This is a genomic window from Pseudomonas parakoreensis (assembly GCF_021602155.1).
GTDB lineage: Bacteria > Pseudomonadota > Gammaproteobacteria > Pseudomonadales > Pseudomonadaceae > Aquipseudomonas > Aquipseudomonas parakoreensis.
Genome location: NZ_BQHY01000001.1, coordinates 172,722 through 230,204 on the forward strand (window position 1 = coordinate 172,722; position 57,483 = coordinate 230,204).

Below are 57,483 nucleotides of genomic sequence, written 5' to 3' on the forward strand. Positions count from 1 at the left end.
GATTCTGGTGATGAGCCTGTCGAAGTATCCGCTGATCTTTCTGCCGGTCGCGGCAACCCTGCGCAACCTTGATCCGTCCCTTGAAGAATCGGCTCGCACCTTGGGACAGAACCGCTGGGGCGTGTTTTTCCGCGTCACTCTGCCGTTGCTCTGGCCATCGCTGCTGGCCGGTTCGCTACTGATTGCCCTGCACATGCTGGTCGAGTTCGGCGCGCTGTCGATCATCGGCCTGCAAACCTTCACCACCGCGATCTATCAGCAATTCGAACTGGAATTCAGCAACGCCAACGCGGCAATGCTGTCGGCAGTGTTGCTCGCCTTGTGTCTGATGCTGCTGTGGCTGGAGCTGCGTGTCCGCGGCAAAGGTCGCCATGTACGCACTGGCCAGGGCGCGGCACGTCAGGCCGAACAAGTGCGATTGGGGCCGTGGGCTATTGTCGGTCAGTTGTATTGCCTGTTGCTGGCGATTGTCGGCAGCGGAATTCCGCTGGGCATGCTCGCGTACTGGCTGGCGGTTGGCTCATCGGCAGCCTTCCCGGTCGCAGCGATCACAGAGGCGCTGCTGTCTTCGCTGGCCTTGTCGCTCGGTGGCGCAGCGCTGTGCCTGCTGCTGGCGGTGCCGGTCGGACTGCTGGTGGTGCGTTACAAGGGCCAACTGGCGCTCTGGGCCGAGCGCTTGCCGTATCTGCTCCACGCCTTACCGGGCCTGGTGATTGCGTTGACGCTGGTGTATTTCGCCCTGCATTACGTGCCGGCGTTGTACCAGACGTCGGCGCTGCTGCTGATCGCCTATGCGCTGCTGTTCCTGCCGCTGGCGCAGGCGCCAATTCGCACAGCACTGAACAAGGCTGCGCCGCAGTTGGAAGAAGCGGCACGCACGCTGGGCGCATCGTCGTTCACCGCGTTTTGCCGGGTGACCCTGCCGATCATTTTCCCGGCACTGGGCGCGGCGTTTGCGCTGGTGTTTCTGGATGCGATGAAGGAACTGACGGCGACGCTGCTGCTGAGCCCTACCGGGCTTAACACGCTGGCGACCGAGGTCTGGGCGCATACCGCGAATGTCGAATTTGCGGCGGCGGCACCTTATGCGGCGCTGTTGATTGTGGTGTCGGGGTTGCCGGTGTATCTGCTGACGACCCGTATGTACCTGAGCCGCTAAAAGATCGCAGCCTGCGGCAGCTCCTACAGGGAAATGCAAATCCCCATGTAGGAGCTGCCGCAGGCTGCGATCTTTTGATTTAAGCCCTGAACTGTCCGAGGCTGGCCTTCAACTGCGCCGCCAACCCATCCAGCACCTTGCCACTGGCCGTGGTTTCCACCACCGCTTGCGCCGCTTTCTCGGCCTGGGCATGAATCGTCTCGACCCGCCCGCGCACTGCCTGCGCGCCCTGCGCCTGATGCGCCGCCGCCTGCGTCGCCAGACCAATCGCCGCGTGCACCTGCTCGACCGATGCCTGCACTGACTGCTGCAACCGTGCGCTGTCGCGTAACACCAGCAACCCTTCGCTGGCCTGCCGCCCGGCCTGACCAATCGCCTCGACCGCCTCACGCGCGCCTTGCTGCAACGCGACGATGTGCGCCTGGATATCGCCCGTCGAGCTTTGCGTCTTGCTCGCCAAGGCGCGCACTTCATCCGCAACCACCGCAAAACCGCGCCCGGTCTCGCCGGCCCGCGCCGCTTCGATCGCCGCGTTCAAGGCCAACAGGTTGGTCTGCTCGGCGATGCCGTGAATCACCGTCAACACCACTTCAATCTGTTCGCTCTGCTGCGCCAGTCGCTCGATGACTTTCGCCCCGGTGTCGACCTGCCCGGCCAGCGCCTCGATCAAACTGCCGACCTTCGCCGAGGTGCGAGTGTTTTCATCGGTGGCCTGGCGAATATCCACCACCTGCTTCAACGCCGCCTGCATGGCATGGCTTTCCGACTGCGCCTCGTCAGCCATCTGCGACAGCGCGCGCAGGCTCTCCGCCACTTCATCACGCTGCATCCCGGCCGCTGCGTCGGCACCGGCATTGCGCAGGGTCATCGCACCGATTTCCACGCCGGTACGCTGGGCCACATCGCCCGCCTCGCGCACGATCGGCTGTAACTTATCCACAAAGCGATTGACTGCCGAGGCCATGTCGCCGATTTCGTCCTTGCTGTTGATCTGCACGCGCTTGGTCAGGTCGCCCTCGCCCGCCGCCAGATCGTCCATCGCTGCGTTGAGCATTTTCAGACGATTGACCACTCGATGCCCGAGCACCACCGCCAGCAACAGCAACACGCCGCAACCGACCAGCGCCAGGCCCATGCCGATCCGCCAGCGCAAGGTCGCGGCGGCATCCTGCACGGTGCTGCTGGTATTGGCTTTCATTTCGGCAGCGGTGGATTGCGCCGACTGCAGGCGTGCCTGCATCGCAGTCGCGCTGTCCGCTGCTGCGCCTTTGAGGCTGTCGCCCACCAGTTGATCACTGCTGGCGATCAGCGCCGAGAAGCGCTGGTCGAGCGCCGCCAGATCGGTTTCCACCGACGCGGTCGAGACGCCCATCAGCACTTTGCCGATTTCCACGCCGTTAGGGTTGATCGACGCTTCGAGGTAGTAAACCGACGGATCGTTCTTCGCCGCGTCCAGCACCTTGTCCAGCGCACGCTCGCCCTGGCCTTTTTCCAGCAGGGCTTTGTTGATCGGGTTTTCGCGATTGAGATAACGCGTCAGGTGCTGTCCGGTGGCGTCGTCGTAAACAACGAACAGCACGTTGGGATTGCGCTGGGCGCGGCGGGCGAATTCCGACAGGGTCGGCACGTCGCTGTCCCACATGGCGCGTGGCGCCACTGAGGCGAGCAACTGGGCCATGTCATTGGCCGAATCCTTCAGGTCTTTTTCCAGCGTCGCACGCAGTTGTGCCTGCTCATCCTTCAGACGCGCGGACAGACCAGCGGTCAGACGCTGCCGGGTACTTGAGGAAAGGTTGTCGAGGCTGGAGGTGACTTCACGCCCGGCCTGCTCCAGCTCGCTTGAAAGCTTCTGGCTATCAGCACCCAGACGAGTGCCGAGGTCGGCTTCCAGCGCCGTGACCGTGCTTCGTGTCAGGGCGACTGCCACCAGCACTTGCACCAAAAGGGCGATACCAAGGGTAACGAACACGGGCCGCAACAAACGGCTTTGTAACAGTGAGAGAACGGCCGACACTGTGAATCCCTCTACGTCTGACGCCATTAATTTGATGGCACTCTTGTAGGAAGATTTACAGCAAAGGTCATGCCGTCCAACAGGCATAAACGACAAAGGCCCCGATGAAGGGGCCTTTGTTTTTTACATCAACGACTTATCAAGCGAACGGATGACGCAGAACGATGGTTTCGTTGCGATCCGGCCCCGTCGAAATAATGTCGATCGGCGCGCCGATCAACTCTTCAACGCGTTTGATGTAGGCACGAGCGTTAGCTGGCAGCTCTTCCAGGGTTTTGGCACCCACGGTCGATTCGGTCCAGCCCGGCACTTCTTCGTACACAGGCTGCAGGCCCACGTAGCTGTCAGCGTCGGTCGGCGCCACGGCATTGCCTTGCGCGTCCTTGTAGCCGGTGCAGATGTTGATGGTTTCCAGACCATCGAGGACGTCCAGCTTGGTCAGGCAGATGCCCGAGATGCTGTTCACATCGATAGCGCGACGCAGGATAACGGCGTCGAACCAGCCGCAACGACGAGCACGGCCGGTGGTCGCGCCGAACTCGTGACCTTGCTTGGCCAGGTGCGCACCCACGTCGTCGAAGAGCTCAGTCGGGAATGGACCCGAACCGACGCGAGTGGTGTAAGCCTTGGTGATGCCCAGGATGTAGTCGAGGAACATCGGACCAACGCCCGAACCGGTCGCCACGCCACCGGCGGTGGTGTTGGAGCTGGTCACGTACGGGTAGGTACCGTGGTCGATGTCGAGCAGCGAACCCTGAGCGCCTTCGAACATGATGTCTTTGCCGGCGCGACGCAGGTCGTGCAGCTCGGCAGTCACGTCGAGCATCAGCGGCTTGAGCAGCTCGGCGTATTCCTTGCACTCGGCCAGGGTCTTTTCGAACTCGATGGCCGGCTCTTTGTAGTAACCCACCAGCATGAAGTTGTGGTAATCCACCAGTTCACGCAGCTTGTCTTCGAAACGCGGCATGTTCAGCAGGTCGCCGACGCGCAGGCCACGGCGGGCAACCTTGTCTTCGTAAGCCGGGCCGATGCCGCGACCGGTGGTACCGATCTTCAGCTCGCCACGGGCTTTTTCACGGGCCTGGTCCAGCGCCACGTGGAAGGACAGGATCAGCGGGCAGGACGGGCTGATACGCAGGCGCTCGCGCACCGGTACGCCTTTCTCTTCCAGCTTGGTGATCTCACGCAGCAGGGCGTCAGGTGCAACCACCACGCCGTTGCCGATCAGGCACTGCACGCCTTCGCGCAGCACACCCGACGGGATCAGGTGCAAGACGGTTTTCTCGCCGTCGATCACCAGGGTGTGGCCAGCGTTGTGGCCACCTTGGTAGCGCACTACGGCGGCAGCATGTTCGGTCAGCAGATCAACGATCTTGCCTTTGCCCTCATCACCCCATTGGGTGCCCAGGACTACGACATTCTTACCCATAACACTTGTCCTCATTCGCGCAAACTTGGTGCCGGCGATGGCCGGCAGGAAAACTCAAGAAGCCAGTGGCGATACTTGCCAAAGCCCGTTCTGCTGAATCAATTGCCGGTCGCAGTCCGCATCACGGGCGGCGGCCAAAGGTTGTCCAGGCAATGCCTGAACGACACGCTGACCCTCACTGCGCAACTGGCAAACCTGCTGCCAGAGTGCCGCATCCGTACTGTCAGGCATCCAGATACCGCCAGACGGTAGCTCGATCTCAGCACGCCCCAGGGTCACCAGGGTTTTCAAATCGGTAGAGAAGCCGGTCGCCGGACGGGCGCGACCGAAGTCGGCGCCGATGTCGTCGTAACGACCGCCCTGAGCGATGGACTGACCCACGCCCGGGACAAACACCGCGAACACCACACCGGTGTGGTAGTGGTAGCCGCGCAGCTCGCCCAGATCGAAGTACAGCGGCAGATCCGGGAAACGCGTCGCCAGACGCTCGGCGATTGCCAGCAAATCTTCCAGCGCATCCAGAACCGGCGCCGGGGCATTGGCCAGACGCTCACGGGCAGCGCTCAGTACTTCCCGGCCACCACACAGGTCGACCAGCGCCCGCAGCATGCCGGACAGATCGGCCGGCAGGCCTTCGGTCAAGGTAATGACCTCGTCGATGGCCTTGCGTTGCAACGCATCGAACAACTGCTGCTCAACCTCACCCGACAGACCGGCGGCACGCGCCAGACCACGGTAGATGCCGACATGGCCAAGGTCCATGTGCACATCCGGCACATCGGCCAGTTGCAGCATGGCCAGCATCAGGCTGATGACTTCCACGTCACTGCTCGGGCTGGCATCGCCGTACAACTCGGCACCCAGTTGAATCGGGCTGCGCGAGGACGACAGCGCACGCGGCTGGGCATGCAACACGCTGCCGGCGTAGCACAAGCGGCTAGGGCCTTCGCGACGCAGGGTATGCGCATCGATGCGCGCCACTTGCGGCGTGATGTCGGCGCGGAAACCCATCTGCCGACCCGACTGTGGGTCGATGACCTTGAAGGTACGCAGATCCAGGTCCTGGCCCGCACCGGTCAGCAGGGATTCCAGGTACTCGATATGGGGAGTCACGACAAACTCGTAACCCCAGCTCTGGAACAGATCCAACACCTGACGACGCGCGACTTCAATGCGCGCCGCTTCCGGTGGCAGTACTTCTTCGATGCCATCTGGCAGCAGCCAGCGGTCTACCGTTGCCATTACGCCATTCCCCTTTGATCCGGGCGGCCAGCCTGCGGGCGAGCCTTGAGTGAAGCAGAAAATGACCAAACCGTTCAAAACGCACGCGCATGAACGACGCGGCGAAAGGCCTGTTACCGGCTTCGCCCATCACTTTCCTCGAAAAACGCTCGGGCCATTCAACCCGATGCCTGCAACAAAAAACAGCAATCAAACGTGCAGACGCAAAAAAGCCGGGAATTTCCCGGCTGCCGCATCATACACACGTTTTCCCAAAGGATCACCCCGCCCGAGGTTTTAGCCGCCGGGCGGAATGATTCAGGTCAACGTCGTATCAAGGCTTGGACTTTTCCAGGTAACGGAAGAAGTCGCTGCTTGGGTCGAGAACCATGACGTCGGATTTGTTCGCGAAGCTGTCACGGTAGGCACGCAGGCTACGGTAGAAACCGTAGAACTCCTGATCCTGACCGTAGGCCTTGGAGTAGATCGCAGCGGCCTGGGCATCGCCGTCACCGCGAATCTCTTCGGATTCACGATAGGCTTCAGCCAGCAGCACGCGGCGTTGACGATCGGCGTCGGCACGGATGCCCTCGGCCAGCTCGTTACCCTTGGCGCGGTGCTCGCGAGCTTCACGCTCACGCTCGGTGCTCATACGCTCGAACACGCTGCGGTTCACTTCTTTCGGCAGATCGATGGCCTTGACCCGGACATCGACGACTTCGATACCCAGCTCTTTTTCCGCCATCTTGTTCAGCGACGCGGTGATGTCAGCCATCAGCGCATCACGCTCACCCGACACCACTTCGTGCAGGGTGCGTTTGCCGAACTGGTCACGCAGACCGGATTCCAGACGACGGGACAGACGCTCGTCAGCGATTTGCTTGAGGCCGGAAGTCGCAGTGTAGAAGCGCTCGGCATCTTTCACGCGCCACTTGGCGTAGGCATCGACCATCACGGCTTTCTTTTCCAGGGTCAGGAAGCGCTGTGTCGGTGCATCCAGCGTCATCAGACGTGCGTCGAATTTACGCACCTGGTTAACGTAAGGCACTTTCACATGCAGGCCGGGCTGAACATCAGCCTGAACCACACGACCGAATTGCAGCAGCACCGCACGCTCGGTCTGAGCGACGATGTAGAAGCAGTTCCAGCCCACCAGCACCACGACAACGCCAACGATCAGGGCGATCAGCGATTTATTGCTCATCAGCGGCTCTCCCTTGTACGCGTCTGCGGCAGGTCAGTGACATGCGGCGCGACGTCCGTGTTGTTGCTGGCGGCGGCCGAACCGGTCACCGGTGCATTGCTGCCCGAACTGTTCTGGATCATCTTGTCCAACGGCAGGTAAAGCAGGTTGCTCTGGCCGTTCTTGTTGCCGGTCACGAGTACCTTGCTGGTGTTGCTGAAGACTTCCTGCATGGTGTCCAGGTACAGACGCTGGCGGGTGACTTCAGGGGCCTTGCGATACTCGGCGACCAGTTTGGTGAAGCGGTCTGCCTCACCCTTGGCGCGCGAGACCGTTTCGTCACGGTAACCGTTGGCATCCTCGAGGATACGCTGGGCCTGACCACGGGCTTCCGGCACGACGCCGTTGGCGTAGGTTTCCGCCTGGTTGCGCGAACGCTGCTCGTCTTCGCGGGCGCGGATCACATCGTCAAAGGCTTCCTGCACTTCGCGCGGTGCCGCTGCGCTCTGTACGTTGACCTGGGTGACGGTGATACCGGTGCGATAGGTATCGAGGAAACGTTGCAGACGCTCCTTGATTTCGCTGGCCATCAGTTCACGACCTTCGGTCAGCACCTGGTCCATGGCGGTCGAACCCACCACGTGGCGCAGGGCGCTGTCGGTCGCATGCTGCAGGCTGATTTCCGGCTGATCGACGTTCAGCACGAAATCCTGCAGGTTGCTGATCTTGTACTGCACGGTCAGCGGCACTTCGACGATGTTTTCGTCTTCGGTCAGCATCTGGCCCTGCTTGGTGTAGGCACGCTCACGCGTGACGTTCTCCATGTACTTCTTGTCGATCGGCGGGAAGTAGATGTTCAGGCCGGGGCCGACAGTCTCGTAGTACTTGCCGAAGCGCAGCACCACGGCTTGCTCCTGCTCGTCGACCACATAGACCGCGCTGTACAGCCAGACAGCCGCCAGCACGACGAGGCCGATGCCGAGCAGACCGCCGAAGCCGCCACCACTCCTGCCCGAACCACCGCCGTCGTCACCACCGCGTTTCTTACCACCACCGAACAACCCGTTCAGGCTTTCCTGCAGCTTTCGGAAGGCCTCGTCGAGATCCGGTGGCCCCTTGCGGTCGCCGTTATTGCGGCGCTTGCCACCCCAAGGATCCTGATTATTCGAGTTGCCACCCGGCTCATTCCAAGCCATAGCGCTCTCCATCTGATAAAGCAAAGACGCACCCACGGCGCGCCGACCAATGCTACAGAATGCCTGCCGTTGCGGCACAACCGCTTTGCCAGGCTTTTATTGCAAAGTGTGTTGCTCGATGAATTCCATCGGCTGCAATCCTTCGCGGCTTACCAGTCGATTCAACTCGACCCGGGGCAAACGAACGGCCAGCAGGCAGATGCCTTCTTCGTCGTGTTCTTCTTTCTGTACCGCGCCGAGTTCGAAGAACTGCGCACGCAGTCGAGCGAACCGTTGTGGCAAACGCAATGTGCCCACAAACAAATCACTGCCCAGCAACTCGGCAATGGCTTGCTCAAGCAATTCCAGCCCCGTGCCATCACGCGCCGACAGCCAGACCCGTTGTGGCTTGCCATCGGCATCGCGCTGGATCTGTGGCTCAACGCCTTCAAGCAAATCGAGTTTGTTGTATACCTCGAGGATCGGCAAGTCCTGCGCCCCGATCTCGCCCAGCACCACCATCACCTGCTCGATCTGCAACATGCGATCCGGCTCGGCCGCGTCGATCACGTGCAACAGCAGGTCGGAGTTGCTCGACTCTTCGAGCGTAGACCGAAATGCCTCGACCAGCTTGTGCGGCAAGTGCCGAATGAACCCTACCGTGTCCGCGAGAACAATCGGCCCCAGGTCGTCCAGTTCCAGACGGCGCAGGGTCGGGTCCAGCGTGGCGAACAACTGGTCGGCCGCGTACACCTCGGATTTGGTCACGTTATTGAACAGCGTGGATTTACCGGCGTTGGTATAGCCCACCAGAGACACGGTAGGAATATCCGCACGGGAGCGGCCGCGTCGCGATTGCTCGCGCTGGCTGCGCACTTTTTCCAGACGACCCTTGATCTGACGCAGACGTACCCGCAGCAGACGCCGGTCGGTTTCGAGCTGGGTTTCACCCGGGCCGCGCATGCCGATACCGCCACCCTGACGCTCAAGGTGAGTCCAGCCGCGAACCAGACGGGTGCTCATGTGATCAAGCTGGGCCAGTTCGACCTGGAGCTTGCCTTCATGGGTACGCGCGCGCTGGGCAAAGATATCGAGAATCAGGCCGGTACGGTCGATCACGCGACACTCGAAAACACGTTCGAGGTTACGTTCCTGACTGGGCGTGAGAATGTGATTGAAAATCACCAGATCGGCCTTCTCGGCATGGACCAGGTCGCGTAACTCTTCGACCTTGCCGCTGCCAATCAGGAATTTGGCGGTTGGCCGATGACGCGGTACGTTAAAAAACGCAACGGTCTCGGCGCCCGCCGAATTAGCCAATTCCTGAAACTCCTGCGGATCTTCGCGCGCCTCAGGGTCCTGACCTTCCAAGTGAACGAGGATGACTCGCTCACCACCACCGTGGCGCTCAAAGAACAAAGGAGACTCCTATCAGGCGTTACCTGGCTCAGCGTCACCTGCATCGGATTCGGTTGCGCTAGGCAGACGAATTGGACGTACTGGCACGACTGTCGAGATAGCGTGTTTGTAAACCATCTGGCTGACGGTGTTTTTCAGCAGGATAACGAACTGGTCGAACGACTCGATCGTGCCTTGCAGTTTGATACCGTTGACCAGGTAGATGGAAACCCCAACTTTCTCTTTACGTAAAGTATTCAAGTAAGGGTCTTGTAGCGAATGCCCTTTTGACATGTGCCGCACTCCTTTAAGGATTCAATAATAAAAATAGGTAATTCAGATGGCTTTGGCCGCCACACCCCCAAGGATAGACGGCAATTGCAAGGACTCAGCTCAATATGGAGATGGTCCCAAGGTATTTCAAGGCGTGTGGCAGATTGTCGCAATCAAGACTGTCCAGCCAGTGCAGTTCTTCCCAGCTGCGCAGCCAAGTGAACTGGCGCTTGGCCAATTGACGCGTGGCAATGATGCCGCGTTCCTGCATTTCAGCTAACGACAGCTTGCCATCCAGGTAGTCCCAGACTTGGCGGTAGCCTACCGCACGTATAGACGGCAACCCGGCATGCAGGTCACTTCTTTTACGCAGGGCTACGACCTCGTCGATGAATCCCTGTTCCAGCATATTTGTGAATCTTTGTTTAATGCGTTCGTGCAGTACCTGGCGATTTGCCGGAGCAATGGCCAAGTTCGCGACAGTATAGGGCAATTGTTGCCGTCCCGAAGCGGCTGCTTCAGTACTTTGCGCAGATTGTTGCTGACGCAGGGCGGTCATGCTCTGACCGCTGACCCGATAAACCTCCAGCGCCCGACTCAGGCGCTGCGGATCGTTCGGGTGAATGCGTGCCGCCGACACCGGATCGATGATCGCCAGCTGCTCGTGCAGGGCTTGCCAGCCAAGGCGCGCAGCCTCTTCTTCGATCTGTGCGCGGACTTCAGGATCAGCCGCCGGCATGTCCGCCAGGCCTTCAACCAACGCCTTGTAATAGAGCATGGTGCCGCCGACCAGCAGCGGAATTTTCCCGCGCGCGGTGATCTCGGCCATGGCTTGCAGGGCATCGCGACGGAAATCCGCAGCCGAATAGGCTTCAGCCGGATCGAGAATATCGATCAGCCGGTGCGGAAACTCGGCCAGCAACTCCCTGGAAGGCTTGGCGGTGCCGATGTCCATGCCGCGATAGACCAGCGCCGAGTCGACGCTGATCAGCTCGCACGGCAGCACCTTGGTCAGCTCGATGGCCAGGTCGGTCTTGCCCGCAGCGGTCGGGCCCATCAGGAAAATCGCTGGAGGAAGCTGGCTCATCAACGACCGCGCAGGAACAGTTTGTCCAGATCGTCCAGGCCCAGTTGGGTCCAGGTCGGTCGGCCATGGTTGCATTGACCGCTGCGCTCGGTGTTTTCCATGTCGCGCAGCAGGCCGTTCATTTCTGGTAGGGCCAGACGCCGATTGGCGCGAATCGCACCGTGGCAGGCCATGGTCCCGAGCAGTTCGTTCAGGTGTGCCTGAATCCGGTCGCTGGTGCCGTATTCCATCAGATCCGACAACACGTCACCCACCAGCCGATTGGCCTCGGCCTGCTTGAGCAGCGCCGGAATCTGGCGGATCGCCAACGTTTCCGGGCCCAGACGCTGCAGCTCGAAGCCCAGCTTCTGGAACCATGCAGCGTGTTCTTCGGCGCAATCGGCTTCACGCTGACTGACCGCCAGTGACTCCGGCACCAGCAGCGGCTGGCCGCTGAGGCCTTCGCTGGCCATGGCGATCTTCAAGCGTTCGTACATGATCCGCTCATGCGCGGCATGCATGTCCACCAGCACCAGACCCTGGGCGTTCTCGGACAGGATGTAGATCCCCTTGAGCTGCGCCAGTGCGTAACCAAGCGGCGGAATATCTTCCTGACCGGCCGGCAGTGCGTTGGCATTAGCTTCCGGCAACGGTGCGAAGAACTCGCGGTAAGCGGCTTGAGCCTCGGCGGCCGGCGGGATCGCCGATTGCGGACGTGGCGTGTACTGATACTGATAAGCGCCGCCAGCGCTGGCGCCCGAAGACGTGTTGAACGCCGGTTGCGCCTGCGGTTGCTCCAGCAGCGCATTGGCTGCCAGACGCATTTCACCCTGTGGGCCGAACTCACCGGCCTCGATGCCCGTTGGCCGAACGACAGCGGTCGTCACGGAACCGGCCAATTGATCCTCGGGACGCACATCGCCCAGCGCACGGTGCAGCGTGCCGTAAAGGAAGTCATGCACCATGCGCCCGTCACGGAAGCGCACTTCGTGCTTGGTCGGGTGCACGTTGACGTCCACCGCCGCCGGATCAACCTCGAAAAACAGCGCAAACGTCGGATGACGACCGTTGAACAGCACATCGCGATAAGCCTGACGCACCGCATGCGCCACCAGTTTGTCGCGTACCGCACGGCCGTTCACGAAAAAATACTGCAAGTCCGCCTGACTGCGGTTGAAAGTCGGCAAACCGACCCAGCCCCACAGGTGCAAGCCGTTGCGCTCGATCTCGATCGGCAGCGCCTGCTCCAAAAAGCCCGAACCACAAATCGCCGCCACCCGCCGGGCGCGGGCCGCATCATCGTGGGCCTCGTGCAGGCTGAGGATGGTCTTGCCGTTATGGCGTAAATGGAAGGCGACGTCGAAACGCGCCAGCGCCAGACGTTTGATCACTTCTTGCAGGTGATCGAATTCGGTTTTTTCGGTCTTGAGAAACTTGCGCCGTGCCGGCGTATTGAAGAACAGGTCGCGCACTTCCACCGAGGTACCGACCGGATGCGCTGCCGGCTGTACCCGAGGCGCCATGTCGCGGCCTTCAGTCTCAACCTGCCACGCCTGCTCCGCATCGCGGGTGCGCGAGGTCAGGGTCAGGCGCGCCACGGAACTGATCGACGCCAGTGCTTCACCACGGAAGCCGAGGCTCATCACCTGTTCGAGGTCTTCGAGATTGCGGATCTTGCTGGTGGCGTGACGGGCCAGCGCCAGCGGCAGGTCGTCGGCGGAAATACCGCTGCCGTCGTCACGCACCCGCAGCAGCTTGACGCCGCCCTGTTCGACATCGACATCGATGCGCCTGGCACCGGAGTCGAGGCTGTTTTCCAGCAACTCCTTGATCACCGAAGCCGGGCGTTCGACCACCTCACCGGCAGCGATCTGGTTCGCCAGCCGTGGGCTGAGCAGTTCAATGCGCGCAGCGTTCAACACCTGGTTCATTCTTTGGACGCCAGTTCGGTGCCAGGGATGGTCAGGTGCTGACCGACCTTCAACTCATCGCTGCTGAGGTTGTTGGCGCTGCGCAGCGTCGCGGGGGATACCTGATAACGCACCGCAATCATCGCCAGCGTTTCGCCCGGGCTTACGCGGTGATCACGCGGGCCCTGGGCGATCTTGCCGGAGTCACGCAGCCAGGCGATGTAGGTGCCCGGTGGCGGGTTCTGCTGGAAGAACTGGCGCACGCCGCTGCTGATCGAGCGGGCCAACGCCTGCTGGTGGCTCGATGCCGAGAGTTTGTTCGCTTCGTTGGCGTTGGAGATAAATCCGGTTTCGACGAGGATCGACGGGATGTCCGGCGACTTCAGCACCATGAAGCCGGCCTGCTCCACCCGCTGCTTGTGCAGCGGGGTCACGCGGCCAATGTTGGTCAGGACTTTCTGACCGACGTTGAGGCTGGAGGTCAGCGACGCGGTCATCGACAGGTCGAGCAACACACCGGCGAGCATGCGGTCCTTGTCGTCGAGGCTGACATTGCCGGCACCGCCGATCAGGTCGGAACGGTTTTCGCTGTCAGCCAGCCAACGAGCGGTTTCCGAGGTGGCGCCGCGATCGGACAGGGCAAACACCGAGGCACCGAAGGCTGCTGCAGACGGCGCGGCGTCGGCGTGGATCGAAACAAACAGGTCGGCGCCCTTCTTGCGGGCAATTTCGGTACGGCCGCGCAACGGGATGAAGTAGTCGCCGGTCCGGGTCAGCTCGGCGCGGAAACCTTTCATGCCGTTGACCTGACGCTGCAGTTCGCGGGCGATCTGCAGCACCACGTCTTTCTCACGCTGGCCGCGCGAGCCGGACGCACCCGGGTCTTCGCCGCCGTGGCCGGCGTCGATCACCACAATGATGTCGCGCTTGCCGGCCGGGGCCGGTGGCAACTTGATCGCCGGTTCCGACGGCGTGACCGGCACGGCCGGCACGGTGGCGACCGATGGCGTCGGAGCTGGCGGCGGCGCCGCATCGGCCGGGTTGTCGAACAGGTCGACCACCAGACGGTTACCGTATTGCGCGTTCGGCGCCAGCGAGAAGCTTTTCGGGGTGACGGCTTTTTTCAGGTCGATGACCACCCGCAGGTCGGTCGGCGTACGCTGGGCCGAACGCATCGCGGTGATTGGCGTGTTGGCGGTCGAGACTTTCAGCGGCGCGCCCAGGGTGGCGCCGTTGATGTCGATCACCAGCCGATCCGGTGCGGTCAGGGTGAAGACGCTGTGCTGCACCGGGCCGCTCAGGTCGAAGACCAGTCGCGTGTTGTCCGGCGCCCGCCACAGGCGCACGCTGTTGACCTTTGTCTCGGCCACAGCGTTGACGGTCACTGCCATCAACATCAGTCCAACGGCAGCCACCAACGCGCGAAAGCGCATACCTAACCCCATCATTTAATTGGATTCCAATGCCAAAGCGGCACACCAGGCGTCGCCACGCGAGCCCTGGGATAAAATTTTCAGCGAACGCCCGCTGTCTTGCGGGCTAATGGTAATGGTCAGGTCAGGCTTTGGCAAAAAGCCTGCACCTTTATCGGGCCACTCGATCAGGCACAGCGCGTCGTCTTCGAAATAGTCGCGGATGCCGAGAAACTCCAGCTCTTCCGGATCGACCAGGCGATACAGATCGAAGTGAAAGGCGCGGATGTCACCGATTTCGTAGGGTTCGACCAGGGTGAAGGTCGGACTTTTTACCGCGCCAACGTGCCCCAGGCCACGAATGATGCCCCGCGACAGAGTGGTTTTGCCCATGCCCAGGTTGCCTTCGAGAAAAATCAGGCCGTGGCCCCGGGTAACGCGGGCGATCCGTGCGCCAAAGTCGCTCATGGCCTGTTCATCGGCCAGGTACAGGGTTACTTCAGACACGGTGCATGCTCCTCCAACAACTGACGAATGACTGGAATCAGATCGCTGGCCGCCAGTCCACGGCCGAATTTACCTTGTTGCGCGCCGGCATTGGCGTGCAGCCAGACTGCCAGGCACGCGGCATCGAAGCCGTCCATGCCCTGTGCCAGCAGCGCCCCGGTCAACCCGGCGAGTACATCGCCCAGACCAGCGGTGGCCATCGCCGGATGGCCCTGGTGACACAGCGCCAGACGCCCATCAGGATGAGCGATCAGGCTGCCGGCGCCTTTGAGCACCACGACGGCCGAGTATTTTTTGCTCAACGCCCGCGCGGCGGCCGGGCGATCGGCCTGCACCTCAGCGGTACTGACGCCCAACAGGCGCGCTGCCTCGCCCGGATGTGGAGTGATCACGCAATCTTTGGGCAGGCTGACAAAACCACTCGCCAGCAGATTCAACGCGTCGGCGTCCCATACCTGTGGCAGCGGCGCATTGGCGGCCGCCGACAACAGCGCTCGGCCCCAACTGGCCTGCCCAAGTCCCGGGCCCACCACCAGCACCGAGACTTTTTCCAGCAGCCCCATCAACTGATTGGCCGACGACGTGCCGAGCACCATGACTTCCGGTATCCGCGTCAGCGCTGCCGGGACATGTTCCGGCCGGGTTGCCAGCGACACCATCCCGGCGCCGCTGCGCAGGGCCGTTTCGGAACTGAGCAGAATCGCCCCGCCAAACCCCTGATCGCCGCCGATCAACAGCAAATGCCCGAAGCGCCCTTTATGCGCAGCGGGCGCACGCGCAGTCAGTCGCGGAAGATTAGCCGTCACAAGACGCACAGCGCTGGCAGGAACGTCACGGTAGATGTCGGCGGCGGCTTGCAGATCGTTAAACACCAGCGCCCCGACCTGATCCGCCGCATCACCGGTGAACAGGCCGAGCTTCAAGCCGATAAAGGTCACGGTAAGGTCGGCGCGCACCGCAACGCCGAGAACATGGCCGGTATCGGCAGACAGTCCGGAAGGAATATCCACCGCCACCACCGGCAGGCCACTGGCATTGATTGCCTTGATCGCTGCGGCATACGGCTCGCGTACATCGCCGGTCAGCCCGGTGCCGAGCAAGGCATCGACAATCACCCCGCGCAGCTCGCTGTGCGCGGTCCAGCCCAGCACGGCGACACCATCGTTGATGGCCTGCGCATAAGCCTGCGCCGCGTCGCCCTGCAAGCGTTGCGGATCACCAACGGCCAGTGCTCGCACGGACCAACCGGCCCGGTGCGCCAGCGCGGCGATCAGAAAACCATCACCGGCGTTGTTGCCATGCCCGGCAAGCACAGTCATTTGGTGCGCTGCAGGCCACTGTCGCACCAATGCGCGCCAGGTCGCATGAGCGGCGCGCTGCATCAATTCGAAGCCCGGCGTACCCGCAGCGATCAACCGCGCATCGAGTGCTCGCACCTGCGCGGCGCCATACAGCGCGTCGGGTAATTCATCTTTCGTGTGCGGCATGCGTCTTCGGGCTCCGATGTCTGGCAGAATTATACGCACCTCAGCTCCGGTTTCTCTCGCCTCATGTCCGCCATCACCACAGATCTGCCCGCCCTCGCCCAATCGATCAAGGATTGGGGCCGCGAGCTGGGCTTCCAGCAAGTCGGCATCAGCGGTCTGGACCTGGCCGAGCATGAGCAGCATCTGCAGCGCTGGCTCGCCGCCGGCTACCACGGCGAAATGGATTACATGGGCGCCCACGGCAGCAAACGCTCGCATCCGGAGGAACTGGTTCCCGGTACGTTGCGTGTGGTTTCGCTGCGCATGGACTACCTGCCCGGCGACACCCAAATGGCACAAATGCTCGCGCAACCGGAGAAAGCTTACGTCTCGCGTTATGCCTTGGGCCGCGATTACCACAAATTGATCCGTAAACGTGTGCAGCAATTGGCCGACAAGATTCAGTCAGAGATCGGCCCGTTCGGTTTTCGCGCCTTCGTCGACAGCGCCCCGGTGCTGGAAAAAGCCATCGCCGAGCAGGCCGGGCTGGGCTGGATCGGTAAAAATACGCTCGTGCTGAACCGCAAGGCCGGCAGCTATTTCTTCTTGAGTGAACTGTTTGTCGATCTGCCGCTGCCCGTGGACGAACCGCACAGCAGCGAACATTGCGGGCGCTGCACCGCGTGTCTGGATATCTGCCCGACCAACGCCTTCGTCGGCCCCTACGTGCTGGACGCTCGGCGCTGCATTTCGTACCTGACCATCGAACTGAAAAACGCCATCCCCGAAGACCTGCGCCCGCTGATCGGCAACCGGGTGTTCGGCTGCGACGACTGCCAGATTGTCTGCCCGTGGAACCGCTTCGCCCGACCGTCCGGGGAAAGCGATTTCAAGCCGCGGCACAACCTGGACAACGCCGAGCTGGCCGAACTGTTCATGTGGGACGAAGACAGATTTCTCAGCAGCACCGAAGGCTCACCGCTGCGCCGTGCAGGTTACGAGCGCTGGCTGCGCAATCTGGCGGTCGGGCTCGGCAACGCGCCATCAAGCATTCCGGTACTGGAAGCCTTGAAGGCGCGCCGTGATTACCCATCCGATCTAGTCCGCGAACACGTCGAGTGGGCGCTGAAACAACACGGTCAATTGTAGGAGCTGCCGCAGGCTGCGATCTTTTGACTTTGATATTTAAAAGACAAGATCAAAGGATCGCAGCCTGCGGCAGCTCCTGCAGGGGAATGCATTAATGCTCGTCGTTATAGACGAACTTGGGCATTTCCCAATGGAAACGGATGGCCAGCAACCGCAGCAGAAAACCGCCGAACAGGGTAATCAGGATCGCCTGCTCGCTCGGCACATTCAGGTACAGGCAGAGCATGTAGCACCACGCGGCGGCGAACGAGACGCTGGCGTACAGTTCGCGGCGGAAGATCAGCGGGATGTCGTTGCAGAAAATGTCGCGCAGGATGCCGCCGAACACTCCAGTGATCACGCCGCTGACCGATGCCACCAGCATGCCGTGGCCCATTTCCAGCGCAGTCATGCAGCCAATCAGGGTGAACGCCACCAGGCCGACCGCGTCGAGCACCAGAAACAGTGAGCGCAGGTGACGCATCCAGCGCGCGGTGAACACGGTGAGCATTGCGGCGGCCGAGGTCAGCACCAAATATTCCGGGTGCTTGACCCACGTCAGCGGATAGTGCCCAAGCAGCACATCACGCACCGAACCACCGCCCAGCGCCGTGACACAGGCGATCAGCACCACCCCGAACCAGTCCATGCCGCGCCGTCCGGCAGACAGCGCGCCGGTCATGGCTTCGGCGGTAATGGCGATCAGATAGAGCATCAGCAACATGGTGGCGGTCCTGGCAGGAAGGCGCGCAGTCTAGCCATTTCGGGGCCGCACCAGAAGGGGGCGCGAACGCGACGCCCCCCGGCATCAAAACTTGATGAAATGCTTGCGGTAGTGCTGCAGCTCGGCGATCGATTCGCGGATGTCGTCCAGTGCCAGGTGCGTGCTGCCCTTCTTGAAGCTGTCGCGCACGTCCGGCGCCCAGCGCGCGGCCAGCTCCTTGAGCGTCGACACGTCGAGGTTGCGGTAGTGGAAGTAGCTTTCCAGCGCCTTCATGTGGGTATAAAGGAAGCGCCGATCCTGGCAGATGCTGTTGCCGCAGATCGGCGACTTGCCTTTCGGCACCCACTTTTCCAGAAAGGCGAGGGTCTCGGCCTCGGCTTCGGCCATGCTGATGCGGCTGTCGCGTACGCGCTGGGTCAGGCCCGAGTTGCCGTGGGTGCGGGTGTTCCACTCGTCCATGCGGGCGAGCACTTCGTCACTGTGGTGAATGGCGATCACCGGGCCTTCGGCCAGGGTGTTCAGGTCACTGTCGGTGACGATGGTGGCCATTTCGATGATGACGTCGTTTTCCGGATCCAGACCGGTCATTTCCAGGTCGATCCAGATCAGGTTCTGCGGGTTTTGCATATTCGGGCTCCTAGGCAATGCTGCGCAGTTTAGCCTAGGCCGGTGCCCGGGCGTGCTAAACTCGCGGCCGTTTTACCTAATCGCTGCATTCTTCAGACGGAACACCCATGGCCAAACGCCAACTCAATCGTCGTCAAAACTGGCGCATCGAAAAGATTCAGGGCGAGCGCGCCGCCCGCGCCGCCAAACGCGAGTCCTCGGCGGTCGAAGCCCTTGAGGGCGGCGACCTCGGGCCTGAGCAACACGGCCTGGTGATCGCCCACTTCGGGGTGCAGGTCGAGGTCGAGGCCGTGGACGGCGATCTGGCCGGTCAGGTATTCCGTTGCCACCTGCGCGCCAACCTGCCGGCGCTGGTGACCGGTGATCGGGTGGTCTGGCGCGCCGGCAACCAGGGCATCGGCGTGATCGTCGCACAACTGCCGCGCACCACCGAACTCTGCCGCCCGGACAGCCGTGGCCAGCTCAAGCCGGTCGCTGCCAACGTCGACATGATCGTCATTGTCTTCGCGCCACTGCCCGAGCCGCATGCCAACCTGATCGACCGCTACCTGGTGGCCGCTGAACACGCCGGCATCCGTCCGTTGCTGCTGCTGAACAAATTCGACCTGATCGACGAGCAGAACGCCCCGGCGCTCAACGCGCTGCTGGCGGTGTACCGCACGCTGGGTTATCCGGTGCTGGAAGTGTCCGCGCATCACGGCAACGGCATGGAGCAGTTGCAGAAGCAGCTCGACGGCCGCATCAGCGTATTCGTCGGCCAGTCCGGCGTCGGCAAGTCGTCGCTGGTCAACAGCCTGCTGCCGGAAGTCGAAACCCGTGTCGGCCCGCTGTCGGAGTTGTCCGGTCAGGGTACGCACACCACGACCACTGCGCGCCTGTTCCACTTTCCGGGCGGCGGCGAGTTGATCGACTCCCCGGGGATCCGTGAGTTCGGCCTGGGCCACGTCAGCCGCGCTGATGTCGAAGCCGGCTTCATCGAGTTCAACGACCTGCTCGGCACCTGCCGCTTTCGCGACTGCAAGCATGACCGCGAACCTGGCTGCGCACTGCTCAAGGCCCTGGAAGATGGCCGCGTGCAGCAACAGCGGATGAACAGCTACCGCTCGATCATCGCCAGCCTGCCGGAAACCGGCTACTAAACACCTGCACTGGCAGCCCCCCGTCCGGGGGCTGCCGGATGTCGGACCACGCCTGACAAATCCCCCGACCGTTTAAACGTCAGACCTTTCTGACAGGCCTGCTCGCACCTGCTTGCAGGACATTTCTCTTTCCGCGCGCAGACCTTGCGGGCGCTTTCCAGATGCCTAGATTGGGTTGTTCCTTCGCACCTTCGCGACCTTCGAGGAACCCCATGCAGACCTACCATTTGTTCATCAGCCATTCGTGGAACTACGCCCACGCCCACGACAATCTGGTACGCCTGCTCGGCGCCAGACCGGATTTCAGTTTCAAGAATTTTTCCGTGCCGCCGCACAACCCGGTCATGGGCGCGCAGACCGACAGGCAGCTCGAAGAGGCCATCGAAAACAAGATCCGTCCGTGCTCGGCGGTGCTGATCATGGCCGGGATGTATTCGACCTACAGCAAGTGGATCAACAAGGAAATCGAGATCGCCAAGCGCATGGGCAAAGTGATCATCGCGATCAAACCGTTCGGTGCCGACCGCATTTCCACGGTGGTGCGTAATGCGGCGCACGCCGAGTGCGCGTGGAATACCAACAGCATCATCGGTGCGATCCGCCAGCACACGGCGGTGTAACCATGCGCAAGGGACTGTTTATCGGCATTAACGACTACACCCATGTTTCGCGACTGAGCGGTTGCAGCAATGACGCCATGGCCATGGCTTCGGTGCTGAAGACCGACGCCAACGGCGATCCGAATTTCAAGAACGTGGTGCTGACGTCCGCAGAGGACTACCTGAGCCGGGAAAAACTTGAAGACCAGATTCGCGAACTGTTTTCCGGCGACTGCAACGTCGCCCTGCTGTATTTCGCCGGCCACGGCAGCTTCGATGTCGACACCGATGAAGGCATGCTGATCCCGCAGGACTATCGCACGGCCAAGGACGGCATCCGCATCAGCGACGTTCTCAACTGGGCCACCAAAGCCACCCGCATCAAAAACAAAGTGATCATCCTCGATTGCTGCCAAGGCGGCTCGGCCGGTGAGGTCCGAGCCTTGCGCAGTGAAAGCAGCGTGGTCGGTGAAGGCATGACCATTCTCACCGCCTGCAAAAAGGAGGAGCCGGCCATGGAGGGTACGCAACATGGCGTCTTCACCGCTTTGTTGCTGCAGGCCCTGCACGGTGGGGCGGCGAACATTCTCGGCAAAATTACCCCCGGCAGCCTGTATTCCTTCGTCGACAACGCGCTCGACGCCTGGGAACAGCGTCCGGTATTCAAGACCAACGTTTCGCAGTTCATTTCCTTGCGCGAGGTCTCGCCGCTGATCCCCAAAGAGATCCTGCGCAAGTTGCCGGAATGGTTTGCCGAAGCCGAGTCGATGTTCGCCCTCGATCCCAGCTACGAACCTACCGAAACGACATTCGACCCGGAGCACGGTGAGGTCTTCGCGCAACTGCAAAAGTGCAACCGCCACAGCCTGATCGAACCGGTGGAAGCCGAGCACATGTATTACGCCGCCATTCACTCCACGGGCTGCCGCCTCACCGCACTCGGCGCCTATTACCGCGAACTCGCCATAAAAGGACATTTCTGATGCCGGTTTTCATCAGCTACCGCCACATGGATCGCCCGCAGGCCATGGTTATCAACAGCCGACTGATACAGGCCAACATCAAGACTTACCTTGATGTGCTCGACCCGGAATCGCAGACCACCGACGACATCACCGGCGTGATCACCCGCAACATCACCGAGTGCACGCACCTGCTGGCGGTGGTTTCGGAGCAGACTGCGCTGTCGTGGTGGGTGCCGTTCGAAATCGGCGAAGCGACCATCAGCAACCGGCGGATCTGCTCGTTCCGCACCGGGCAAGCGCAGTTGCCGGAGTATCTGGACAAGTGGCCGAAGCTGAGTACGGCCAATGATCTGAATTTCTTCATTGATGCCTATCGTGAAGAGGTGTCGAGCAAGCGCTCGATGACGCTGGATTCGAGCAACGAATCCTTCAGTGGTACCTATAAGCGCAACGCCGATCTGTTCCATGAACAACTGAAAAACCGGATTCGACGCGGCTTTTGAAGCCGATCAACAGCCACAAAAAAGCCGACATCACTGTCGGCTTTTTTGTCGGTCACTGCTTCGGCGCGGGGGCCGGTGCAGCGGCTGGCGGAGCAGACGGCGCTGGCGCCGCAGTCCCCGGCGCGGCCGGTTTCGGTGCGGCGTCGTCGAACAGGTTCAAGCGTTCGCGCAACTCGTGGGCCGGTACCGGTTGCTGATCTGCCGGCAACGCGTTCGGATCGACCGGCGTCGCCGGAGCGGCGCCGTTCTGACCTTCGGCAGCAGGTTTGGCCGCATCGGCCCCCTGCGAGCCTTCGATGGCCGCTTGCGCCTTTTTGGTCAGGACCACGATGTCGATGCGGCGGTTGACCGGGTTGAACGGGTTTTCCTTGTCGAACAGCGCCGACGAGGCATAACCCACGACTCGCGCCACCTGCGAATCCGGATAACTGCCGGCCACCAGTGCACGCCGCGCGGCGTTGGCACGATTCGCCGAGAGCTCCCAGTTACCGAAATCGCCGGTGCCGGTGTACGGCTTGGCGTCGGTGTGGCCGCTGATGCTGATCTTGTTCGGCACCGCTTTGATGGTGTCGGCCATGGCCAGCAGGATGTCTTCGAAGTACGGCTTCAGCCGTGCCGAGCCCGAGTCGAACATCGGCCGGTTTTCGGCGTCCATGATCTGGATGCGCAGGCCGTTCGGGGTGATCTCGAACAGGATCTGATCCTTGAACTTCTGCAGCTGCGGGTTCTCGTCGACCTTGTTCTGCAGTTCTTGCAGCAACAATTCCAGGCGTTCTTTCTCGACCTGCTCGGCCATGCCTTCGACCTGCTCGGTGTCGACCGTGACCTTGTCCGGTTGCGGCTGCGATTTCACTTCAGGGTTGAGGGTGTTTTCCGGCGCCAGGGTCGGTGTGCCGCCCAGATCGATGATGTACGGCGTGCCGCTTTCGGAGAAGCCGACCGGGTCCTTGAAGTAACCGGCGATGGCGATCTTCTGCTCCGGGGTTGCGGTGGACAGCAACCACAACACCAGGAAGAACGCCATCATCGCCGTGGCGAAGTCGGCGAAGGCGATCTTCCACGCCCCGCCGTGATGCCCACCGGCTATGCGCTTGACGCGCTTGATGATTATCGGCTGATTATTTTCCATGGCTTAGCGACCGCGAACGGCTTGTTCCAGCTCGGCGAAGCTTGGACGGTGCGCCGGGTACAGCACCTTGCGCCCGAACTCCACCGCCAGCGATGGCGGCATGCCGGAAGCCGACGCCACCAGCGAGGCCTTGATGGCTTCATAGACGTTCAGTTCTTCCTTGGCATCGTGGGCCAGGGAATGCGCCAACGGGCCGAAGAAACCGTAGGCCGCGAGAATACCGAAGAAGGTACCGACCAGTGCCGCACCCACGTGCAGACCGATGGATTTCTGATCGCCTTCACCCAGGGACGCCATGGTCACCACAATACCCAGTACCGCCGCGACGATACCGAAACCGGGCATGGCGTCGGCGATGCCGTTCACCGCATGGGACGGGTGCTCAAGGTCTTCCTTGAGGCTGTAGAGCTCCATGTCGAACAGGCCTTCCAGCTCATGCGGAGCCATGTTGCCGGAGGACATGATGCGCAGGTAATCGCAGATGAACGCGGTCATGCGCTCGTCTTTGAGCACGGCCGGGTACTTGGCGAAGATCGGGCTCGCGGCAGCGTCTTCGATGTCGCCTTCGATGGCCATCATGCCTTCGCGGCGGCTCTTGTTGAGAATCTCGTAGATCAGGCCCAGCACTTCCAGATAGAACGTGTGGCTGAAACGCGAACTGAACATGCTCAGGGATTTCTTGAGCACGTGCATCGTCATGTAACCGGGGTTGGCCTGCAGGAATGCACCGAGGGCCGCACCACCGATGATCATCACCTCGAAGGGCTGGATCAGGGCGGCAATTTTGCCGTGGGAGAGCACGTATCCGCCGAGCACGCTCGCGAACACGACGATGATGCCGATAATTTTAGCCATAGGTAGAAAGTACTTGTTTAAGTCGGGTTCAAGGTCATATTCGGAAGTTAAAAAATCTCTTCTTCTACTTATCGGCAAAACTGCGCCAGACTATAGCCAGTTCAGGCGAAAAGCCAATTTAGCCCATGCCGGGCGCGTCTACAGTCAGTGAAGATCCCGTCCAGACATGGCTAATGAAACGAACGTCCCACCCGTAAAACCGACCACCCTCGAAGGCTGGGTCAAGCTGCTCGACAGCGTCCGGCTGCCCGTGCCGCAAGAGGCTCACGACAAGGTGTGCCGCGCGATCCGTGACAACCGCAGTTCGCTGCGCGACATCGCCGACCTGATGCAGGACAGCCCGGCACTGGCCTTGAGCATCATCCGTGAGGCGAATCGTCACACCCACGGCACCCTGGCCGCACCGGCGGAAAATCTCGAGGTGGCGATCAACCGTCTGGGCCTGGCGCGTACCGAAGAATTGCTCGCGCGCCTGCCGGTCGAACCGCAGCTGCAGATCCCCAAGGCCCTGCGCCAACTGCAAATGATCAGCCAGCACGCCACACAACAGGCCAACGGTTTTTTCGCCAGTCGCCTCGCGCGCCTGTGGCAGGACATTCATTGGGGCAGCCTGTTGTTTCTGTCGCCGTTATGGCCGCTGGCGCTGACGTTTCCCGAGTTGCTCGAAGAGTGGGAACTGCGGGTGATCCACAAGGGCGAATCGGCGCTGGTGGTCGAGAAGCAACTGTTTGGCGTACGCCTGCTGAAGATCGCCGAGGCACTGGTACAGGTCTGGCACCTGCCGATCTGGGTGCAGCAAGGCTATAAACTGCTGCTCAGCGAACAGCGCGAACTGGTGAAAGTGCTGCGTATCGCCCGCGACAGCGAGCATCCGCTGCGCCAGCAGAATCGCCTCGATGACGATCCGACTTTGCGCCGCTGGCTCAATCAACCGGCCAACACCGTATTGCTGGCCAACGGTCTGGCGCTGTCGGCGCAACAGGCCTGGGACAGTCCGCACAGCGAGCGCTGGCAGTACCTGACCAGCCTTTATCTGCAAATCTCGATGGATGAAGTGCAGCAGCAGTTGCACCAGCAAGCCGCCAACAGTGCGCGCCAGCATGCCATGCCCGATCTGTGGCACCCGGCCGTTTCATTATTGTGGCCGTGGGGTACCCATCGCTTGCCGGCCGGGATGCTGCCAGCGGCCGCGCCGAGTGCCGAGGACCTGACGCAGTGGCGCCGACAATGCGCCGAACTGCTGGCCGAGCCGAGCCGCTTCACCAATGCCATGAGCCTGACCGTCGCCGCGCGCGATGCGCTGGTCGCCAGCGGCATGCGTCGGGTGATGATTCTGATGGCCGACCGCACGCAGTCCAATCTGCGCGTACACCAGACCTTCGGTTTGCCGAAGGAAGCCGCCGCGCTGAATTTTGTCGCCAGTCAGAGCAAAGTCCTGCAACGGTTACTCGCGCAGCAGGCACAAGTGCGGATCAACCCCGAGAACAACGCACAGTTTTCCGCATTGTTGCCGCCGGGCCTGCGTTCGCTGTTCCGTGGCGAGCACCTGTTCCTGCGCTCACTGGTCAATAACGGCCGGGTGATCATGATCGTCGTGGCCGATCAGGGCGGCGGGCCGTTCGCCGACATCACCGTGCAGGCATTCGGCAAAACCGCACAATGCATCGAGAAAGCCCTGCACAGCTTTAGCAGCCGTGGCCGATGAGGCTGCGCTACAATCCCCCCCTTTGTGCTCTGGAGACCTCACATGTCTGACTTCTCTGGCTTGCCGCTCGTCATCGAGCCGAGCGACCTGCTCCCGCGTCTCGATTCCCCTGAACTGATTCTGGTGGATCTGACCAGCCCTGCCCGTTATGCCGAAGGTCATCTTCCCGGCGCACGCTTTGTCGACCCGAAACGCACCCAGCTCGGCCAGCCGCCGGCGCCGGGGCTGCTGCCGGCCAAAGCCGATCTGGAGGCGTTGTTCGGTGAGCTGGGGCATCGCCAGGATGCGGTCTACGTGGTCTACGACGACGAGGGCGGCGGTTGGGCCGGGCGTTTCATCTGGCTGCTCGACGTGATCGGTCATGACAAGTACCACTATGTCGACGGCGGTCTGCCGGCGTGGCTGGAAGCGGGCATGCCGATGTCGATCCAGGTGCCGCCTGCGGTGGGCGGCCCGGTGGCGCTGACCCTGCACGAAGGGCCGACCGCCACCCGCGAATACCTGCAAAGCCGTCTCGGCGCCGCCGATCTGGCGATCTGGGATGCCCGTGGGCCGCTGGAATATTCCGGCGAGAAGGTGCTGGCCGCCAAGGGCGGACATATCCCCGGCGCGGTGAACTTCGAGTGGACCGCCGGCATGGACAAGGCGCGTCAACTGCGGATCCGCACGGACATGCCGCAGATCCTCGAAGACCTCGGGATCACCAAGGACAAAGAAATCATTACCCACTGCCAGACCCATCACCGGTCGGGCTTCACTTATCTGGTGGCCAAGTCCCTCGGTTATCCGCGGGTCAAGGGCTACGCCGGTTCCTGGGGCGAATGGGGCAACCACCCTGATACGCCTGTCGAGATTCAAGGTTCTAAGGACAACTAATGAAAGAGCGTCTGTTTATCCTCAGCCAGTACCTGCTGCCTCATCACCTGCTGTCGCGTCTGGCCGGCTGCATTGCCGAGTGCCGCGTGCGCTGGTTCAAGAATGCCTTCACCCAGTGGTTCGCCAAGCGTTATCAGGTGGACATGTCGCAAGCGCTGGTCGAAGACCTGACCGCCTACGAGCACTTCAACGCGTTCTTCACCCGTGCCCTGAAAGACGGCGCGCGTCCACTGGACCAGACCCCGGGCGCGATCCTCAGCCCGGCCGACGGTGCGGTCAGCCAGCTCGGCCCGATCGAACACGGTCGCGTGTTCCAGGCCAAGGGCCACAGCTTCAGCGTGCTGGAGTTGCTCGGCGGTGATGCGGCGAATGCCGCACCGTTCATGGGCGGCGACTTCGCCACCATTTACCTGTCGCCGAAGGATTACCACCGCGTGCACATGCCGCTGGCCGGCACCCTGCGCGAAATGGTCTACATCCCGGGCCGGATTTTCTCGGTCAACCAGACCACCGCGGAAAACGTGCCGGAACTGTTCGCCCGCAACGAACGTGTGGCGTGCATTTTCGACACCGAGCGCGGGCCGATGGCTGTGGTGCTGGTGGGCGCGATGATCGTCGCTTCGATTGAAACCGTATGGGCCGGTCTGGTGACCCCGCCGAAGCGCGAGCTGAAAACCTTCCGCTACGACGAAGCTGCCCGTGCGCCGATTCATCTGGAAAAAGGTGCAGAACTGGGACGCTTCAAGCTGGGTTCGACCGCGATCGTGCTGTTTGGCCCGGATCAGGTGAAATGGGCTGAAGAGTTGGTCGCCGGTTCGCCAGTACAAATGGGTCAAGGCTTGGCACTGCCAAAAGCCTGAGACATCAGCGCCCCCGCGTAGGAGCTGCCGCAGGCTGCGATCTTTTGACTTTGTTTTTAAAAACCAGGATCAAAAGATCGCAGCCTGCGGCAGCTCCTACCGGTTGAAGGCCGACATGCTCATTTGCTGCTATGGTTTTTGGCATGAGCCAGACCATCTCCCCCCCGCTGCTGAGCGCTCCGATTCCCACGCAGTCGCGCCTGTCGTTCTGCGAAGCCACCCCGCGCGACCTCAAGCGCTGGATCGCCGGCCTGCCCAAGGCCAACATCGGCGAAACCGCCCGCCAGTTGTACCAAGGCCTGGGCGAACTCAATCAATTGCTGACCCCCAGTGACAATCGCCTGCAACTGCTGGAGCTGCTGCGCCCCGAGGTGTATTTCGTCTGTCAGCACCTGGAACGGCACTTCCTGCATCAGGCGATCATGCTCGATGACCGTTCGCGCAAGATCAGCAACCTGTGTCAGGCGCTGCAAAGTCAGTTGGCCATCGGTTACAAACAGATCGTGCTGCGCATCGTGCCCAAGTACCACAAGGATCGTGCGGCGCTGGTCAGTCAGGCCCTGCAACGCGCCGCGCATGCGCTCAAGGGACAACTGCTGCGCGCCGCGCAGCTGTATAGCCCGGCGCCGGAGCAACTGTGGTTCGAGCTGCATCAGTTGTATCGCTGCGCCTGCAGCTTGCAACTGCAACAGCGTCGGGTGCACGACGACCTGGCGAGCCTGACCACCGAGCTGAGCCTGGAGCAGACCTACATCGCCGCGCTGCTGCTGGGCAGCGCTCGTTGCAACCAACTGCGGCAGAACCAGATCGCCCGACTGGCTGAGGTGGTGGAACCGTGGAGCGCACTGCTCAAACTGCATCCCGGCAGCCCGGACGACGGGCTGTTCGCCATCAGCGCCGATCTGGACACCGGCCCGCGCTACCGCAGCATGTTTCGCAAGGAACAACAGGACACACTGCTCGGCGTCAATCCGCAGCCGCTGGTGAATGTCATCGAAGCGCATTTACTGCATCAGGAAACATCGACGCCACTGCCCGTCCCGTCGGGACTGAGCCTCGACACCCTGCAGCATCTGCACGCCAGTTGGGGCCAGACCGCCGAGCGCAGTTTTCAGCGCACCCCCGGCCAGGGCAACCTGACCGTGTGCGTCGGCATGAGCGCCCTGCACTTCTACCTGGGAGGCGAACGCACTTTCAGTGAGTTGCTCAAGCATCCCGGCGCCCGCGCGGCGAACTTCAGCCGCGCGGTGGCCAAGGGCGAAAAGGACAGTTGGAGCCAGGCGTTCGACGCCGCCCCGCAAAGCGGCGCTGATGAATTTCTGCCGTATGAAGAGATTCAGTACGACCATATCGGCGAAGACGAAAGCACAGCCGACCACACGCCGCACTACCCGACTTACACCTTGCCGGTGATCAACCATAGCCCCGGAGGTTATTGCCTGGGCTGGCCGAACGAGGTGCCCGCCGAGTTGCAGGCCGGGGAGATGGTCGGGATTCAGGACAGCTCGAATCAAGGCTGGAGCATTGCGGTAGTGCGCTGGATTCGTCAGGTACGTGGTGGCGGACCGCAAATGGGCCTTGAGCTGGTGGCGCCGCACGCCGAGCCCTGCGGTTTGCAACTGGTGCGTTCGCGGGACGATCACAGCCATTACTTGCGAGGCCTGCTGCTGCCCGAGATCAGTGCCATCGACTTGCCCGCGACCTTGCTGGCCCCGCGCCTGCCGTTTCAGGAAGGCAATAAAGTGCTGATCAACACCCATGGCGAAGAACACCGCGCCGGGCTGGATCGACGGGTGGCGAGTACGCACAGCTTCAATCAGTTTGCCTATCGCTCGCTGGAGGCCGCACGCAATGGCGGGGGCGAGGAGGATTTCGACTCGTTGTGGAAATCGCTTTAAAGCAAAAGATCGCAGCCTGCGGCAACTCCTACAGGAAAACGCGTATTCCAGTGTAGGAGCTGCCGCAGGCTGCGATCTTTTGATCTTTAATTACAACTGCCCGTCGCGATCGCGAAAGCCCAGCAAATACAGCACACCATCCAGCCCAAGGGTGGAAATCGCCTGCTTGGCCGACTGCTTGACCAGCGGTTTGGCGCGGAATGCCACACCCAGACCGGCAATCGCCAGCATCGGCAGGTCATTCGCACCGTCGCCGACGGCGATGGTCTGCTCCAGGCGCAAGCCTTCCTTGTGCGCCAGTTCCTTCAGCAGATCCGCCTTGCGCTGGGCATCGACAATCGGTTCGATCGCCACGCCGGTGCACTTGCCGTCGACCACTTCCAGTTCGTTGGCGAACACGTAGTCGATGCCAAGTTTGGCCTGCAATTGCTTGGCGAAGTACGTGAAGCCGCCGGACAGGATCGCGGTCTTGTAGCCCAGACGCTTGAGTTCGGCGAACAGGGTTTCCGCGCCTTCAGTCAGGCGCAGCGAGGCGCCGATCGAATCCAGTACGCTGACATCCAGGCCTTTGAGCAACGCCAGGCGCTCCTTGAAGCTGGCGCGGAAGTCCAGTTCGCCCGCCATCGCCCGCTCGGTAATGGCCGAGACTTGCTCGCCGACACCGGCGGCCTTGGCCAGTTCGTCGATGACTTCGGCTTCGATCAGGGTCGAGTCCATGTCGAACACCGCCAGACGCCGGTTGCGCCGGAACAGCGAGTCTTCCTGGAAGGCGATGTCGACGTTCAGCTCCTGGGCGACGCTGAGGAATTCGGCACGCAGCGCCTGCGGATCAGCCGCTTCGCCACGCACCGAGAACTCGATGCAGCCCTTGCCCTTGTCCGCCGGAGTGTCCAGCGGCATGCGACCCGACAGACGGTCGATATGGTCGATGTTCAGGCCATATTTGGCGGTGATCGAGCTGACCGCCTGCAATTGGCCGGCGGTCACTTTGCGGGTTAACAGGGTGACGATGTGGCGTTTCTTGCCCTGATTGCCCACCCATTGCTGGTAATCCTCTTCGGAAACCGGGGTGAAACGCACCTGCTGGTCGAGCTCGTAGCCCTTGAACAGGATGTCCTTGAGCACGGCGTTGCCTTGCTCGGAGTCGGGAATCTCGACCAGGATGCCGAACGACAGGGTGTCGTGGATCACCGCCTGACCGATGTCGAGAATGTTCACACCACCTTGTGCCAGAACGCCAGTAATGGCCGCAGTCAGACCCGGACGGTCGACTCCCGTGATGTTAATCAGGACGATTTCGCGCAACGCGCACCCCCGCAACTGGAAAAAAACCGCATTCTACCCACTTTCAGTGACCATCGGGCACCGCGAGCGCTTTGCCGGTCTAGGGCCTGTCGCTATACTGCGCGTCAACTTCACGGACAAAAGAGCCGAGCTCAGTGAACCGGCCCACGCCAGTTAAAACCGATAACTTCTTCCTGCTGATCTTCCGTGCACTGCGTCATCGCCGTGTGCCGATTGCATTGCGCATTGCCAGCCATAACGTGATCCTGGTCGCTCTGGCCCTGGTGATCTATGCCGGGGTGATGGGCTTGCAGTTCAAGCAGGCCATGCACGAGCAGGCCGACGCGCTGGGCGAAAGCCTGACCACGCAGACTGCCACCTCCGCCACTGAGCTGTTGGTGTCCAACGACATCCTCAGCCTCAACGTGCTGCTCAACAACCTGACCAAGAACAAGCTGGTGGCCCACGCGGCCATCTATAGCGTGGACAACCGCATCCTCGCCGAATCCGGTCAGCGCCCCAAGCACAGCCTGTTGGGCGAAGCCGAAGGCATGTACGAGAGCAAGATCACCTTCCAGGACGTGACCGCCGGGCAACTGCGCATCAGCCTGGACATGGATCAGTTCCAGCAGCCGATGACCATCAGCCTGCAGAGCATGGGCATTCTCAGTGCGATCCTGTTGGCGCTGTCGCTGGCCCTGAGTCTGCGCATGGGCCGGTATCTGTCGACGCCGCTGCTGCAATTGCGCGTCTGGCTGCGCAACATCGACGAATACACCCCGGGCACCGACCGTCAGGACGAGATCGGCGATCTGGCGCGTCAGCTGCACGCCAACTTCGCCCCAGAGCCTGCGCCCAAACCCGAGCCCGAGCCGGAACCCGAGTTCGAAGAAGAGGATGAGCCAGAGTTCGAAGTGCGCAACCTGCGTGACCCGAGCTTTGACGAAACCCGCCCGATGGCTGCGCAAAAACCTGCACCGCGCCATGTGGTCAGCACCGTTGAAGACGATGAGGACGACGACGCTTTTGCTGACCTGCGCGACGAATCGCTGGATGCAGCGCCGCAACCGCTCACGCGCAAGGCCACGCCCAGCGTACCCCAGCACAGCGCGGTACTGGCCGTGCAACTGGGCTCGCAGGAACAACTGCGGCGCCTGCCGCGTGCCCGTCTGGAAGAGTTGCTGGAGCGCTACCGCGATTGCCTCGATCAGGCCGCTTCGCTGTATCAGGGCGAGATCGAAACCCTGAACGACGGCAGCACGCTGATGCTGTTCCACACCGAAGACAGCGGTGACGACTACCTGACCAATGCGATCTGCTGCGGTGAATTGCTGCGGGCGCTGGGCCATCAATTGCAGATCGAAGTCGCTGACAGCGGTATCACTCTGCAATTGCAGTTGGGCCTGACCCTGGGTGACGACCTGTTCGGTCTGAGCCAGATCGACTTGCTGCTGACCGACTCGGCCCAGGATGCCCTGGCCCTGTCGCAGCACAGCCGCAACCTGCTGCTGGTCGAGCGCAAGATCGGTGACGACGGGCTGATTCGCCAGCGTGCGCGGATCCGTCCGATCGCCAGCCCTGAGGGGGCTTGCTGTGTCGAGCGGTTGATGGAGCCGTATCCGTCGATGCTCGAGCGGCAACTGGCGCGGATGCATGAGCGCCGGGCGTAAGCTTCAGACCTGATGCACAGAAGCCCGCAGACAAATGATTGTCTGCGGGCTTTTTTGTGGCCTGTACCGGCCCTTTCGCGAGCAAGCTCGCTCCCACAGTGGACGGTGGCTGCCACAGACCTTGTGAACACCTTCAAGACCTGTGGGAGCGAGCTTGCTCGCGAAGAGGCCCGCACTGACGGCAAAGATTTCCAGCCCCCAGACACAACAAAGCCCGCACAAGGCGGGCTCTGATTTGACGCTGATGCAGACTTAGAAGCGGAACACTTCCATATCGGTACGAATCGGCGAGGCCATCGGGATCTTTGGCTGTTTCTCGGCATCGGCTGCCGGCGCGGCCGGCTTTGGCGCCGCCTTGCGCGGTGCTTCGGCCACCGGCGGCTGGTTGGCCAATGGCTTGAGCGCCACCGACAACTGCTCGGCAAGACGCTGCAGCAGAATCCCCTGTGCTTGCACCTGCGAAGCCGTGGTTCCGGCATGCAACTCTTGCAGATGAACGATGCGGTTATCGCGCACCTGCCCACGACGGTCAATCAGACGCCATTGCGCATCGAGGATCGCCGGTTGTTTCTGACCCGAATCCAGCCGCGTAATGGTCAGCAATACCTGCACATCCGGCGTGAAGCCCAACGTCGCGGGTGCCAGCACCACACGCTGGCTGTCCAGATGACCCGCCACCTGTCGCATCAGCAATTGATCGATATCCGACGAAAGGCTGCCCGCCCAGCGACCATCGGTCGAGGCTTGCAGGCTGCCGTCGGGCTGACGCTGCAGCAGGGTTTCTCGTTGCAGGTAATCGGCCACGACAACCGGGCCCAACAAAACCGCCATGCCAGCGCTTTGCGCAGGCTGAACCGGACTTCCGCTGTCCAGTTGATACAGCGACACCGGCTGGTGAACGCTGCAGCCCGCCAGGCCCAAAACGCCAGCGAGCAGGAAAATAAGAGGGCGCAGAGCAGTCATCATCCCGTCCAGGTGGCCGCCACAAGGCTGACCACAGTGAAAATACTCAATAAATATGAAGAACGCTCGGCCACGCCGGCGCTTGGAAAGGCCATATCATCCGTGAATATGCGTTCCGACTCCAGCGCCAAAGCGTCGATCTACGCGTTAAATCGTAGTTCGACGCCTCTAGAAGGGCGTTTTCGCCTAATTGAGGTTTTCGACGAGCAGCGCATCCACCCGCTGAAAGCCCCTCGGGAGTTTATTCCCGCGACGTCCACGCTCACCTTTATAGTGTTCGAGGTCGTCGGCCTTCAGCGACAGGGTCCGTTTTCCGGCCTGCAGCACCAAGGTAGCGCCTTCCGGAAGTACGGCGATGTCCGTGACATATTCTTCGCGACTGGCCACACGCTCGCCGGAAATTCCGATGATCTTGTTGCCCTTGCCCTTCCCTAATTGTGGCAGATCGCTGATTTTGAAGATCAGCAGGCGACCTTCGGTCGTGACCGAGGCCAGCCAATTCTGCTCACGATCGGCCACTGGGCGCGGCGCGATGACTTTGGCGTTGTTCGGCAGGCTCAACAGGGCTTTACCGGCCTTGTTTTTGGCTTGCAGGTCTTCACCCTTGACCACGAAACCGTAACCGGCATCGGAGGCGATCACGTACAACGCATCGTCTTCGGGCATCAGCACGCATTCGAATGTGGCGCCGGGCGGCGGGGTCAGACGACCGGTCAATGGCTCACCCTGGCCTCGAGCCGACGGCAAGGTGTGCGCGGCCACCGAATAACTGCGACCGGTAGAGTCGATAAACACCGCAAACTGGTTGGAGCGCCCCGCCGCCGAGGTCTTGAAGCCATCGCCAGCCTTGTACGACAGGCCGGTGGCGTCGATATCGTGACCCTTGGCCGAGCGGATCCAGCCCTTTTCGGACAGCACGACGGTGACTTTCTCGTTCGGCAGCAGATCGTGTTCGGTCAGCGCCTTGGCTTCGGCACGCTCGACGATCGGCGAACGACGATCATCACCGTAGGTTTCAGCGTCTTTCAGCAGTTCGGTGCGCACCAGCTTCTTCAGCTTGGCTTCGCTGCCCAGCAAGGCTTGCAGCTTGGCCTGTTCCTTGAGCAGTTCGTCCTGCTCGTCGCGCAGCTTCATCTCTTCCAGACGCGCCAACTGCCGCAACCGGGTGTCGAGGATGTAGTCGGCCTGGATTTCGCTGAGGGCGAAGCGCTCGATCAGCTTGGCTTTCGGATGCTCCTCGGTGCGGATGATGTGGATCACTTCATCCAGATTGAGGTAAGCGATCAACAAACCGTCCAACAGATGCAGGCGGCGCTCGACCTTGTCGAGGCGGAATTGCAGGCGACGACGCACGGTCAGTACGCGGAACTCCAGCCATTCGACCAGCAATGCCCGCAGGTTTTTCAGCTGTGGCTTGCCGTCCAGCCCGATGATGTTGACGTTGACCCGGTAGGTCGATTCCAGCTCGGTGCTGGCGAACAGGTGCTGCATCAGCGCTTCGTGATCGACGCGGCTGTTGACCGGAATGATCACGATGCGGCACGGGTTTTCGTGGTCGGATTCGTCACGCAGGTCGGCGATCTGCGGCGCTTTCGACGGCTTGGCCTGCATCAGCGCGGCGATCTGCTCCAGCACCTTGGCCCCGGAGACCTGATGCGGCAGCGCGGTGACGATGATGTCGCCGTCCTCGACGTGGTACACGGCGCGCATGCGCACCGAGCCCTTGCCGGTTTCGTACATTTTCAGCAGGTCGGCACGCGGCGTGATGATTTCCGCTTCGGTCGGATAGTCCGGGCCCTGAATGTGTTCGCAGAGCTGTTCGACCGTGGCTTTCGGCTCATCGAGCAAGCGCACGCAAGCGGTAGCGACTTCGCGCAGGTTGTGCGGCGGTACGTCGGTGGCCATGCCGACAGCAATGCCGGTGGTGCCGTTGAGCAGGATGTTCGGCAAACGTGCCGGCAACACCAAAGGTTCCTGCAAGGTGCCGTCGAAGTTCGGCCCCCAGTCGGCCGTGCCCTGGCCCAATTCGCTGAGCAGCACTTCGGAATAGCGCGACAGACGCGCTTCGGTATAACGCATGGCGGCGAAGGACTTCGGATCGTCCGGCGCACCCCAGTTACCCTGACCGTCAACCAGCGTGTAGCGATAGCTGAACGGCTGGGCCATCAGCACCATCGCTTCGTAGCACGCCGAGTCGCCGTGCGGGTGGAACTTGCCGAGCACGTCACCGACGGTACGCGCCGATTTCTTGTGCTTGGAATCGGCGTCCAGCCCCAGCTCGCTCATGGCGTAGACGATACGCCGCTGTACAGGTTTCAGGCCGTCGCCGATATGCGGCAGGGCACGGTCCATGATCACGTACATGGAGTAGTTGAGGTAGGCATTTTCGGTGAAGTCAGCCAGCGAGCGGCGTTCTACACCGTCCAGGCTGAGATCAAGGGAGTCGCTCATGCGGGCCTCATCGGTTCGTTGTCTGGCGCAGCAGCATGGTGCCACCGCGCTGGGTGAATTCAAGTTTGTTCAGGGCGCTCATGCCGAGCAGCACCTGATCGCCATGCAGCCCCGGCGCCACCAGTGCGCGGACGTCCCGCAGCACAATGTCGCCCAGTTGCAGGCGCTCGATCTTTGTCCGGTAGCCCTGGCTCAGGCCGTTGGCCGTGCTCAGGGTCACACCGAAACCTTCTTCCAGTTTCAAGCGTTTGGCCAGATCCGCCGGGATCGCCACATCGGTCGCGCCGGTGTCGAGCATGAACTCCACCTGCTCACCGTTGATCTGGCCACTGGCGACGAAATGCCCTTGGGCATTGCCCGCCAGTTTTACTTCGACCACGCCGTCATGCTGCTCGGACGTGACCACCACATTCGGATTCTGCTGACGTTCTTCCCACTGGCCGAAAAACCGTGTGGCCAGAAACAGTCCCGCGCACCAGGCCATAATCATCAACACCCGGCCGGCGCGTTTGCCCGGCGGTTGTTGACTCACGGTTTGGCGCTCCAGCCACCTTCAGGCGCGGCGAAGCGCCAGACGATCGGCCGAACCTCACCGTCAGCCCGCGGGCCGAAATTATTGTCGACGCCGACCCACGCCCCCTCCGCATCAACGATCAGCGCTTCTTCCAACCCGAAGTTCTGCGAATAACGGCGGTTGGCCTGCAACAGTTCAGCAGCGTACGACCAGCAACGCTCGACCCTGGCAGTCTGCGCATCGCGCCGACAAATCTGGAAGGCGTTGCGTTCAAGGGTAAACAATTTGCCGTTGAACAACGAAAGGTCGGAAAAGTCGCGGTCGACCGCTTTGGCGTGCGGGAACTGCGGTGGCTGCATCTCCTTGCCACCCTCGCTGAGCAGCACGCAACGACCGTCGCAATCCCACACGGTCTGCTGACGCTTGATCAGCAGCAAGCCACGGTTTTGCCGCTCGCCGGCCAGCCACATCTGATCGCCCGCAGGGTTGATCGCCAGACCTTCGAAGATCGCATTGAAATGCAGAAGCATGCCACTGGCCCGCGCTTCGCGAACCATCATCGGCGAGATCTTCAGCCAGTTGATCGGGCCGCTGACGGGCACTTGCAGGACCGCCGCGTGCCCCTCGCTGACGATGTAGCGATTGCCGGTGCTGTCGCAACTGATGCCTTCGAAATCCAGACCGCCACCGCGCACGAACGACGCGGCCCAATTGCGCGAGCGCAATCCCCACGGCAAACCGGTCTCCGGCACCAGAGGCACGTCGATGTGCAAGGCTTCGGCCTGCCAGACCTGATCGGCGGTGTTGAGTCGATAGATCTGGTCGTCATCGCGGTCCGACACAGTCCACAACTCGCTGCCACACATGGCCAGTCCCGACAGGTTGCCGCCGCGCATGCCGTCGACCGGGTGTTCCGAGAGCACGCGCAACTCCTGCAGCGGTTCGGCCGACACGCTCATCGCACTCAGCAGCAAGGCACCCGCCAAGGCCCAGCCAAACCGCATCAGGCCAGCACCTCGGCGAGGTTGCCCTTGGATTCGAGCCAGGTCTTGCGGTCACCGGCGCGTTTCTTCGCCAGCAGCATGTCCATCATTTCCGAGGTTTGGGCAAAATCGTCGCCCAGTGTCAGCTGCACCAGACGCCGGGTGTTCGGGTCCATGGTGGTTTCGCGCAGCTGTGGCGGGTTCATTTCACCCAGGCCTTTGAATCGGGTGACCTGTGGCTTGCCGCGTTTCTTCTCGGCCACCAGACGGTCGAGAATCCCGTCGCGCTCGGCTTCGTCGAGGGCGTAGTAGATCTCTTTGCCGAGGTCGATGCGGTACAGCGGCGGCATTGCCACGTAGACGTGCCCGGCATCCACCAGCGGGCGGAAGTGCTGAACAAACAGCGCACACAGCAGCGTGGCGATGTGCAGACCGTCGGAGTCGGCGTCGGCGAGGATGCAGATCTTGCCGTAGCGCAGCTGGCTCATGTCCGTGGCACCCGGATCGACACCGATGGCCACGGCAATGTTGTGCACTTCCTGGCTCGCCAGCACTTCGCTGCCGTCGACTTCCCAGGTGTTGAGGATCTTGCCGCGCAACGGCAGGATCGCCTGGAATTCCTTGTCCCGCGCTTGCTTGGCGGAACCACCGGCGGAATCACCTTCGACCAGGAACAGCTCGGAGCGCATCGGATCCTGCCCGGCACAGTCAGCCAGTTTGCCCGGCAGCGCAGGGCCCTGGGTGACGCGCTTGCGCTCGACTTTCTTGCTCGCCTTGAGGCGGCGACCGGCGTTGTTGATCGCCAGTTCGGCCAGCGCCAGACCGGTTTCCGGATTGGCGTTGAGCCACAGGCTGAAAGCGTCCTTGACCACGCCGGAAACGAACGCCGCCGCTTCACGGGACGACAGACGCTCTTTGGTCTGGCCGGAGAATTGCGGTTCCTGCATCTTCATCGACAGCACGAAAGCGATGCGTTCCCAGACGTCTTCCGGCGCCAGCTTCACGCCGCGGGGCAGCAGGCTGCGGAATTCGCAGAACTCGCGCATCGCGTCGAGCAGACCCTGACGCAAACCGTTGACGTGGGTACCGCCCTGCGCCGTCGGGATCAGGTTGACGTAGCTTTCCTGCACCGCGTCGCCACCTTCCGGCAGCCACAGCAGCGCCCAGTCCACCGCTTCTTTATTACCGGCCAGGCTGCCGCAGAACGGCTCGTCCGGCAGGCGTTCGAATTCGCTGACCGCGTCTACCAGATAGGAGCGCAGGCCGTCTTCGTAATGCCACTCGACTTTCTCGCCCGTGCCTTTATCTTCGAAGCTGACCAGCAGCCCCGGGCACAGCACAGCCTTGGCCTTGAGCACATGCTTGAGGCGGCTGATGGAGAATTTCGGTGAGTCGAAATATTTCGGATCCGGCGCGAAGTACACGCTGGTGCCGGTGTTGCGCTTGCCGACGGTGCCGACGATTTCCAGTTCGGTGGCCTTGAAGCCATCCTTGAAAGTCATCTGGTATTCGTTGCCGTCACGCTTCACCCGTACCCGGACTTCGGACGACAAGGCGTTGACCACGGAAATACCCACCCCGTGCAGACCGCCGGAGAACTGGTAGTTCTTGTTGGAAAACTTGCCGCCCGCATGCAGCTTGGTGAGGATCAGCTCGACACCCGACACACCCTCTTCCGGGTGAATGTCGACCGGCATGCCGCGTCCGTCGTCGCTGACTTCCAGCGAGTGGTCGGCGTGCAGAATCACCTGCACCGATCTGGCGTGGCCGGCCAGGGCTTCGTCGACACTGTTGTCGATGACTTCCTGGGCGAGGTGGTTCGGCCGACTGGTGTCGGTGTACATGCCGGGGCGTTTGCGCACCGGGTCGAGGCCCGAGAGGACTTCGATGGCGTCGGCGTTATAAGAGCTAGCGCTGGGAGTGGCCATAGGGTCTCATCGTCAGTGATTCAATGAAAAAGGGGCAAGACGTCACAGTGCGGTGAAATCGATTGCCCGGTACAAATCGGCGCCAATGCCGGCAAAACTCAGCAACGCCGGCAATTGTCCGGCAAACCCTTGGAAACCATGGTCGCCGCCGGCCTGAATGCGCAAGGCGCAGGCCCGGTAATACTGCTGGGCGAGGCGATAATCCAGTGTTTCATCGCCGGTCTGCAACCACACCTGATAGCGCTGCGCATCCACGGGTGCCGGCACTTCCAGCTCGGCCAGGGCCGCCACATGGTCATGGGTCAGTTCCCAGGTCTCATCGGTATACAGGTTTTTCTGCGTGCCCAGGTAGCCGTCGAACATCCGGTGCGGGCTGACCGCCGGGTTGACCAGCAGGGCTTTCAAGCCGTGGCGCTCAGCCAAGTGAGTCGCATAGTAGCCGCCGAGTGAGCTTCCCACCAGCAACGGCCGGCCCAGCTCGGCAATCGCCTGCTGCAACTGACCGATGGCTTCACGCGGGTGGTGATGCAGCGCCGGGACACGCAATTGCTCGCTCAAACCCAGCCGTTCCATCACCTCGACCAGCTGACAGGCCTTTTTCGAGGCTGGCGCGCTGTTGAAACCGTGGATATAGAGGATCGAACCGGACATTGGAGCTCCCTGAGTGTCGGCGAAAGATAGCGGAGTTTACAGGGAGTCGCGGTGGGATGGGCCATACAAATGATGTGCATGCCCTGCTGCAATGCTGCCCTCCCGGTCCCCGCTACCTCCTGTAGGAGCTGCCGAAGGCTGCGATCTTTTGATTTTAAAAACAGGATCAAAAGATCGCAGCCTTCGGCAGCTCCTACAGGGGGGGTCAGTAGCCGTTGGAGCCGTAATCGACGGTGAATTGGAAGTCGGTAACGCGCTCGACACCGGTTTCCAGCCGCCCGTCCGGCAACAGCCGCAACCAGCGATAGCCCGGCGCCTGTTCGCCGACCTTGAAGTCGTGACTGCCCGGTTCGAACTGGATGCAGGTCGACGGTGAGGCCATCAGCCGTACGCCGTTGCGTTCGCGATCGATCTCCTGATGCACATGCCCCCACAGCACCGCGCGGGCCTGTGGAAAACGATCGAGCACGTCGAAAAACGCCTCCGGGTTGCGCAAGCCGATCGGCTCCATCCACGGGCATCCGATCGACACCGGATGATGATGAAAACACACCAGATGATGGCGCTCCGGCGCTTCGCTCAACGAACGGGCCAGCAGTTGCAGCTGATCGTCCTGCAGATAGCCCGGCACTGAGCCCGGCACCGCCGAATCGAGCAAGGTCACGCGCCAGTTGCCGACATCGACCACCGATTCCAGCAATGCACTTTGCACCGCGGCCTGAGCCATGATTTGCGGCTCATCGTGATTGCCGGGAATCCAGCGCGCCGGCGCATCGATCTGCGCGGTCATCTGGCGAAACAGTTGATACGACTCAAGTGTTCCGTCCTGTGACAAATCCCCCGTGGCCAGCATCAGGTCAATCCGCGGCTGCTGCTTGAGTACCTGCTCAATGACCTTTTGCAGACTCTCGCGGGTGTTCATGCCCAGCAGCGTGCCGTCCGCCTCGGCGAACAGGTGACTGTCGGATAACTGCACCAGCAACGCCGGATCGGCGGTGGTCAATGTGGATACGCTCGGCAAGGCGTTCTCCCAGGGCAAAAGCACGGAATCGGTTGAGTGCCGCAATTATGCTGGGGGATGGTGCAAAGGGGAAACCGGCGAACCGGACGCAGTTCACAACTAGCGTACGACTTCGTACTCGTGCCCCAGGGCCAGGCAATGGCTCAGCCATTCCCCCAGGAACAGATTGAGCTGGGCCTTTTCATCCGGCTGATGCATCGCGGCGTTCGGGTAAGGATAGATGCCGCGAAAGCGTCGTGCATGTTCGGCGCTGATCACCTCGGCCATGCGCGCATCGTGATAGACCTGCACCTCCAGTTGCGGCACCGGCAACCACGGCAGACTGTGCTCCTGGCGCACCTGCAAAGTGGTGGTGTACGGGCAGGTCTGCAGCACCTCGAGGGCCAGCACGCCGAGCATCTGCTCGCCCTGGGTCACGGCGATGCGCCGCGCTTCGGGGTCGTTGCGCATGTCCGGCACCAGTCTCATCAGGCGCGCGTAGTTGGCCTCGCAGGCGGCTTGCAGCCCCGCAAGGTCAACTCGATAACGATCGCGCAGCTTGTTTACGACCATAACCCCCTCACTTCGGCGCGGTTCAGCGCCAGCCATTGCAAGGCGATGATGCTCGCCGCATTGGCAATGCGTCCGTCACGGACGGCCTGCAAGGCATCTTCAAAGGCCCAGACCGTAACGCGGATATCTTCTGCTTCTTCCTCCAGCCCGTGCAGGCCGCCTGCGCCGTCGGTGCTGCAGTGCCCCAGGTACAAATGCACGAATTCGTTGCTGCCGCCCGGCGACGGAAAATATTTGGTCATCGGCCACAGGGCCTTGATGTCCAGTCCAGCTTCCTCCTGTGCCTCGCGGTGAGCAACTTCTTCCGGCACTTCAACTTTGTCGATCAGACCGGCGACCAGCTCAACCAGCCACGGGTTGTCGGTCTTGCCCATGGCCCCGACGCGAAACTGCTCTAGCAGCACCACTTCGTCACGCTGCGGATCGTACGGCAGCAGGCACACGGCATCGTGACGCACGAAGACTTCGCGGTTGATCTCGCGGCTCATGCCGCCGGCGAACAGCTCATGGCGCAGGTGCAAACGGTCGAGCTTGTAGAAGCCCTCGTAGCAGCGCTCGCGCTTTACGACGTCGACGTTAGCCGGAGTGGCGTTGGCAAAATCTGTCATGAGCATCCTCTCTTACTGCAAATCCCGATACGAGGTGCCTTGTGGTGACCGGCAACCTCGACTTCGCGCCATCCTAACGCGCCGGTGATGATTGATGCAGCCCCTTTACCGTCAGCGGGATGGACGGTGGCGGCGAAACCCACTCTAATTAGCTTAGTGGCGAACTGACTGCCTCGGCGAGAGTCGAAGCGGATAACTTTTTGCCTTCCCCTGTTTCAGAAAGGACGCCCATGTCGCTTTTCAAAATTGCCTCCGTGGCCGCCATCGCCCTGACCCTGGGTGCCTGCGCCAACCTGTTCCAGCCCAACTACCGCACGCCGCTGGAAACCACCCGCGACGCCTCGGAAACCCTGAAACCCGGCTGTTCCAACCCCGATTGTCCGCTGGTGAATATCGATACCGTGCACTTCGCGGCCGAGCCTGCACTGGACGGCATTATCGAAAAGCGCCTGCTGCAAATGACCCGCACCGAGCAGAACGCAGCGGTCGCGCCAAGCCTGGCGGCCTATCGTGATCAATTCCTGCGCACCGCCGGCCCGCGCAACAGCAGCTACCTGCAGGCCAAGGTACGCGAGCAGCATGACGGCTTGGTGATCATCGAACTGTCGAGCTACCTCGACACCGGCGGCGCCCATGGCACCCCGGGGCGCGGCTTCATCAACTACTCGCGTCAGCAGCACAAAGTGCTGAACCTGTCGGACATGTTGCTGCCGGGTCAGGAAGACGCGTTCTGGAAGGCTGCGCAGGTGGCGCACAACAGCTGGCTGATCAGCACCAAGCTCGATCAGGAAGCGGATTTCGTGAAGAGCTGGCCGTTCGTGAAAACCCCGAACGTGGCGCTGACCTACGGTGGCGTGATCCTCAAGTACGACGTGAGCACCATCGCGCCTTACGCGCTGGGCCACGTCGAACTGAAGATTCCTTACCCGCGTCTGAACGGCATCCTCAAACCCGAGCTGTTTCCCGGCCGTAACTGAAAGCCCGGCCCAGCACCAGTTGCAACAGCCCTGCCAGCACCAGTGCCGGCAGGGTCGCGCCGACATCCGGATACAGATTCGCCAGCAAGTGGTAGGTGCTGATCCCGCCCAGCCATGCCAACAGCGCCGGCCAGCGCAATGCGGCTGACGCCACGTAGGCGCTGCGCTTGCGCAGGATGAAGTGATCCACCAGCACTACGCCGAACAGCGGCGCGAACACCGAGCCGATCAGCAACAGGAAGTTCTGGTACTGCGCCAAGGGCGCCAGCAGTGCAATCAGGGTGCAGATCACGCCGATGGCCAAGGCCAGATGCTCGACCTTCAAACGCAACAGAATCCCGCTGGAAACCGCTGCCGAATGAATGTCGGCGAACGCGTTTTCCGACTCATCCAGCAGAATCAGCAACAGCGGAATGCCCAGACCGGCCCCGGCCAGTGCCAGCAGCAACGCATTGACCTCACCGCTTGGCGCAAACGCCAGGGTGTAGGCCACGCCGAGACTCATCAACCAGAAGTTGCCGACGAAGAAACCGATCGCCGTGCCGCCGAATACGTTTTTCGCGCGCTTGCCGAAACGCGAGTAGTCGGCGATCAGCGGCAGCCACGACAGCGGCATCGCGATGGCAATATCGAAGCCCACGGCAAACGGCATCGAACCGTCCCCCGCACGCGCCCAGAGTGCCGCCAGATCCGCCTTCGCGAACAGATTCCAGGTCAGCCAGATGCACGCCGCCAGGATCAGCCAGATACCCCATTTGCGCAGGATCTTGCGCACGAACGTCAGCGGCCCGCTGACCGCGAGCAAAGTCGCCAGCGCACCGAAGCACAACGTCCAGAGCATCGGACTGGCCCACAGCGAACCTTCGCTGAACGCGCGAGTGCCGAGCAGGCTGGCGGCATCACGCATGACGATGATTTCGAACGAGCCCCAACCGATCAGTTGCAGCAGGTTGAGCAGCGCCGGCAGGCTTGCGCCTTTGCTACCGAGGCTCAGTTTCAGTGCGGCCATCGATGACAGGCCGGTGTCGCTGCCGATCACGCCGACGGCGGCCAACAGCAGAACGCCAACCAGCGTGCCGAGGAAAATCGCCAGCAGCGAACCGGAAAGGCCCAGACCAGGCGCGAGCAACGCGCCGGTCTGCAACACCATCAGGCCAATACCGAGGGAGAACCACAGGGAAAACAGATCGCGACCGCCGAATACTCGCTTGTCGGCGGATACGGCGAGGTCGGGGGAATAAGTGCCGGGTTGAATACTCAAGGGTGTTATCTCAGAGGGACATTTGTTGTTGTGTGTGATCAAGCTGGCCCACTTGTGGCGAGGGGATTCATCCCCGATGGGCTGCGCAGCAGCCCCAAAACCTGAGAATGCGGTACACCTGAAGGACCCGGTTCTCAAAATTGCGACTGCTGCGCAGTCGATCGGGGATAAATCCCCTCACCACAAAAGATCAGTCAGGGATCAGACTTTTCTATACAGCTGACTGCCTTCCTTCTTGAACCGCTCGGCCTGTTCCGCAAGGCCTTGGGCGACGTCCACGTCGACCGCGTCGATCCGCTGGTTGGCCGCGTATTCGCGGACTTCCTGAGTGATCTTCATCGAGCAGAACTTCGGCCCGCACATCGAACAGAAATGCGCGACCTTGGCCGAATCCTTCGGCAGGGTTTCGTCGTGATACGAACGCGCGGTGTCCGGATCCAGACCAAGGTTGAACTGGTCTTCCCAACGGAATTCGAAACGCGCCTTGCTCAAAGCGTTGTCGCGAATCTGCGCGCCTGGATGCCCTTTGGCCAAGTCCGCTGCGTGGGCGGCGATCTTGTAGGTGATGATCCCGGTCTTCACGTCATCCTTGTTCGGCAGACCCAAGTGCTCCTTCGGTGTCACGTAGCAGAGCATGGCGCAACCGAACCAGCCGATCATTGCCGCACCGATACCCGAGGTGATGTGGTCGTAACCCGGGGCGATGTCGGTGGTCAGCGGGCCGAGGGTGTAGAACGGCGCCTCGTCGCAGCACTCCAGCTGCTTGTCCATGTTCTCCTTGATCAACTGCATCGGCACGTGGCCCGGGCCTTCAATCATGCATTGCACGTCATGTTTCCAGGCGATCTTGGTCAGCTCGCCGAGGGTTTCCAGTTCGCCGAATTGCGCTTCGTCGTTGGCGTCGGCAATCGAGCCCGGACGCAGGCCGTCGCCCAGCGAGAAGCTGACGTCGTAGGCCTTCATGATTTCGCAGATTTCGTCGAAGTGGGTGTAGAGGAAGTTCTCTTTGTGGTGCGCCAGGCACCACTTGGCCATGATCGAACCGCCACGGGACACGATGCCGGTCACGCGCTTGGCGGTCAGCGGCACGTAGCGCAACAGCACGCCGGCGTGGATGGTGAAGTAGTCGACGCCCTGCTCGGCCTGTTCGATCAACGTGTCGCGGAACAGCTCCCAGGTCAGGTCTTCAGCGACGCCGTTGACCTTCTCCAGCGTCTGATAGATCGGCACGGTACCGATCGGCACCGGCGAGTTGCGGATGATCCACTCGCGGGTTTCGTGAATGTGTTTGCCGGTGGACAGGTCCATCACCGTGTCCGAACCCCAGCGAATGCCCCAGGTCAGTTTCGCCACTTCTTCTTCGATGGACGAACCCAGGGCGCTGTTGCCGATGTTGCCGTTGATCTTCACCAGGAAGTTGCGGCCGATGATCATCGGTTCCAGTTCGACGTGGTTGATGTTGGCCGGAATGATCGCGCGACCACGGGCGATCTCTTCGCGGACGAACTCAGGGGTGATTTCTTTCGGGATGCTCGCGCCGAAGCTGTGGCCGGCGTGTTGCTGAGTCAACAGGCCGGCAGCTCGGGCCTCTTGCAGCTTCATGTTTTCGCGGATGGCGACGTATTCCATCTCGGCGGTGATGATGCCTTGGCGCGCGTAGTGCATCTGGCTGACGTTGGCCCCGGCCTTGGCGCGGCGCGGGTTGTTGACGTGAGCAAAACGCAGTTTGGTCAGCTCCGGATCGGCCAGACGTTCCTGACCGAAGCTGGAGCTCAGGCCTGGCAGACGCTCGGTGTCGCCACGGTCATCGATCCACGCCGAACGTACATCGCCCAGACCTTTGCGCACGTCGATCACCACGTTCGGATCAGTGTACGGGCCCGAGGTGTCGTAGACAGTGACCGGCGCGTTGATTTCGCCGCCGAAGTCGGTCGGCGTCACATCGAGGGTAATTTCGCGCATCGGCACGCGGATGTCCGGGCGCGAGCCCTGAACGTAGACTTTTTGCGAACGGGTGAACGGCTGAACCGACTGCTCATCGACCTTGGCCGAGTCACTCAGGTTGATCGCGTTTTTTGCTTTTGTAGTCATCACGGGCTCTCCAGACAGCATCCAGGCAATGGATTGTCGGAGCAGAACCTGAAAGGCACGGACGCACCAGGACTGGTGCTGTGCATCGTCGTCGAGCGTTCGATTGTCGAACAATTTCCCGGACGAAGCACAAGAGGACTCGCCGGGTGACGAGAAATCTTGTTCCCTACGCAGGCGCTAACCTGATCAGGTTCAACGGGATCCGAAATTATTCGATCTCAGCCTCATAGCAAGGCACCCCGACAAGAACCCGGCCAGTCTAGACACAACCGGCGAAGAACGCCAACACCGCGGCAAACACCATGATGAATGGCGCAATTACCGGGACTTGCAGGATTGTTGCCGCACGTTTGCACAACTACACTCGCTTTGCCCTGCGCACCTTGACGCTGTCGGGGCCGCGCCGTAGCCTTGGCGCGCACATTATTTTCGTAATATTTTTGCTAGGGATCGCCTCATGCTGCGCAAACTTTCACTGGCTCTTGCCGTGTCTTGTGCGTCCAACGCAATGGCCTGGGCAGCAGAAGCGCCCTTGTCGACCAAGACCGATCTGGTCAGCGTCTATCAGGAAGCCGTCGACAACAACGCCGATCTGGCCGCCGCCCGCGCCCAGTACGGCGCGCAGAAAGAAGTGGTGCCACAGGCCCGTGCCGGCTTGCTGCCGAACCTGTCCGGCGGCGCCGAAGTGGCGGATGTGCGCACCTCGATCGACCAGCCTTCAGCCATTGCCAATCGCAGCGCGCATTCCTATCAGGCGACCCTGGCCCAGCCCTTGTTCCGTGCCGACCGCTGGTTCCAGTATCAGGCCGCCAAGGACGTCAACGAACAGGCCGCCCTGCAACTCTCGGCCAGCGAACAGAACCTGATCCTGCAATCAGCCGAAAGCTACTTCAACGTGCTGCGCAGTCAGGACAACCTGGCTTCGACCAAGGCAGAAGAAGCCGCGTTCAAGCGTCAGCTCGACCAGTCCAACGAGCGCTTCGATGTCGGCCTGTCGGACAAGACCGACGTCCTGCAATCACAAGCCAGCTACGACACCGCGCGTGCCAACCGGATCGTTGCCCAGCGTCAGGTCGACGATGCCTTCGAAGCGCTGATCACCCTGACCAACCGTCAGTACAACTCGATTCAGGGCATCGTCCATACGTTGCCGATCCTGCCGCCGACACCCAACGACGCCAAGGCCTGGGTCGACACCGCCGCCAAACAGAACCTCAATCTGCTGGCGAGCAACTTTGCGGTCAGCTCCGCCGAACAGACCCTCAAGCAGCGCAAGGCCGGCCACTTGCCGACCCTCGACGCCGTGGCCAAATACGAAAAGGGTGACAACGACGCCCTCGGCTTCGCCAACCCGAACGCCTTCGGCACGCCGTACGGTGGCAACGTCGATCAACGCACGCTGGCGTTGCAACTGAACATTCCGATCTACAGCGGCGGGCTGACGAGTTCGCAAGTGCGCCAGTCCTATGCGCAACTGGATCAGAGCGAACAGCAGCGCGAAGCCCTGCGCCGGCAGATCGTCGAAAACACCCGCAACCTGCACCGCGCGGTGAACACCGATGTCGAGCAGGTACAGGCGCGGCGCCAGTCGATCATTTCCAACCAGAGCGCGGTGGAAGCCACGGAAATCGGTTATCAGGTGGGGACGCGCAACATCGTCGACGTGCTCGATGCTCAGCGTCAGCTGTACACCTCGGTGCGCAACTACAACAACACCCGTTACGACTACATCCTCGACAACCTGCGCTTGAAGCAGGCGGCGGGGACGTTGAATCCGGGTGATCTGGAAGACCTGCGACGTTATTTGAAGGCCGACTACAACCCGGACAAGGACTTCCTCCCGCCGGATCTGGCCAAGGCCGCCGAAGCACAGCTCAGGGCGCGGCCGTAAACAATCTGAATAAATCCCCTGTGGCGAGGGGATTTATCCCCGATTCGACTGCGCAGCAGTCGTAAACCCGGCTTACCCGATCTGACTGAATCACCGAGGTGAATGGTTTGGGGCTGCTGCGCAACCCATCGGGGATAAATCCCCTCGCCACAATGTTCCAGGCGACTATTTGATTAACCGGCCCAGCCCATCCAGCAGCCGCTGCAACGCTCCCTGATTACGCCGCATCACCGCCAGTCCCGCCTCGGCCATGCGCTGGGCATCGCGCGGCAATTCGAACAGGCGCTGCACTTCCACCGCCAGCCCTTCGGCATCATCCACTTCAGCCAATGCCCCGGCTTCTCGCAATTGCGCGGCGATGTCGAGGAAGTTGAACAGGTGCGGGCCGCTGAGCACCGGTTTTGCCAGCGCCGCTGGCTCCAGCAGATTGTGTCCTCCGTTCGGCACCAGACTGCCGCCAACGAAGGCGCTGTCCGCCAACGCGTAAAGAAACAGCAATTCGCCCATGGTGTCGCCGAGCAGCACCGCGGTGTGTGCCTCGACATTGGCGCCGGTGGAACGACGCACCGTGGCAAAGCCTTCGCGCTGGCACAATTCGAACACCGAATTGAAACGCTCGGGATGACGCGGCACCAGAATCAGCAGCGCATTCGGGTAATTCGCCAGCAGGCGACGATGGGCGTCGAGCACCACTTCGTCTTCGCCATCGTGCGTACTGGCAGCGATCCACACCGGGCGCTCCAGCGCCTGCCATTGGCCGCGCAACTCATGGGCGCGCTGCAGCAGTTGCGGGTCGATGGTCAGGTCGAACTTGATCGAGCCAGTGACCTCGACCGTCTGCGGACGCGCGCCGAGATCTCGGAAGCGCTGGGCTTCAGCTTCGGTCTGCACCGCGAAAAAACTCATTTCAGCGAGCATCGGCGCGGTCAGCTTGCTGAAGCGCCCATAGCCCCGCGCCGAACGCTCGGAGAGACGACCGTTGGCCAGCGCCACCGGGATCCCGCGTTTGGCACACTGATGAATGTGGTTGGGCCACAGTTCGGTTTCCATGATCACCGCGAGTTTCGGTTTGGCGTGATCAAGAAAACGCGCCGCTGCGCACGGCAAGTCGTATGGCAGATAGCAATGCTGGATGCGCGGCTCGCTGGCGAACAGTGCCTGTATGCGCTCCGATCCGGTCGGGGTCATGCAGGTCACGGTGATCGGCAGCTGCGGATAACGTTGCAGCAAGGCGCGAATCATCGGTGCAGCGGCGATGCTCTCTCCCACCGATACCGCATGCACCCAGATGCCTCCGGGTCGCAGTGACGGCATGCCATAAGAGAAGCGCTCGCCAATCCGTTTGGCATACGCCGGAGCCTTGCGCGAGCGCAGCCACAGCCGAATTGCCACCAATGGCAGCCCCAGGTAAAACAGCGCGGTGTAGAGAGTTCTATTCATGGCGGCGGAGTTTATCGACTTTTGTCGCCGATCGCCCGCAAGTGCACGGCAAAACGTTCCGCCAGCCACCTTGCGGCAGGGCCGAGCGGTTCGTCGCGGCGCCAGACCAGTTCCACCACCAGCGCCGGCGGCGTCCACTCACTGTCCAGCTCAACCATCAGGCCCTGATAGGCTGAATACTGCACCACATGCCGGGGCAGCCACGCCCAGCCAAGATCCCGCACCAGCCATTCGGCCATCACATAGAAACTGTCGGCACGCCATACCTGCGGGCTGGCTGGCTCGTTGCCGGGATAGACGCTGGTTTGCGTCGACATCAGCAATTGCCGATGCTGCGCCAGCTGCTGACAGGTGACGTAGGACTGCGTCGCCAACGGATGATTGATGCCGCAGACGGTGACCATTTCCACCCGCCCCAAGACCCGACGTTCCAGCGCTTCGGGGATCTCATCGTGATAGAACAGCAGGCCCAGATCGGCACGGCGTTCGACCAGTTTGCGCGCCACTTCGCCCTGAGCGGCGCTGGTCAGTTGCACTTCGAGGCTGGGAAATTGCCCGGCCAGCGCATCGAAGCTTTCCACCAGTGCCTGATAAGGCATGGCCTCGTCCTGGGCCACGCGCAACTGCGCTTCCTGACCGCGCATCATCGCCATCGCCCGACCGTTCAGACGCTCGCATTGACGCAACACTTCTCGCGCCTCTTCGAGCAGCGCCTCGCCGGCTTCGGTGAGCCGGGGCTGGCGGCCACTGCTACGCTCGAACAGGCTGACGCCCAGATCATCTTCCAGCAGGGCAATCGCGCTGCTGATCGCTGACTGCGCCTTGCGCTGCTGGCGTGCGACGGCGGAGAACGAGCGCTGTTCGGCGACGCTGACGAAGGCGCGCAATTGTTCCAGATTCCACTGGGTATTCATCGATCGACCCATCTTCAAAACAGATAGGTAATGACTTTACCGCATCTGGCGAATCACTAGAATGCCGCCTCAGCAAGCAACGTTTTACATGAGGATCTACACATGAACGCCTACGCCTTCCTGGCTATCGCCATCTGCGCCGAAGTGATCGCCACCGTTTCGATGAAAGCGGTCAAAGGCTTGAGCACCCCGCTGCCGCTGATCCTGGTGATCGTCGGCTACGGGATCGCCTTCTGGATGCTGACCCTCGTTGTCCGCACCGTGCCGGTGGGTGTCGCCTATGCCGTGTGGGCGGGCATGGGCATCGTCATGGTCAGCGTCGCGGCGCTGTTTATTTATGGACAAAAGCTGGACGTGCCGGCAATGCTCGGGATGGCGCTGATCGTGCTTGGCGTGGTGGTCATCCAGTTGTTCTCCAAAACCGCAGGGCATTGAAGAAAAAGATCGCAGCCTTCGGCAGCTCCGACATTGGAATGCATATCCCTGTAGAAGCTGCCGAAGGCTGCGATCTTTTTTCGCCTCTGAGCTCCGATCCCCGAGTCTGTATACTGCGCCCTCGTCTTGAACACTGAGGTCGTTGCATGCCATCCGTTATTTCCACCGACGTTCTGATTGTCGGCGCTGGTGTCGCCGGCCTCTGGCTGAATGCGCGTCTGCGCCGCCAGGGTTTTTCGACCGTGCTGGTGGAAAGCGCCAGCCTCGGCGGCGGGCAGAGTGTGAAGTCCCAGGGCATCATTCACGGTGGCGCCAAATACGCGCTGCACGGTGCACTGACCGGCGCCTCGGAAGCCATCGCCGACATGCCGCGCCGCTGGCGTGAGGCGCTGGCCGGCAACGGCGAGCTGGACCTGTCCGGCGTGCGCGTGCTGTCCGAAGCGCATTACCTGTGGTCGCCCGGCACCCTCGCCGGCAACCTCACCAGTTTCTTCGCCAGTAAAGCCGTGCGTGGCCGAGTCGATCAGGTCAAGGGCGATCAACTGCCGCCGGCGCTGCAAGACAAGCGCTTCAAAGGCAAGGTCTATCGCCTCGCCGAACTGGTGGTCGACGTGCCGAGCCTGATCCAGCGTCTGGCCGATCTGGCCGGTGACGGTCTGCTCGCCGGACAAACCATCGAGCCGCTGCTGGAAGCGGGCGTGCTGGTCGGCCTGAAGGTCGACGGCCGCGAGATTAGTGCCCAGCGCATCGTGCTCAGCGCAGGGGCCGGCACCGCGCAGTTGCTGGAACATCTGGGCCTGACCCAACCGGCGATGCAACGCCGACCGCTGCACATGATCATCGCCAAAGGCCCAAGCCTGAAGCCGCTGTACGCCCATTGCCTGGGTGGCGGCACCAAGCCGCGCATCACCGTCACGACTCACCCGGCCGCTGATGGCAACTGGGTCTGGTACCTGGGCGGCGACATTGCCGAAAGCGATGGCGTGGCCCGCGAGCCTGCCGAACAGATCGCCACCGCGCAGAAAGAACTCGGCCAATTGCTGCCGTGGATCGACCTGAGCCAGGTGCAATGGGCGACCTTGCGGGTGGATCGCGCCGAACCGCTGCAAACCGGCCTGACCCGCCCGGACAACGCTTTCCTTGCCGAGCAGGGTCGCCTGCTGGTGGGCTGGCCGACCAAACTGGCGCTGGCACCGGACTTTGCCGACCGGGTCATCGCCTCACTGGAGCGCGACGGCATTCAGCCACAACCGACCGAGCCACTGCCGGCATTGCCAAAACCACCGATGGGCGTACCGGCCTGGGAGCAATTGTTGCCATGAGCGTAGCGACCCTGCACGAACTGCATCGCCCGCTGGGCAGCACCGGCCTGCTGGTGTCCCCGCTGGGCCTGGGCACAGTCAAACTGGGCCGCGACCAGGGCGTGAAATACCCCAACGGCTTCCAGATCCCCGACGATGACGCGGCACGCTTGCTGCTCAATCAGGCCAAAGGTTTGGGCATCAACCTGATCGACACGGCTCCGGCTTATGGCCGCAGCGAAGAACGCCTCGGCCCGTTGCTGCGCGGCCAGCGACAGGACTGGGTGATCGTCAGCAAGGTCGGTGAAGAGTTTGCCGACGGCCTGTCGCGCCATGACTTCAGTGCGGCGCATACACGGATGTCGGTCGAGCGCAGCCTGCAACGTCTTGAAACCGACTTTATCGACCTGGTGCTGGTGCACTCCGACGGCAACGACCTGGCGATCCTTGAGCACGAAGAGGTCTACGCTACCCTTGCCGCACTCAAGGCCGAGGGCAAGATTCGCGGGTTCGGTTTCTCCGGCAAAACCGTCGAAGGCGGACTCAAGGCCCTGGAGCAAGGGGACTGCGCGATGGTCACCTACAATCTGAACGAACAGAACGAGAAGGCAGTCATTGACTATGCTGCTGCCCACGGCAAAGCCATTCTGGTGAAGAAGGCGCTGGCCAGCGGCCATGTGTGTCTGAGCCCCGGCGTGGACCCGGTACGCGCCAGCTTCGAGCTGTTGTTCCAACAGCCCGGCGTGGCCAGTGCTATTGTCGGAACGATCAATCCGCTGCACCTCGCCCATAACGTTGCGACCGTTGCCCAGGTCCTTCGTGGTCACTGACGCCGCCTCGCGGCCTTAAGCAGGAGCCGACATGCCGCGCACGCTCATCAGAAAGAACCCGAGCAACTTCAAGACACTGCCGCTGTTCGTCGAGGCCACGCCCGAAGGCCTGACCTATCAGAGCGTCGGCATGCCGCTGAATTTCGCCCAGACCTTGCAGCGGCGCAAACCGGTGAGCGTGGCGGATGCCGAGCGCTTCGCGGTGGAGCTGGCCAACCTCGGTGTCTCGGTGCGCCTGACCCTGCATTGGCAGAATCGCGACTACTGGGTGCTGGTGCGCCAGCGTCGGCAGGATCGCGGCGACGTGGTGCTCAAGCTGATTTCCGGTTATGTGCCGGCCCATGAGCTGAACATCCCGCTGCACACCGCAATTCAAGAGATTGCCGAAGAGTGCCTGCTGGAAACCCCGGAGGGCTGGCTCGGCGGGCGATTCAACGACACGTGGCTGCCCGCGCCCTACTCGTCCGCCCTGCATTACCGCGAAGCGCTGCCGTTTCGCTTGACGCCGTTGTCCGGCTCGGCGCGGCCGGTGCGCTGCGCCAATCTGCAATTGCTCGAACGGCCCCGGGCCTATGTGCATTTGCCCACCGCGTCGCTGCAACTGATCTACGACCTGCGCCTGGAAGTGCCAAAAGAAGCCAAATCGCTGAGCCTGTTTCATGTCGATGAGCGGCTGGAGGGTGATCAACTGGTGGCGCGCCTGGACCGCAAGCGTCCGGATCTGTACCTGATGCCGTTGCAGGATGGCGAGCCGCTGGCCGAGCTGTACACCTTGAAGAAAGGCCTGCTGTCTCCGGCCGGCACGCGCGGTCTGTATCTGGCCGAAAGTTTTGCCAGACAGGATGGCTGGCTGGTGCGCGAGGAGCGGATTCGCTGGAAGGACTGGCTACGTCAACAAGGCCTGACGCCGCCGGAGAAACCCACGGGCCTGGCGCGGTTGCGCGGCAAGGCGAAGCAACTGTTGAAGAAGATCGTACCGCGCAAGAAAGTCAGTTCCTGAAACGCAAAAGATCGCCGCTTGCGGCAGCTCGCATTCCAATGCAGAAGCTGTCGCAGGCGGCGATCTTTTTAGCTTGAATCAGTGACCGCGAATTTTTTCCACGATCGCCGTGGTCGAGCTGTTTTCCACCAGCCCCAGCACTTTCACCGTGCCGCCGTAAGCTTTGACGATGTCGGCGCCGACCACTTGGTCGATACCGTAATCCCCCCCCTTGACCAACACATCCGGTTTGACTTCGCGCAGCAGGTTTTCCGGGGTGCCTTCCGGGAAGCTGATCACCCAGTCCACCGCGCCGAGGCCTGCGAGGACCGCCATGCGTCGGTCGACACTGTTGATCGGACGCCCCGGCCCCTTCAGACGGCTGACCGAGGCGTCATCGTTGATCGCCACGATCAGACGGTCGCCCTGGGCACGCGCCTGCTCAAGGTAAGTCACGTGCCCGGCATGCAGAATATCAAAGCAGCCATTGGTGAAGACTATGCGCTCGTTATGCGCGCGAGCATCGGCCACTGCCAGTACCAGTTGCTCCAGCCCCAGAACACCGCGCTCCGAACCTTCTTCACGCTGGATCGCGCGACGCAGTTCCGGAGCGCTGATCGCTGCAGTACCGAGCTTGCCGACCACAATACCGGCGGCCAGGTTGGCCAGTGCCACCGCGTGCGGCAGTTCTTCACCGGCAGCAATTGCCGCTGCGAGGGTGGAAATCACCGTGTCACCGGCACCGGTCACATCGAACACTTCACGGGCACGGGCCGGCAGGTGCAACGCCGGATGCTCCGGACGCAGCAGGGTCATGCCGTGTTCGCCACGGGTGACCAGCAGCGCGCCGAGTTCGAGATCATGCATCAGGGCAGCGCCCTTGCTCACCAGCTCGTGCTCATCGGCGCAACCACCGACGATGGCTTCGAATTCGCTGAGGTTCGGCGTGATCAGACTGGCGCCACGGTAGATCGAAAAATCCTTGCCCTTGGGATCGGCCAGCACCGGAATGCCTTTGGCCCGGGCCGCCTGAATCAAGGCCTGATGGTTTTTCAATGCACCTTTGCCGTAGTCCGACAGCACCAGCACCTTGATCCCTTCGAGCAGATCATCGACCTGCGAGGCCAGGGCCAGCGCATCGGTGGCAAACGGTTCTTCGAAGTCGATACGCAGCAATTGCTGGTGCCGGCTCATGACCCGCAGTTTGACGATGGTCGGCTGATGCGCGATGCGCTGGAACAGGGCACGCACGCCAGCGCCCTTGAGACTGTTGCTCAGGCTGTCGGCAGCTTCGTCATCACCGGTCACACCGACCAGCGACGCCGGCGCACCGAGCGCGGCAATGTTCAAGGCAACGTTGGCAGCACCGCCCGGACGGTCTTCGATTTGCTCGACTTTTACGACCGGAACCGGTGCCTCAGGGGAAATCCGTGAGGTTCCACCATGCCAGTAACGGTCGAGCATGACATCGCCGACCACCAAGACTGGGGCTTGATCGAATCGCGGCATGGACAACTTCATGGAGCAACCCACATACAAAATGAACAGGGCCGCGATATTAACACAGGGTTGGCGCAGGCTTGAGTGCAGCCTGCAACAGGATGAAACAGTCCGTTACTTTGCTCATTTTTTGAGCACCAGCGCCGCCAGTTGCTCACAGGATTCGGACAACTCCAGCGCCTCGGTGTCGATCTGCCACTCGGCTGCCAATGGCGCTTCGTAAGGGCTGTCCACGCCCGTAAAGTGCTTGATCCTTCCTTCCCGCACGGCCTGATACAACCCTTTCGGATCGCGACGGGCGCAGACTTCGAGCGAAGTGCTGACGTGCACTTCGATGAAATCACCTTGGGCAAACAACCTGCGCGCAGCGTCGCGTTCGGCGCGAAACGGCGAAATGGCCGCAACGATCACTATCAGCCCGGCGTCGACCATCAACCGTGCTACCTCGGCCATGCGCCGAGTATTTTCCCGGCGGCAGGCGTTGCTCATGCCCAGGTCGCGACACAGGCCATTGCGCACATTGTCCCCATCGAGCAGAAAGGTGTGCAGACCCGACCCATGCAGGTGCAGTTCGAGGGCATTGGCCAAGGTTGACTTACCGGCGCCGGAAAATCCGGTCAGCCACAGGCAGCGTGGGCGTTGCGCCTTGAGCGCTGCACGGGCCCGATGTGATAACGCCAGACCGTAAGGCCGAATGGCCGGGGCTTGCATCGGCATTGACAGGAACTCATTCATAACCGAGCAACTCGTAATCACGCTGATAAACCCGACGCACCAGACGCCGGGTGCGCACCGTACAGAACTCCCGTGCCGGCATTGCTTGCCTTTCCCGCGAGCCGTTGACGTGAGGCAACTCGCCAGCCAGCCCCAACTGTTCGCAAACCAGACGAAAATCCCGCGCCAAGTGTTCCTGATAACCGATGAAGTCCAGCGCCAGATGCCCCAGCGAATCGGTAAGAAAGTCGGTCTGTGCCGCAAAGTGCAATTGCCGGGCAACCGTTTCCGGATGCAGCCAGCGCGCGACAAAATCGTCGAAATCCCGGTACTGCCGCACCAACTGCTGCGCCGAATGGTCACGCGCGCTCAACTCGTTGCCACGCAAAAAGGCGTAGGCCGAATAGGTGCGCTCCAGCGGGTCGCGGACAAAAGCGAACTTGAAGGCGTTGGCGAACTGCTCGGGGAATTGCTCTTCGTACCAGTACAACGGCAAGTGCCCGGGACGCCAGCCGTCGAACAACGCCGTGCAAACGCTGCTGCCGGCACATTTCGGGACATGGATGAACAGGCAGGAGCGCTGCTGGAAGGGCTGGGGAAACGTCAGGTTGGCCGACATCGACTTGTTCACCACCTGCCGATCGACCACCGACAGGCGCCCGAGCAGAAAGGCTCGCTGCGGCTTGGGCAGCAGTTTCCAGAGATAGCGTTGCAACATGAAAGCACCCGCGCGACGGGGATAGCCCCCTCGATGAAAGTCAGAGTTCGTTGGGGAACCTTAACAAGCGCGATGCCCGGATTTATTCCGGTTTGGTCAAGAAGGGTAAAGGTCTGGATACAAACGACTGTGGGAGCGAGCCTGCTCGCGATAGCGGGTGAACATGCGACACGGACGTCGTCTGTTGCAGTGCTTTCGCGAGCAGGCTCGCTCCCACAGGACAGGGCCTGGAATCAGGCGATATCTTCGGCCGGCGCATCCAGGCCCATGGCATTGAGGCGCGCGTAGTAACCATTTTGCGCCAGCAACTGATCATGGGTACCACGCTCGACAATCCGCCCCTGATCCATGACCAGAATCAGGTCGGCCTTCTCGATGGTCGACAGACGGTGAGCGATCACCAGGGTGGTACGCCCCTTCATCACCTGATCCAGTGCCGCCTGAATGTGCCGTTCGGATTCGGTGTCGAGTGCCGAGGTGGCCTCGTCGAGAATCAGCAGCGGCGCGTTCTTGAGCAGCGCGCGGGCAATTGCCAGACGCTGGCGCTGGCCACCGGAGAGCAATACACCGTTCTCGCCGACCTGAG

General features: G+C 61.7%; 51 protein-coding genes and 1 riboswitch (2 of these 52 running past the window's edge). Of the genes, 17 read left to right on the plus strand and 34 right to left on the minus strand.

Going from position 1 to position 57,483, the window contains the following annotated elements:
• Positions 1–1,159: the 3' portion of an ABC transporter permease gene (locus L6D63_RS00740; protein ID WP_095667686.1), read on the plus strand. It extends 407 nt beyond the left edge of the window; only the last 1,159 of its 1,566 coding nucleotides appear in the window; the start codon falls outside the window, past its left edge; it ends in the stop codon at positions 1,157–1,159.
• 79 nt (positions 1,160–1,238) lie between these two features.
• Here the strand turns inward: L6D63_RS00740 and L6D63_RS00745 are convergent, their stop codons facing one another.
• From L6D63_RS00745 to L6D63_RS00800, 12 genes are all read right to left on the minus strand, one after another.
• Positions 1,239–3,173: a methyl-accepting chemotaxis protein gene (locus L6D63_RS00745; RefSeq protein WP_121183423.1), complete on the minus strand. Its 1,935-nt coding sequence runs from the start codon at positions 3,171–3,173 to the stop codon at positions 1,239–1,241.
• 139 nt (positions 3,174–3,312) lie between these two features.
• Complete coding sequence (locus L6D63_RS00750; protein ID WP_003221122.1) at positions 3,313–4,602, minus strand: adenylosuccinate synthase; 1,290 nt, start codon at positions 4,600–4,602, stop codon at positions 3,313–3,315.
• 54 nt (positions 4,603–4,656) lie between these two features.
• Positions 4,657–5,844, minus strand: coding sequence for an ATP phosphoribosyltransferase regulatory subunit (locus L6D63_RS00755; protein ID WP_131670982.1), 1,188 nt, complete (start codon positions 5,842–5,844; stop codon positions 4,657–4,659).
• 313 nt (positions 5,845–6,157) lie between these two features.
• Positions 6,158–7,027: a protease modulator HflC gene (gene hflC, locus L6D63_RS00760; RefSeq protein WP_041065696.1), complete on the minus strand. Its 870-nt coding sequence runs from the start codon at positions 7,025–7,027 to the stop codon at positions 6,158–6,160.
• Positions 7,027–8,202 carry an FtsH protease activity modulator HflK gene (hflK, locus tag L6D63_RS00765; protein ID WP_041065698.1) on the minus strand — a complete coding sequence of 392 codons (1,176 nt, stop codon included), beginning with the start codon at positions 8,200–8,202 and terminating at the stop codon, positions 7,027–7,029. The genes hflC and hflK overlap by 1 nt, the downstream gene beginning before the upstream one ends.
• Positions 8,203–8,298: 96 nt before the next feature.
• Complete coding sequence (hflX, locus tag L6D63_RS00770; protein ID WP_003221114.1) at positions 8,299–9,600, minus strand: ribosome rescue GTPase HflX; 1,302 nt, start codon at positions 9,598–9,600, stop codon at positions 8,299–8,301.
• Positions 9,601–9,612: 12 nt separating this feature from the next.
• Entirely contained in the window at positions 9,613–9,873 is a 261-nt protein-coding gene (hfq, locus tag L6D63_RS00775) for an RNA chaperone Hfq (RefSeq protein WP_003221112.1), read from the minus strand.
• A gap of 94 nt (positions 9,874–9,967) precedes the next feature.
• Positions 9,968–10,939 (minus strand): tRNA (adenosine(37)-N6)-dimethylallyltransferase MiaA, encoded by a 972-nt coding sequence (gene miaA / locus L6D63_RS00780; protein ID WP_131670981.1) that lies wholly within the window; start codon positions 10,937–10,939, stop codon positions 9,968–9,970.
• Positions 10,939–12,840: a DNA mismatch repair endonuclease MutL gene (gene mutL, locus L6D63_RS00785; RefSeq protein WP_179295002.1), complete on the minus strand. Its 1,902-nt coding sequence runs from the start codon at positions 12,838–12,840 to the stop codon at positions 10,939–10,941. Before mutL ends, miaA begins: the two co-directional genes overlap by 1 nt.
• A gap of 5 nt (positions 12,841–12,845) precedes the next feature.
• A complete protein-coding gene (locus L6D63_RS00790; protein ID WP_373557748.1) occupies positions 12,846–14,225 on the minus strand; it encodes an N-acetylmuramoyl-L-alanine amidase in 1,380 nt (459 codons plus the stop codon).
• Positions 14,226–14,276: 51 nt separating this feature from the next.
• A complete protein-coding gene (gene tsaE / locus L6D63_RS00795) occupies positions 14,277–14,747 on the minus strand; it encodes a tRNA (adenosine(37)-N6)-threonylcarbamoyltransferase complex ATPase subunit type 1 TsaE (protein ID WP_047290977.1) in 471 nt (156 codons plus the stop codon).
• A complete protein-coding gene (locus tag L6D63_RS00800; protein WP_131670980.1) occupies positions 14,735–16,234 on the minus strand; it encodes an NAD(P)H-hydrate dehydratase in 1,500 nt (499 codons plus the stop codon). The genes tsaE and L6D63_RS00800 overlap by 13 nt, the downstream gene beginning before the upstream one ends.
• A 63-nt stretch (positions 16,235–16,297) precedes the next feature.
• Here L6D63_RS00800 and queG point away from each other — a divergent pair, with 63 nt between their 5' ends.
• Positions 16,298–17,362, plus strand: coding sequence for a tRNA epoxyqueuosine(34) reductase QueG (queG, locus tag L6D63_RS00805; RefSeq protein WP_131670979.1), 1,065 nt, complete (start codon positions 16,298–16,300; stop codon positions 17,360–17,362).
• A 91-nt stretch (positions 17,363–17,453) separates the two neighbouring features.
• On the opposite strand, the gene L6D63_RS00810 is transcribed toward queG, so the two are convergent.
• Both L6D63_RS00810 and orn read right to left on the minus strand, forming a co-directional pair.
• Complete coding sequence (locus L6D63_RS00810) at positions 17,454–18,065, minus strand: trimeric intracellular cation channel family protein (RefSeq protein WP_047290974.1); 612 nt, start codon at positions 18,063–18,065, stop codon at positions 17,454–17,456.
• 84 nt (positions 18,066–18,149) lie between these two features.
• Positions 18,150–18,692, minus strand: a complete 543-nt coding sequence (gene orn / locus L6D63_RS00815) for an oligoribonuclease (RefSeq protein WP_131670978.1) — start codon at positions 18,690–18,692, stop codon at positions 18,150–18,152.
• Positions 18,693–18,799: 107 nt separating this feature from the next.
• On the opposite strand from orn, the gene rsgA reads away from it, so the two are divergent.
• From rsgA to L6D63_RS00835, 4 genes are all read left to right on the plus strand, one after another.
• Positions 18,800–19,831, plus strand: a complete 1,032-nt coding sequence (gene rsgA / locus L6D63_RS00820) for a small ribosomal subunit biogenesis GTPase RsgA (RefSeq protein WP_131670977.1) — start codon at positions 18,800–18,802, stop codon at positions 19,829–19,831.
• Between the two features lie 212 nt (positions 19,832–20,043).
• Positions 20,044–20,451: a TIR domain-containing protein gene (locus L6D63_RS00825; RefSeq protein ID WP_095667693.1), complete on the plus strand. Its 408-nt coding sequence runs from the start codon at positions 20,044–20,046 to the stop codon at positions 20,449–20,451.
• Positions 20,452–20,453: 2 nt separating this feature from the next.
• Positions 20,454–21,413, plus strand: coding sequence for a caspase family protein (locus tag L6D63_RS00830; protein ID WP_047290972.1), 960 nt, complete (start codon positions 20,454–20,456; stop codon positions 21,411–21,413).
• The gene (locus L6D63_RS00835; protein WP_121183407.1) at positions 21,413–21,898 is read left to right on the plus strand and encodes a toll/interleukin-1 receptor domain-containing protein; all 486 of its coding nucleotides are present in this window, start codon (positions 21,413–21,415) and stop codon (positions 21,896–21,898) included. The genes L6D63_RS00830 and L6D63_RS00835 overlap by 1 nt, the downstream gene beginning before the upstream one ends.
• 52 nt (positions 21,899–21,950) lie before the next feature.
• Here L6D63_RS00835 and motB read toward each other — a convergent pair whose 3' ends face one another.
• Together motB and motA are read right to left on the minus strand one after the other, a co-directional pair.
• Positions 21,951–23,027 (minus strand): flagellar motor protein MotB, encoded by a 1,077-nt coding sequence (gene motB, locus L6D63_RS00840; protein ID WP_047290970.1) that lies wholly within the window; start codon positions 23,025–23,027, stop codon positions 21,951–21,953.
• 3 nt (positions 23,028–23,030) lie between these two features.
• The gene (gene motA / locus L6D63_RS00845; protein WP_007952169.1) at positions 23,031–23,882 is read right to left on the minus strand and encodes a flagellar motor stator protein MotA; all 852 of its coding nucleotides are present in this window, start codon (positions 23,880–23,882) and stop codon (positions 23,031–23,033) included.
• Positions 23,883–24,048: 166 nt separating this feature from the next.
• On the opposite strand from motA, the gene L6D63_RS00850 reads away from it, so the two are divergent.
• The 4 genes from L6D63_RS00850 to L6D63_RS00865 all read left to right on the plus strand — a co-directional run bounded on the left by L6D63_RS00850 (position 24,049) and on the right by L6D63_RS00865 (position 29,221).
• The gene (locus L6D63_RS00850) at positions 24,049–25,587 is read left to right on the plus strand and encodes an HDOD domain-containing protein (RefSeq protein WP_131670976.1); all 1,539 of its coding nucleotides are present in this window, start codon (positions 24,049–24,051) and stop codon (positions 25,585–25,587) included.
• A gap of 42 nt (positions 25,588–25,629) precedes the next feature.
• Positions 25,630–26,463, plus strand: a complete 834-nt coding sequence (gene rhdA, locus L6D63_RS00855) for a thiosulfate sulfurtransferase (RefSeq protein ID WP_047290968.1) — start codon at positions 25,630–25,632, stop codon at positions 26,461–26,463.
• Positions 26,463–27,323: an archaetidylserine decarboxylase gene (gene asd / locus L6D63_RS00860; RefSeq protein WP_047290967.1), complete on the plus strand. Its 861-nt coding sequence runs from the start codon at positions 26,463–26,465 to the stop codon at positions 27,321–27,323. Before rhdA ends, asd begins: the two co-directional genes overlap by 1 nt.
• A 143-nt stretch (positions 27,324–27,466) precedes the next feature.
• A complete protein-coding gene (locus tag L6D63_RS00865) occupies positions 27,467–29,221 on the plus strand; it encodes a molecular chaperone (RefSeq protein WP_131670975.1) in 1,755 nt (584 codons plus the stop codon).
• 90 nt (positions 29,222–29,311) lie between these two features.
• Here the strand turns inward: L6D63_RS00865 and serB are convergent, their stop codons facing one another.
• Positions 29,312–30,526 (minus strand): phosphoserine phosphatase SerB, encoded by a 1,215-nt coding sequence (serB, locus tag L6D63_RS00870; RefSeq protein WP_131670974.1) that lies wholly within the window; start codon positions 30,524–30,526, stop codon positions 29,312–29,314.
• 134 nt (positions 30,527–30,660) lie between these two features.
• On the opposite strand from serB, the gene L6D63_RS00875 reads away from it, so the two are divergent.
• Positions 30,661–32,175, plus strand: coding sequence for an AhpA/YtjB family protein (locus tag L6D63_RS00875; RefSeq protein WP_095667695.1), 1,515 nt, complete (start codon positions 30,661–30,663; stop codon positions 32,173–32,175).
• Between the two features lie 252 nt (positions 32,176–32,427).
• Here the strand turns inward: L6D63_RS00875 and L6D63_RS00880 are convergent, their stop codons facing one another.
• The 9 genes from L6D63_RS00880 to L6D63_RS00920 all read right to left on the minus strand — a co-directional run bounded on the left by L6D63_RS00880 (position 32,428) and on the right by L6D63_RS00920 (position 41,846).
• Positions 32,428–33,138, minus strand: a complete 711-nt coding sequence (locus L6D63_RS00880) for a PqiC family protein (RefSeq protein ID WP_131670973.1) — start codon at positions 33,136–33,138, stop codon at positions 32,428–32,430.
• A 186-nt stretch (positions 33,139–33,324) separates the two neighbouring features.
• Positions 33,325–35,589, minus strand: a complete 2,265-nt coding sequence (parC, locus tag L6D63_RS00885) for a DNA topoisomerase IV subunit A (RefSeq protein WP_003221074.1) — start codon at positions 35,587–35,589, stop codon at positions 33,325–33,327.
• Positions 35,590–35,596: 7 nt separating this feature from the next.
• A complete protein-coding gene (locus L6D63_RS00890; RefSeq protein ID WP_131670972.1) occupies positions 35,597–36,121 on the minus strand; it encodes a retropepsin-like aspartic protease family protein in 525 nt (174 codons plus the stop codon).
• A complete protein-coding gene (locus tag L6D63_RS00895; protein ID WP_131670971.1) occupies positions 36,118–37,107 on the minus strand; it encodes an esterase-like activity of phytase family protein in 990 nt (329 codons plus the stop codon). Before L6D63_RS00895 ends, L6D63_RS00890 begins: the two co-directional genes overlap by 4 nt.
• Positions 37,107–39,014 carry a DNA topoisomerase IV subunit B gene (gene parE, locus L6D63_RS00900; protein ID WP_121183399.1) on the minus strand — a complete coding sequence of 636 codons (1,908 nt, stop codon included), beginning with the start codon at positions 39,012–39,014 and terminating at the stop codon, positions 37,107–37,109. The genes L6D63_RS00895 and parE overlap by 1 nt, the downstream gene beginning before the upstream one ends.
• 42 nt (positions 39,015–39,056) lie before the next feature.
• A complete protein-coding gene (locus L6D63_RS00905; protein ID WP_131670970.1) occupies positions 39,057–39,665 on the minus strand; it encodes a YqiA/YcfP family alpha/beta fold hydrolase in 609 nt (202 codons plus the stop codon).
• 205 nt (positions 39,666–39,870) lie between these two features.
• A complete protein-coding gene (gene cpdA / locus L6D63_RS00910) occupies positions 39,871–40,686 on the minus strand; it encodes a 3',5'-cyclic-AMP phosphodiesterase (RefSeq protein WP_047290960.1) in 816 nt (271 codons plus the stop codon).
• Between the two features lie 99 nt (positions 40,687–40,785).
• Complete coding sequence (locus tag L6D63_RS00915; protein WP_007967395.1) at positions 40,786–41,238, minus strand: DUF1249 domain-containing protein; 453 nt, start codon at positions 41,236–41,238, stop codon at positions 40,786–40,788.
• Entirely contained in the window at positions 41,229–41,846 is a 618-nt protein-coding gene (locus tag L6D63_RS00920; RefSeq protein ID WP_047290959.1) for an NUDIX domain-containing protein, read from the minus strand. The genes L6D63_RS00915 and L6D63_RS00920 overlap by 10 nt, the downstream gene beginning before the upstream one ends.
• A gap of 230 nt (positions 41,847–42,076) precedes the next feature.
• Between L6D63_RS00920 and L6D63_RS00925 the strand changes: the two genes are divergently transcribed.
• Complete coding sequence (locus tag L6D63_RS00925; protein WP_131670969.1) at positions 42,077–42,823, plus strand: RsiV family protein; 747 nt, start codon at positions 42,077–42,079, stop codon at positions 42,821–42,823.
• Here L6D63_RS00925 and cytX read toward each other — a convergent pair.
• Complete coding sequence (gene cytX / locus L6D63_RS00930) at positions 42,792–44,084, minus strand: putative hydroxymethylpyrimidine transporter CytX (protein ID WP_047290957.1); 1,293 nt, start codon at positions 44,082–44,084, stop codon at positions 42,792–42,794. The genes L6D63_RS00925 and cytX overlap by 32 nt on opposite strands.
• 201 nt (positions 44,085–44,285) lie before the next feature.
• The gene (gene thiC, locus L6D63_RS00935; RefSeq protein WP_131670968.1) at positions 44,286–46,175 is read right to left on the minus strand and encodes a phosphomethylpyrimidine synthase ThiC; all 1,890 of its coding nucleotides are present in this window, start codon (positions 46,173–46,175) and stop codon (positions 44,286–44,288) included.
• 146 nt (positions 46,176–46,321) lie between these two features.
• A riboswitch (TPP riboswitch) is annotated at positions 46,322–46,427 on the minus strand.
• A gap of 205 nt (positions 46,428–46,632) precedes the next feature.
• On the opposite strand from thiC, the gene L6D63_RS00940 reads away from it, so the two are divergent.
• A complete protein-coding gene (locus tag L6D63_RS00940) occupies positions 46,633–48,066 on the plus strand; it encodes a TolC family outer membrane protein (protein WP_095667703.1) in 1,434 nt (477 codons plus the stop codon).
• 165 nt (positions 48,067–48,231) lie between these two features.
• Here the strand turns inward: L6D63_RS00940 and waaA are convergent, their stop codons facing one another.
• Entirely contained in the window at positions 48,232–49,506 is a 1,275-nt protein-coding gene (gene waaA / locus L6D63_RS00945) for a lipid IV(A) 3-deoxy-D-manno-octulosonic acid transferase (protein WP_131670967.1), read from the minus strand.
• A gap of 11 nt (positions 49,507–49,517) precedes the next feature.
• A complete protein-coding gene (locus L6D63_RS00950; protein WP_086794236.1) occupies positions 49,518–50,420 on the minus strand; it encodes a LysR family transcriptional regulator in 903 nt (300 codons plus the stop codon).
• A 102-nt stretch (positions 50,421–50,522) separates the two neighbouring features.
• Here L6D63_RS00950 and L6D63_RS00955 point away from each other — a divergent pair, with 102 nt between their 5' ends.
• The 4 genes from L6D63_RS00955 (at position 50,523) to L6D63_RS00970 (ending at position 53,986) form a co-directional block, all read left to right on the plus strand.
• Positions 50,523–50,855 carry a DMT family transporter gene (locus tag L6D63_RS00955; protein ID WP_003221050.1) on the plus strand — a complete coding sequence of 111 codons (333 nt, stop codon included), beginning with the start codon at positions 50,523–50,525 and terminating at the stop codon, positions 50,853–50,855.
• Positions 50,856–51,001: 146 nt separating this feature from the next.
• Positions 51,002–52,177 (plus strand): NAD(P)/FAD-dependent oxidoreductase, encoded by a 1,176-nt coding sequence (locus L6D63_RS00960; RefSeq protein ID WP_131670966.1) that lies wholly within the window; start codon positions 51,002–51,004, stop codon positions 52,175–52,177.
• Positions 52,174–52,986 (plus strand): aldo/keto reductase, encoded by an 813-nt coding sequence (locus L6D63_RS00965; protein WP_182403552.1) that lies wholly within the window; start codon positions 52,174–52,176, stop codon positions 52,984–52,986. The genes L6D63_RS00960 and L6D63_RS00965 overlap by 4 nt, the downstream gene beginning before the upstream one ends.
• A gap of 31 nt (positions 52,987–53,017) precedes the next feature.
• Positions 53,018–53,986, plus strand: coding sequence for a hypothetical protein (locus tag L6D63_RS00970; protein WP_047290951.1), 969 nt, complete (start codon positions 53,018–53,020; stop codon positions 53,984–53,986).
• Positions 53,987–54,064: 78 nt separating this feature from the next.
• Here the strand turns inward: L6D63_RS00970 and hldE are convergent, their stop codons facing one another.
• The 4 genes from hldE to msbA form a co-directional block, all read right to left on the minus strand.
• Entirely contained in the window at positions 54,065–55,486 is a 1,422-nt protein-coding gene (gene hldE / locus L6D63_RS00975; protein ID WP_041065802.1) for a bifunctional D-glycero-beta-D-manno-heptose-7-phosphate kinase/D-glycero-beta-D-manno-heptose 1-phosphate adenylyltransferase HldE, read from the minus strand.
• A gap of 102 nt (positions 55,487–55,588) precedes the next feature.
• Complete coding sequence (cysC, locus tag L6D63_RS00980; RefSeq protein ID WP_131670963.1) at positions 55,589–56,200, minus strand: adenylyl-sulfate kinase; 612 nt, start codon at positions 56,198–56,200, stop codon at positions 55,589–55,591.
• A complete protein-coding gene (locus tag L6D63_RS00985) occupies positions 56,193–56,897 on the minus strand; it encodes a sulfotransferase family 2 domain-containing protein (protein WP_131670962.1) in 705 nt (234 codons plus the stop codon). Before L6D63_RS00985 ends, cysC begins: the two co-directional genes overlap by 8 nt.
• A gap of 233 nt (positions 56,898–57,130) precedes the next feature.
• Positions 57,131–57,483 carry the 3' end of a lipid A export permease/ATP-binding protein MsbA gene (gene msbA, locus L6D63_RS00990; RefSeq protein ID WP_095667707.1) on the minus strand. The gene runs 1,450 nt beyond the window's last position, so only the last 353 of its 1,803 coding nucleotides appear in the window; its start codon lies off the right edge, out of view; its stop codon occupies positions 57,131–57,133.

What these genes read in the sequence shown, in the direction of transcription:
- hflK (WP_041065698.1), bottom strand. Translation starts at nt 8,202, where the DNA reads ATGGCTTGGAATGAGCCGGGTGGCAACTCGAATAATCAGGATCCTTGG.
- L6D63_RS00880 (WP_131670973.1), bottom strand. Translation starts at nt 33,138, where the DNA reads ATGACTGCTCTGCGCCCTCTTATTTTCCTGCTCGCTGGCGTTTTGGGC.
- orn (WP_131670978.1), bottom strand. Translation starts at nt 18,692, where the DNA reads ATGCAAAACCCGCAGAACCTGATCTGGATCGACCTGGAAATGACCGGT.
- motA (WP_007952169.1), bottom strand. Translation starts at nt 23,882, where the DNA reads ATGGCTAAAATTATCGGCATCATCGTCGTGTTCGCGAGCGTGCTCGGC.
- rsgA (WP_131670977.1), top strand. Translation starts at nt 18,800, where the DNA reads ATGGCCAAACGCCAACTCAATCGTCGTCAAAACTGGCGCATCGAAAAG.
- miaA (WP_131670981.1), bottom strand. Translation starts at nt 10,939, where the DNA reads ATGAGCCAGCTTCCTCCAGCGATTTTCCTGATGGGCCCGACCGCTGCG.
- L6D63_RS00830 (WP_047290972.1), top strand. Translation starts at nt 20,454, where the DNA reads ATGCGCAAGGGACTGTTTATCGGCATTAACGACTACACCCATGTTTCG.
- parE (WP_121183399.1), bottom strand. Translation starts at nt 39,014, where the DNA reads ATGGCCACTCCCAGCGCTAGCTCTTATAACGCCGACGCCATCGAAGTC.
- L6D63_RS00865 (WP_131670975.1), top strand. Translation starts at nt 27,467, where the DNA reads ATGAGCCAGACCATCTCCCCCCCGCTGCTGAGCGCTCCGATTCCCACG.
- waaA (WP_131670967.1), bottom strand. Translation starts at nt 49,506, where the DNA reads ATGAATAGAACTCTCTACACCGCGCTGTTTTACCTGGGGCTGCCATTG.
- L6D63_RS00920 (WP_047290959.1), bottom strand. Translation starts at nt 41,846, where the DNA reads ATGACAGATTTTGCCAACGCCACTCCGGCTAACGTCGACGTCGTAAAG.
- motB (WP_047290970.1), bottom strand. Translation starts at nt 23,027, where the DNA reads ATGGAAAATAATCAGCCGATAATCATCAAGCGCGTCAAGCGCATAGCC.
- thiC (WP_131670968.1), bottom strand. Translation starts at nt 46,175, where the DNA reads ATGACTACAAAAGCAAAAAACGCGATCAACCTGAGTGACTCGGCCAAG.
- L6D63_RS00960 (WP_131670966.1), top strand. Translation starts at nt 51,002, where the DNA reads ATGCCATCCGTTATTTCCACCGACGTTCTGATTGTCGGCGCTGGTGTC.
- L6D63_RS00965 (WP_182403552.1), top strand. Translation starts at nt 52,174, where the DNA reads ATGAGCGTAGCGACCCTGCACGAACTGCATCGCCCGCTGGGCAGCACC.
- L6D63_RS00970 (WP_047290951.1), top strand. Translation starts at nt 53,018, where the DNA reads ATGCCGCGCACGCTCATCAGAAAGAACCCGAGCAACTTCAAGACACTG.
- hflC (WP_041065696.1), bottom strand. Translation starts at nt 7,027, where the DNA reads ATGAGCAATAAATCGCTGATCGCCCTGATCGTTGGCGTTGTCGTGGTG.
- hfq (WP_003221112.1), bottom strand. Translation starts at nt 9,873, where the DNA reads ATGTCAAAAGGGCATTCGCTACAAGACCCTTACTTGAATACTTTACGT.
- L6D63_RS00895 (WP_131670971.1), bottom strand. Translation starts at nt 37,107, where the DNA reads ATGCGGTTTGGCTGGGCCTTGGCGGGTGCCTTGCTGCTGAGTGCGATG.
- L6D63_RS00925 (WP_131670969.1), top strand. Translation starts at nt 42,077, where the DNA reads ATGTCGCTTTTCAAAATTGCCTCCGTGGCCGCCATCGCCCTGACCCTG.
- L6D63_RS00955 (WP_003221050.1), top strand. Translation starts at nt 50,523, where the DNA reads ATGAACGCCTACGCCTTCCTGGCTATCGCCATCTGCGCCGAAGTGATC.
- L6D63_RS00750 (WP_003221122.1), bottom strand. Translation starts at nt 4,602, where the DNA reads ATGGGTAAGAATGTCGTAGTCCTGGGCACCCAATGGGGTGATGAGGGC.
- L6D63_RS00825 (WP_095667693.1), top strand. Translation starts at nt 20,044, where the DNA reads ATGCAGACCTACCATTTGTTCATCAGCCATTCGTGGAACTACGCCCAC.
- L6D63_RS00950 (WP_086794236.1), bottom strand. Translation starts at nt 50,420, where the DNA reads ATGAATACCCAGTGGAATCTGGAACAATTGCGCGCCTTCGTCAGCGTC.
- parC (WP_003221074.1), bottom strand. Translation starts at nt 35,589, where the DNA reads ATGAGCGACTCCCTTGATCTCAGCCTGGACGGTGTAGAACGCCGCTCG.
- L6D63_RS00940 (WP_095667703.1), top strand. Translation starts at nt 46,633, where the DNA reads ATGCTGCGCAAACTTTCACTGGCTCTTGCCGTGTCTTGTGCGTCCAAC.
- L6D63_RS00905 (WP_131670970.1), bottom strand. Translation starts at nt 39,665, where the DNA reads ATGTCCGGTTCGATCCTCTATATCCACGGTTTCAACAGCGCGCCAGCC.
- cysC (WP_131670963.1), bottom strand. Translation starts at nt 56,200, where the DNA reads ATGAATGAGTTCCTGTCAATGCCGATGCAAGCCCCGGCCATTCGGCCT.
- L6D63_RS00755 (WP_131670982.1), bottom strand. Translation starts at nt 5,844, where the DNA reads ATGGCAACGGTAGACCGCTGGCTGCTGCCAGATGGCATCGAAGAAGTA.
- hldE (WP_041065802.1), bottom strand. Translation starts at nt 55,486, where the DNA reads ATGAAGTTGTCCATGCCGCGATTCGATCAAGCCCCAGTCTTGGTGGTC.
- queG (WP_131670979.1), top strand. Translation starts at nt 16,298, where the DNA reads ATGTCCGCCATCACCACAGATCTGCCCGCCCTCGCCCAATCGATCAAG.
- L6D63_RS00800 (WP_131670980.1), bottom strand. Translation starts at nt 16,234, where the DNA reads ATGCCGCACACGAAAGATGAATTACCCGACGCGCTGTATGGCGCCGCG.
- rhdA (WP_047290968.1), top strand. Translation starts at nt 25,630, where the DNA reads ATGTCTGACTTCTCTGGCTTGCCGCTCGTCATCGAGCCGAGCGACCTG.
- L6D63_RS00790 (WP_373557748.1), bottom strand. Translation starts at nt 14,225, where the DNA reads ATGTTGATGGCAGTGACCGTCAACGCTGTGGCCGAGACAAAGGTCAAC.
- L6D63_RS00850 (WP_131670976.1), top strand. Translation starts at nt 24,049, where the DNA reads ATGGCTAATGAAACGAACGTCCCACCCGTAAAACCGACCACCCTCGAA.
- asd (WP_047290967.1), top strand. Translation starts at nt 26,463, where the DNA reads ATGAAAGAGCGTCTGTTTATCCTCAGCCAGTACCTGCTGCCTCATCAC.
- L6D63_RS00810 (WP_047290974.1), bottom strand. Translation starts at nt 18,065, where the DNA reads ATGTTGCTGATGCTCTATCTGATCGCCATTACCGCCGAAGCCATGACC.
- L6D63_RS00835 (WP_121183407.1), top strand. Translation starts at nt 21,413, where the DNA reads ATGCCGGTTTTCATCAGCTACCGCCACATGGATCGCCCGCAGGCCATG.
- L6D63_RS00985 (WP_131670962.1), bottom strand. Translation starts at nt 56,897, where the DNA reads ATGTTGCAACGCTATCTCTGGAAACTGCTGCCCAAGCCGCAGCGAGCC.
- L6D63_RS00915 (WP_007967395.1), bottom strand. Translation starts at nt 41,238, where the DNA reads ATGGTCGTAAACAAGCTGCGCGATCGTTATCGAGTTGACCTTGCGGGG.